The organism is Actinomycetospora cinnamomea, from assembly GCF_003096675.1.
Classification (GTDB): Bacteria; Actinomycetota; Actinomycetes; order Mycobacteriales; family Pseudonocardiaceae; genus Actinomycetospora; species Actinomycetospora cinnamomea.
In genome coordinates, this window is sequence record NZ_QEKW01000017.1 from 1 (window position 1) to 57141 (window position 57141).

Genomic DNA, 57141 nt, shown 5'->3' on the forward strand with positions numbered 1-57141 from the left:
CACAACCGCCACGCCACTCCGAAACGCCGCTTCGCCGCCAACTCCAAGATCCGCCGACCCGATTACCTACCCAACGTTGCCTGACGCGGCACTAGGGAGCCGAGGGGCACCGACCCATCCCCGAGCCCGGGGGTGGCTGGGTGGGTGGCGGTCCGACTCCGCCTCCCGTCGCCGTTCGGTGCGGCGATGCTCCGAACGGGTCACATCGGTCGGGGCATCGGCACGCGCGGTCGATACGGCTAACGGCGGTGGCGGTGCGGGCGATCTGTCCGGGTGATATCGGTTGATGGAGACGCCGCGGGGGGCGCACACATGGAGAACGAGCCGTTCGGCGAGTACGTCCTGCAGGAGCTGCTGGGCCGCGGGGGCATGGGCGAGGTGTTCCGCGCCTACGACACGAAGCGCAAGCGGACCGTCGCGCTCAAGCGTCTCCCCGCGGTGCTGGCCCGGGACGAGGCGTTCCGCAAGCGGTTCCGTACCGAGTCCGAGGTTGCGGCTCGTCTGACCGACCCGCACGTCCTCCCGATCCACAACTTCGGTGAGATCGACGGCCGCCTGTTCATCGACATGCGGCTGGTCAACGGCTCGGACCTGGCCGCGGTGCTGAGCCGTCGCGGAGCTCTCGAGCCGGCCGTGGCGGTCGACGTGCTCACCCAGGTCGCGGCCGCCCTCGACGCCGCGCACCGCGACGAGCTGGTCCACCGCGACGTGAAGCCGTCCAACGTGCTCCTCACCCTCGACGAGACCGAGGAGGAGATCGGCTTCGCGTACCTCACCGATTTCGGTGTGGCACAGGTGGGCGGGGCCGACACGTCGCTGAGCACCACCAACGCCGTGGCGGGCACGCTCGACTACATCGCTCCCGAGCGGTTCACCAGCCGCCGGGCGGGCCACCGCGCCGACGTCTACTCCCTGGGCTGCGTCCTCTACGAGATGCTCACCGGCGACCGGCCGTTCCCGGTACAGAGCCTGCCCGAGGCGATGCACGCGCACATCTACACCCCGCCGCCCAAGCCGTCGGAGGCCGTACCCACCGTCCCCGAGGGCCTGGACGCGGTCGTCGCCCGCGCTATGGCCAAGTCGCCCGACGACCGTTACCCGACGTGCGCCGAGATGGCCGCGGATGCCCGCGCCGCCCTTGCGGGACGGCAGATCGGGGACGGTGTCGGGCCGGCGGCGCTCCCGGAGGCCCTCGTGGAGACGGCGGACCCACCGGCGGTCGGCGCGCCGTCGACGCTGCCGCCCGCGGGCGAAGGGGGCGAGGACAGTCGGGCACCTGAGCAGGACGGCGCCCCGCGACCCGCGGCCGCCATCGAGTCCGTGCCCCCAGCGCAGCCGGAGCCATCGCCCGGCGTGCCGCCGGCCGAGCCGCCGACGCCGCCCGCACCACCGGTGGAGCCGGTCACGCCCGTGCCCTCCGGGCGTCCGCGGCGCCGGCCGCTCGCCACGGCGGCCGCGGCTCTCGGCGCGGCCGCGGCCATCACCGCCGCGGTGGTGGTCGTCGACTACGTGGCCTCCCCGGGGGAGAGTCGTGCCGACACGGTCGCGTCCGAGTCGGCGCCCACAGCGCCCACGGCGGCACCGGCCACCGCCCCGGCGGCGCCGGTCGCGGCACCGGTGGTGCCCGCCGTCGACGGGGTCTTCGCCGGCCGGTCCAGCGGCAACGAGATCACCGTCGCCGTCGCCACCCGCAACGGTCAGGTGGCCGCCTACATCTGCGACGGCGAGTCCGTCGAGGCGTGGTTGGACGGCGAGATCCAGAACCGGGAGGTCCGCCTGCGCAATGCCAAGGGCGCCACGCTGTCCGCAACGGTCACCGACTCCGCCGCCTTCGGGACCATGACGGTGCGCGGCCGCACGTTGCCCTTCTCCGCGCAGCTGGCGCCGGCGCCGGCCGGCCTCTACGAGGCGCGGTCGGGGGGCACCCGCACCGGCTGGATCGTGCTGGCCGACGGCTCGCAGGTCGGGTTGAGCCAGACCAACGGGGTTTCGACACCCGCGCCGGAGCTCGATCCCGCCACCGGGACGGCGCAGGGGCCGAACGGGCCGATCCGGGCGGTCGCGCTGACCGGTGCCGAGTGAAGCGGCCGCCCACGGCTGCTGAGCCCGCCGTGGGGGAGGCCCTGGCGCGCGTCGCCGGCGCCGACGGCAACAGCGCGGTGTTGACCGCGCGTCGTCACCTCACGGTCGGTCGCGACGCCACCTGCGACATCAGCTTCCCCGGGGAAGCACGGCTGTCCCGACGGGCCGTGCATCTCTCCTGGAACGGGTTCGGCGTCGTCATCGCCAACATCAGCCGCACCCACGGTCTGACGGTGACCGCCGCCGCCACGACGGCGCGCCTGCCGAGCCGGTCGGAAGCCGGACCCACCACCGGCTTCTTCCTCGCCAGCGGCACGGCGACCATCGCGGGTCCGTCGTGGCCCGGCTCGCCGTTCCTCGTGACCGTCGAGGTGGGGGCCGGTCAGCTCGCGCCCGGCAGCGCAGTGAACGTGGCCCTCTCCGCGACGCGCCAGCCGTTCCGGCTGCGGACCGACACCAAGGAGTTCCTCACCGCCCTGATGCTCTGCCGGCCCCGACTGGAGGATCCAGCCGGCAACGCGACACCGCCCGCTGCCCCGCAGCTCACGAGGCAGATTCTCGAGGTCACCAACAGCTGGCACCTGGTGCGCCAGTTCGACGTCGACGAGTCGGTGCGCAAGACGCTGACGGGGCGCGTCCACGAGCACCTCAAGGGGCTTCGCGCGAAGGTGCTGCGCCACGCGCTGGTCCCCGGCGGCACCCCTCTGCCGCCTCCCGCGCTCGTCGACGTCCTCATCGCGAGCGAGGCCGTCACGCCGCTCCATCTCGAACTACTCGAGGACGACGCGTGGCTGGAATGGCAGGAGTCCCAGTGGTGGGAGAGCTGAGAACGGCGGTGCTGCCACCCCCACGCTCGGGGATGGGGCACTGCTTCCGCCGTCCCTAGCGTCTCGCTCGGCCCGATCACACGGATCGGGAGATGCCGGGGAGGCAGTCATGTGGGGCATCAGCATCCCGATCAATCTCTTCACGGTCCTGGCCGTCCTGTTCGCTCCGCTCTTCTTCCTGCTGCTCGTCGCGAAGGCGCCGTGGGTGGGTCTGCTGTTCGTCGCGGTGGTCGTCGCCGTGATCGCCCGGCGGCGGGTGGTCCGTCGGCGACAGGCGGAGGCGGAGGAAGCGGCGCTCGACGCGGAGCGGCGGGCGTGGGCCAAGGCCCAGGCCGACGAGTTCGCGCGGCGGTGGGGCGAGCCCTGGCGCTGAGGTGGTCCCGTCCGCGAGGCGGGGGCCGGCGTCGTCACCGCCGACGACGTCGGCCATCCGCTCCGCGTGGTCCACGGTCACCGAGTGACCAACAGTCCTCCACGTGGGTGGACAGGCTGGTCTGGAGATCAGGGCCACGCTACGTTCCGTGTCGATCGCGACGGCTGGGGGAGAGGCGGTCCGATGGCGCCGGACGGGGACGCCGCCCGAGGTCCCGTGTACGACCTCGTGGCCGAGGTGCTGGTCGGGGTCGCGCCGGAGGAGGCCGCCGACCTTCCGCTCGTGTGGGAGGCGTGGCGGCGGAACCCCGTGCCGCCGTCCGCGCTCCACGACCGGGAGCGGCTCCTGGGCTCCGGGCTGGCCGGTGAACTCGTGACGTGGGCTCCGTTGGTCGTGTCGTTTCTCGGCACGCAGGTGGTCGGCGGCGCGATGGTCGACGCAGCGAAGGATGGCCTTCGCAGTCGGTCGCGGAACCGGATCCGGTCGTGGCGTGATCGGTGGCGGAGGCGTCGGGGCCGTGCGGAGGTCGAGGGCTCGGTTCCTCGGCTGACGCCGGCGGAGATCCGGGACCTGGCCGCGGAGGCCGAGCGCGCGGCCGTCGCCGTCGGCCGGACGCCGGAGGAGGCGCGGGTCCTCGGGGACCACCTCGCCGGGGTGCTCACGCGCCGAGCTGCGGCCTGAGCCATGGGCGCGGGTGAGCTGCCGACCTCGACCGCCCGGACGGCGCATGGCTCCGCCGCGAGGCCCTTCCTCCTCCCGCCGCCGTCGACCTCGCGCTTCACTCTCACCCAGTTGAGCCTCGCCGCGGCGGGCCTGTTCGCTGCCTCGTGGTTCCTGGTGCTGCGACCGGGCTCGACCCGCGTGACGACGTCGGGCGGTTCCTGTGCCGATGTCGGGTCTCCGGCTCCTACCGCATCGCCGATCGACGCGTTCCTCGCTTGCTCGTCGGACGCGCTCGCCGGAGAGGCCGCGCTCGTGCTCGTCGGTCCCGTCGCACTCGCGGTGCTGGCCTCGGTGGGCTGGTTCCTTGCCCCGCGTGTGCTCACCCGGTGGTGGCGCGATCTCGACCTCGAGCCCCCGGGGCCGCGACACGACGCTCTCGATCGCCTGGCCCGGGAGGAAGGGCTCGAGCACCTCCCGACGTGGTACCGGACGGTACGGACGGGAGCCTGGACCTACGGTCGGTGGCCGCGTCACCGCGTCGTGGTTGGCCTCGACGTCCTCACCGGGTTCCGCGGCGACAAGGACGAGCGGCGGTGGCGCGCGCTCATCTCGCACGAGGTCGCGCACCTGCGTAACCGCGACGTCGACCGTACCTACTGGACGTTGTGCGCCTTCTTCGCGTTCCTCCTGATCGTGGCCACGCCTCTTGTGGTGGACGCATTCGTCTCCAGCCGGGTGGGGCCCTCGCTGAGCTGGCGCGTCGTCGCGATCGTTCTCGTCGTGGTGCTGTCCGTCGCCGCTGTCCTCCGGACGCGCGAGCATGACGCCGATCTCCGGGCGGCGTCCTCGGACAGCGGCGGGATGCGGGAAGCCATCGCGTGGTCGCTGGCGAAGCGGGAGCCCTCGTCACGGCCGCGGTGGTTGCGGACCCATCCGCGGGACGCCGAGCGCCTGGCAGTCGTCGATGACCCGAGCCGCGCCCTGTGGATCTCTCCCGTGGAGTTCCTGGCGGCCGGGATCGCGGCCGGTGTGGTGCTCGTCGAACTGCCCGCGGTCCTGGAGGGTCTCCTCGAGGCCACCCCCGGAGGGGCGGTCACCGCCTACCTCGTAGCGGGCTGGCTGACGGGTCTGCCCCTCGTGGGCGTGGTCGGCCTGGCGAGCTGGCGCGCCGCCGTCGCCGCGGCCGACACGGGAACCCGAGCGCCGCGAGGGCTGGTGCCTGGCGTCGCGCTCGCCGCCGGTCTCCTGGCTGGGAGCCAGATCGCACCGCGGTCGTCCGCCGCCTGGGTGACCGTGTTCGCCACGTCCGGAGACCGGGCCTTCTCTCCCCGGCTGGGGAACGTGGCGGTGCCGACCGCACTGTGGCTGGTGGCGGTGCTGGTGCTCATCGGGCTCCTGTTCGTGACGTGGTCGGTCGCGATGGGGGAGGCGTTCACCACGTCCAGACGTCCGGTCGATGTGCGGGTGGCCAGGCATGTCTTGCTCGGCGCGACCGTGCTCTGCGTCCCGCTCGGTGGCTGGTTCCTCGCGCTGCGCCTGGCCGCGGCGGACGCCGTGGACCCCGCCACCCTGGCCGCGTCGTTCGTGGGGTATCACGCCCTCGAGGCTCTGCTGGTCGTGACCCTGGTGGCCGCGACCGCCCTGGCCTGGTGCACCTCCCGGTGGCTCGTGCTTCCCGGTGCCATCGTCGCCGGCGTGGCGCTCGCCGCCGTGGTCCTGCTGCCCGTTGCGGTACCGACTCGGGAGGACCCGAGAGCGGGCGGCGCGAACCTGGCGCTCCCGGCGTTCCCGCAGGCGGGCAATGCCTGCCTCTGGCTGATGCACGTGCGGCCCCTCGACGGCGACCCCGACTACCAGCGCCGGTTCGGTGCGGCCCTGAGCGCCACCGACGACGCCTTGATGCGCGAGATCGGGGCAGCGCTGGTTGCTTCCGCCGACGACCCCGACGGCGCGGCGGCGTTGTCCGCCCGTACCGCCCTCGTGCGCCGATGTGACGCGTTCAGCACCGGTCGGTGATCTCCCATGTCAGGAGCCGCGCGCATGACAACGACCGTCCGTCTCCTCTTGGGCCTCCTGTGCCTGTGCTGCGTCGGCACCGGATGCGCCGCCGCGGCCGACGTCACCCGGCAGCCAACGCTCGTCGGCGTGCTGCTCATCGCCAGCGACCTCCCGCCCGGGTTCGAGGAGGCCGATCCAGAGCCTCCTATGCCGCTGGAGTCCGATCGGCCCGAGTGCGCGAGCACGCTGGACCAGCTGGAGGTCGTCCCCGCCGACGAGCCCGGGGTCGCTGAGGAACGGATCCTGTTCCGCAACGTCACGAAGACAGTCGTCCAGCATGTCGTGCGGCAGTACCCGGACAGCGTCCGAGCTGCCGCGGAAGTCACGCGCGCCCGCACCGTGCTCGCCGATTGCGTCAGTTTCGAGGTGCACTTCCCAGGAGATGGGCTGAGCCTCACCGAGACCGTGCGCCCGATCTCCGCCCCAGCAACGGCCAACCCCGCGTGGGCCGCCGAGGTGACCGTCACCGGCCAGGGAGCGACGCTCACGAACACCCTCGTGCTGATCCAGCAGGGACCGCTCCTCTCGGTGGTGTCCGTCTTCACTCCGTTCGGGCCCGAGCCGGAACTCGTCGCTCGGGCCGTCAGCACCGTGGATCAGCGCATGGCCTCCTGACCGCTCGCTCGTGAGCACTGGTCATCCGCTCAGCCGGGCTCGCCGGCAGGACCGGCAAGGGTCGTCGGAGAGACCGCCGTATGTTCACTTCCTCGCGCGTCGTCGACGCCGACGCCGCGGCAATCGCTGACTGCGGCGCACCGACGCGACGACCAGGCTGGTCATCGCGACCAGTTCAGACGGCGCTCCGTGGAAACCATGACGCGACTACGCCGCGGTTCACCCGTGCGGACCATCACATTCCGGCGGCCGGCAACGACACTCTCACCGAGCGTGGCGAGTGGGCTCCGCGCGCTCCTCGAGGGAGAGCCCGGTGAGCCGGTGACCATGCCGGTCGACGGGGGGACGAGTGAACGGATACTTCCCGGGCGCGTGCGCGCGATGCGATGCGCCGCTCCCTCCGCACGCGGCTTTCTGCGGCCGGTGCGGTACCACGGTGGACGCGCCGACCGCCGGCATGTCGTCCACCAACGGCCATCACGCCGGTCCCTCTCCGGGACGAGTGCCTCCGCATCAGCGACCGCCGTCCTCCGGTCCGTTCGTCGCGCGGCCCAGCGGGGACGCGCCCGGTGGGACGACCCGCTTCATCGGGGCGGCGGTCCACCTGGACCACACACTGGCCGAGGGCCTCATCGAGGAGTTCCTCGTCGAGCCCTGTCGCTCGATCCCGAGGACGCCGGGTGTCGACGCCGCCTCGGTGCTGGGCGACGCCGCAGCGTCGCACCGCCGGCGTCAGGTCCGCGACGCGACACTGATGGTGCTGGCGGTCGTCGTCATGGTGGCGCTTCCCTGGATGGCCACGGCGTGGTTGGTGCTCGGCGTGCTCGGCGCCGTCATCGTGAGGGCACGCTCGGGGGAGCCGCTGAGCCGTGGCCGCGTTGTCGGTCTCACCGTGCTGCTCGTCGCTGCCGGGGGACTCGCGGTGCTGGTGCAGATCGCGCTGGCCACGGTGAACGCCATGGCCTCGTTGGGGTCGTCGGGCTCCTTCGGCTCCTCCGGCTACGCCTCCCCCGCGGTCAACGCCGAAGTATCACCGTGGGGCGTCGTCGGCGCGCTCGCTCTCCTCGCTATCCCGGTCATCATCGCAACGGACGAGGTCCTAGTTCTCTCCCTCATCCGGCGGCACTTCTCCCGGTCCCGCTTCACGCCGGAGCCGGATGAGGGCCCCGGTTTCGTCGCCTCCCTGCGTCGCATCGGACGCGCACGATTCCACCGCATGCTCGAGCGCACCCGCGACGCCGAGCGTATCGACGACATGAGCATGGCCGACGTCGTGGTGTTCCGTGGTGACGACCCATTCGTGGGCGCGGGAGTACGGTACAAGGTCAATTCCCACGTCATCCCCCTCGAGAAGAAGGACGACGAGCCCGGGCCGCCGCGAATCTCCCCTCGCGATCTCCACCTCGCTGTGACCGCCGCCGTCAACGACCTCCGACGCGTTTCGTCTCTCGGTCTGCACGGCCGGCTCAACACCATGCTCCACCGCGAGCAGTGTCTCGTCGCTGCCTATGAGCTCCTCACCCATCATCGAGAAGCGGAGGCGGGCGTCTACCTCCCGCACGGCCCCCACGGAGCACCGGCCGCGACACTGCCCCTCGCGGTGGCGCGCCGTGGGATCGACGATCCCCGCGAGTGGGCCCGCTACTACCAGTGCTATCGGGTGGAGGGCTGGGAGCGTGACCTCACGCTGTCGTGCTTCTTCACCCTGGGAACCGATGGGCGCCTTCTCTACCTCGAGTGGGTCACTTATGTGTTGGCACCACTGGATCGTAACTACCGGATCGTTGACGACCGCCGTGCGCTGCAGCAACGGGCCCTTCGCACCGCTCTCGTCGACATCATCACCTTCCCCGTCTCGATCCCGAGGCGCCTCCGGCGCGTCTTCCGGACGTTCGCGCCCGTCGCGGCGGCCGCCGACGCGCAGGCGCCGGAGGCACTGGGAGCTGCGATCAGCGTCCGAGAGATGGCGGCCGGGCCGCTCGAGGACTACTTCCGGTCGGCCGACGTCCTGCGTTATTCGAAACTGTTCGACCGCGCGATTCTCGAGGCCATCCGTCGCTACCTCGACGAGAACGGGCTGAAGATCGCCGACATCGATCAGATCGTTCAATCGATCACCATTGGCAACGTCAACAACTCTGTGCTCGCGGTCGGCGAGCACAACTCCGCCACGGGCCAGGCGCCCAATCCTGCGTCGGCGGCCGCACAGTCGAAGGGGACGTGATGGGCGACCGTTACGACATCGGGAACGTGGACAACAGCGTTGTCGCCGTAGGGCGCAACGCACGGGCCACCCACGTGGCCGCCACACCGGCCGAGCCGCACTGGGAGCAGCTGCGCCGCGAGGTCGGTCTACTCCTGAAGGGGCTCACCTCCACCGCCTCCGACGAGGGCGTGGACGCCGCTTCCCGCATCGAGTACGCGAGGGCGGCGGTACGCGCTGAAGATCTTCAAAGCGAGATCAAGTCGCCGGACCCGGACCGCCAGACGGTCAAGGCGACCTGGCAGAAGCTCTCGACCTCGCTCGTCGCGCTCGGCTTGACGGGAGCCGCGTTCGGGGCCGACGTCGCCCAGATCGCGTCATCACTCGGAGCCCTCCCATGAGGGAGCAATTCTGCACCGCTTGCGGGCAGACGCTGCAGGCCGAGGACCGTTTCTGCACACGGTGCGGTCGGGCCCGTGCGGACACCCCAGATCCGGACGCCACCCGAAGCCGGGGGCATCCGAGCGGACCGCACCGTTGGTTCGTGTCCGCGCTTGTCGCGACGGTCGCCCTGGTCGCTGCGGCGGTCATCGGCGCCTCGCTCGCGTCTGGAGGTTCCCCGGGGGCGCCGCTGACTCCGCCGACCTCCGGGGGACCACCGCCATCTCCAGTGGCAACGAGTAGCGCCGCGCCGGAGCCGACAGCGGGCTCATCGGTCGGAGAGACGCTCGACCAGATCGTCGCCCGCGACGCCGCCACCGTCTCGTCGCTGACCGGCTCATGGGTCCCGCAGGTGTCGTCCAAGCGGGTCGGGCTCGAGGCCGACGGGGTCGTCTACGACCAGGAGGCGATCCTTGTGGACCACCTGCAGCTCCGAAGCCGCTACCCGGACGCCGTGCTGCTGAGGTCCGACCGCTTCGCGACGTTCAGCTCCAGCGGATTCTTTGTCACCGTCGTGGCGGCGTCCTTCACCACACCGACCGCGGCGAACGCCTGGTGCGACCGTGCCGGACTACCCGCCGACGGGTGCTTCGCGAAACGTCTTGCCACCTCGACCGGGGGCGGACCGAGCACGGTCCCACGCTGAGTTCTACAAAGGAGCGCAACGGCCCAGAGGTCCTCGACGGTGCCGGGACCACCCACTCCAGCGCGGCTCCCAGCCGTACGCGTTGGAGGCCGGGCGCCCCCGCGGCCTGCGGCGGACAGCCCGCCGTCGTGAGCCCGAGCAGGTGGCCGGCCGGGGCGATCACAGGGGCGGTGCGACGTCGAGGATGTTCTCCACGGTGAACTCGCGCTCGTCGTCGCGCAGGTGGCACCAGGCCACGAGCCACCGGTGCATGACCTGTTCCGGGGTGACGACGCGGTGGGAGATCGTGCCGTTGCGGTCGGAGTAGGTGATGCGGACGTCGCGGCGGTGGTCCAGGGCGTCGGCGAGCAGGTCGAGCTCGTCGCGGTCGAGGCGGGGGTTGAGCGAGCCGAGCACGGCGGCGGTGGGGGAGGCGGGGAGCTGGTGCCCGACCCCGGCGGCGATCAGGCGGGTGGCGAGGGCCTCGGGGGTCACGACGTCGCGGGCGACGGGGCGGGGGTCGGGTTCGGCGAGGCGGGTCTCGCGGCGCTCGACGACGAGCGCGCCGGTGTCGTCCTCGCGGACCGGGAAGTAGCCGGCGGTGCGCAGGGCGCGCAGGACGGTGTCGGGGTCGGCGGGAGAGGTCAGCACGGTGGGGGCGAGCCGGGCCAGACCGAGCGGGCGCAGGGTGCGGGTGCGCAGGACCTCCTCGGACAGCGCCTCGTCGAGCACGAGGCAGGCCCCGGCAGGGCGGACGCGGACGTGGCCGTGGCGGCGGGCGACGTCGCCGACGAGGTACTCCAGCGGCTGGGGCAGGGGGCGCTCGGAGAGCCCGCGCAGGGCGGCGAGCAGCTCGTCGGCGGTCCACCCGGCGTCGAGGGCGGCGCGGATGCTGCCGGGGGAGAAGCGGTGCAACGACGCGGCGCCCCGGGACTCGGGCACCGCGGCGTCGGCGAGCAGGCCGCGCACCGCCGCCCTGGGGCGTCCGGAGACCAGCGCGGTCAGGTCGGACTGCAGGATGACCTCGCAGGGCGCGTCGAGCAGGTGCTCGCCCGCCGCGGCGGCGACGTCGCCCCCGGCGACCAGGGCGTGGCCCAGGGGGCTGAGCGCGTCGCCGACGACGATGCCGAGCAGCTCGGCCTCGCGGTGGGTGGCGGACACGGCGGCGGCGAGGCCGTCGTGGTCGGACCCGCTGTCGAACCCGTGCCACGGGCAGAACCACGCGATCTCGCCTCCGCCGCGCGCACCGAGCGGTCACCGGTCGCGGCCAGCAGGGCCCGGCGCACGTCGCCGGCCCCGCTGACCAGCGGGAGGGGTGGCGCGACCTCCTTGCCGTCGGCCTCGCGGGCGCCGGGCGCGTGGTCCAGCCACAGCCACGTCCGCGCGAGCCGTGACCAGCGGGGCGCCGCGTCGTCGTCGCGCCACGCGACGGACGCGGCGGTGGGCGCGTACCCGGCGTCGGTGAGGCCGAGGAGGCCGGCGTGGGCGGCGAGGTCGATCACCAGGCACGCGGTGTGGTCGTCGTCCAGGTCGAGGCGCTTGACCAGGCGGGCGCGCTCCCGCTTGCCGACACCACCGCTCTTCAACGCGGTGACCGGGGTGCCGGCGGCCTCGTCCAGCACCGTGGTGACGAGGTCGAGCAGGCTCCGGGCCGCCGCCCCGGCGCCATCGGCGGCACGGTCGGCGCCGTCGGTCGGGGGCGGCAGGTCGGGGACACCGCGCAGGGAAGCCTCCGTGGCCCACGACGCCAGCGCGATCTCCCGCGGGATCCGCGCCACGTGGCCCTCGAGCACGAGCATGCCCGCGTCGAGGAGACGCTGGTCGTCCGCGCTCGGGCGGCCGTCACCGATGTCGCGGCGGCAGATCTCGGAGAGGCGGCGGCGGGTGCGCGGCGGCAGTGCGGCGAGGCGGGCCCGCAGGAAGCCCGGCTCGCGCCACGCGTCGTGGAGCGCCTGGACCACCTCGGGCTTGCGGCTCGCCAGGGGGAGTCCGTGCGCGGCGGCGACCCGGCGCAGCTCGTCGGCGAGGACGTGGCGGGACATCCGGGCGATCGGCTCGTCGCCGCCGACCTCGGCGAGCCAGTGCTCGGCCAGCGGGTCGGGCAGGCGGAGCGTGTCGTCGTCCGGCCACGCGAGGCCCGCGTCGACCAGCAAGGCCACCGGGCGCCGGACGAGCTCGGGATCGGCGTCGAGCAGTGTGGCGACCGCGTCCGTCGTCGCCCGGTCGCCCAGCACGGCGACGGCCCGGCCGACCTCGTGGGTGTCCCGGTCGAGACGGCGCAGCGCCGCGGCGAGCGAGGCGCGCCCGCCGAGGCGGTCGGCGAGGCGGCCCAGGTCGCGCGGCGCCGGCTCGGCGCACGCGTCCGGGCGACGGCGCAGCAGGGCGGCCAGGGTCGACTCGTCGAGGGTCGCGAGGTGGTCGGCGAATCCGGTGCCCACGACTCGCCAGTGTGACCGTCACGGGATGGACGGCGACACGCGGTCCGGGCCGGGGGGCGTGAGCCCGTCGTCAAGCGGAGCTGACGGCAGATCGTCAGGCGCCGGTGGCCCCACGAGCGGCCCATCGCTGCCATGGTCGGAGGGGCGGCGCGACGGGGAAGAGGAGCCGTTCGGGAGCGGACGCTGGGGAGCGGTCCGCTCGGCCCTCCTCCCCGTCGGCGCCGCCACACAGCGAGCCGCCGCACCTCCCTCAGTCCGCGGCGGGAGGAATGCGGAAGGCGCACCGAGGACCCGACGCCCGAGCCAGGCGGTGGTCCAGGGTCGCCAACGGGACGGCGAGGCCCTCGGCCAGCGCGACGTCGGCGGCGTCGTACACGGTGACGGAACCGCGCAACGCCCACGTCCGTGCAGCGAGCGGTTCGTAGCCCACCAGCTCCACGTCCAGGTCGAGCAGGTCCGCGTGGGCGAGCCGCGCGATGTCGTCGCTGACCGCGCCACGCCGCGAGGCGCGCCGCAGGATGTTCCCGACCTCGAAGGGCATGAGGTGCGGCGCGGCCGGTGCCTGGCTGCTCAGGAGGCGCTCGGCCCACCGACCGGACGGGCCGTCATCGACCAGGGCGGCGACCACCACGGAGGCGTCGACGACGACGGTCACGGACGGTCGGCATCGCGATCGGCGAGGATGTCGTCCTCGCCGAGCCGGGAGCCCGTCGCCTCCTTCGAGCCCTGACCCGGGCCCACAACGCGTCCGGAGAGGGCCGGCGGGCCATCTCGATGAGCTCCCGGCGGAGGTGCTCCTGCAGGGAACGTCCCGTGCGAGCGGCGCGCGCAGCCAGCTCGTCACGGACCTCCTCCGGCACGTCCCGCACGGTGATCGAGGTACTCACGCATGCATCGTGCATGCACGGGCGGCGAACTGTCGCCGAAGGTGCGGCCACAAGGCTGTGGCCGTTACGCGACCGTCGCCGTGAAGTCCCTGTGAAGTCCGCCTGACGGCAATCGTCAGGCCGGGGCGGTGACGTCCGGCGGGGCTCGCCGCAATAGTCGGAGGGGGCCGCGCCTCGGCGCGGGGCCCGGCCCGAGGAGACGAGCGGCGACGCGGAGGGAGTCGGGTGGGATCGGTGTTCGACCCGGAGGCCGGACGCTTCGTGCGGGCGCCGGAACCGCCCGCCCGGCGGTCCAACCCCGCCATCCCGCAGCGACCGGACCGGGAGACCACGCGCCCCGTCGGGCCACCGGCGCCGTCGACGGCCGCACCGCCACCGACCGGGGAGCCGCCCGGACCGGAGCCGCCGGGCGTCCCTCCGCCGTCGGAGCCCGGGGACGAGCGTCGACACGAGCCCGACCACGAGCGTCGCCCCGGCGCCACCTCCCGGCCGCGGCGCTGGGCGATCGGCCTGCTGGTGGCGGGCGCCTTCGTCGGCGGCGTGGCCGTCGGTGTGCTGGGCGGCGCCGCGACCGTCGGTGGGCCGGCGCCCGACCCGGCGAGCGCGCCGCCGCTGCCCGTGTACCAGCCCGGCGTCCACGTCGTCGGGGACGAGCCGGACGAGATGTCCGCCGGTCGCTACGTCACCTCCGGCCCGCCCGGCGACGCCTCCTGCGCCACCGTGCGGATCTCCGGCTTCGACGGGCGGCCGCAGGACGTCATCGCCGAGCGGGAGGTCGACGGGCCCGCGACCCTGCGGGTCGTCCGCGCCGACGCCGGCGTCGTCCTCGAGGGCCCGTGCACCTGGACGATGGGTTAGCTCGGACCGCCTCACCCGCCGGCCATGGCACCGATGACGTGGAGCGGTTCGCGGCCGGTGGCCACCTCGGCGGGTAGGGGTTCGTCGGGGGCGAGGTGGGAGAGGTCCTCGCGGCGGGCGAAGAAGCGGACGAACGGGCGGCGGCGATGGGTGTCGTGATCGCGCACCGCGCCGCGCAGGACCGGGTGGCGGGCCTCGAGGGCGTCGAGGACGGTCGCGAGGGTGACCGGCTCGGCCGGGTCGAGGCGAACTTCGCCGTCGATGCGGGCCAGCCGGCGCAGGTGCTGGGGCAGGGTGACGCGGACGGTGCCGGTGGGCGGTGTCATCGAAGCGTCTGCACCTCCACCGACAGCACCGCCGGCAGATCGCGGACGATCGCGTCCCAGTGGTCCCCGCCGTCGGGGGAGACGTAGACCTGGCCGCCGGTGGTGCCGATGTAGACGCCGCAGTCGTCGAGGGTGTCGAGCGCCATCGCGTCGCGCAGCACGTTGACGTAGCAGTGCTGCTGGGGCAGGCCCTCGGTCAGCGGTTCCCACTCCTCGCCGCCGACGCGGCTGCGGTAGACGCGCAGCTTCCCGTCCGGGGGGAAGTGCTCGGAGTCGCTGGTGATCGGGACGACGTAGAGCGTCTCGGGCTCGTGGGCGTGCACGCCGATCGGGAAGCCGAAGTCGGTGGGCAGGTCGCCGGAGATCTCGCGCCAGGTGCCGCCGGCGTCGTCGGAGCGGCAGACGTCCCAGTGCTTCTGCATGAAGATCGTGTCGGGTCGCGAGGGGTGGCGGGCGAGGCGGTGCACGCAGTGGCCGACCTCGGCGGTGGCGTCGGGCAGCACGCCCCCGGAGTCGAGGCCGCGGTTGGCCGGTGCCCACGTGGCGCCCGCGTCGTCGGTGCGGAACACCCCGGCCGCCGACACCGCGACGTGGATGCGGTCGGGGTCGGTGGGGTGCAGCAGCACCGTGTGGAGGCACATTCCGCCGGCGCCGGGCTGCCAGTGCTTCCCGTCGCCCTGGGTGCGCAGCGCGGGCAGCTCGGTCCACGTCGCCCCGCCGTCGGTGGAGCGGAACAGCGCGGCGTCCTCGACACCGGCGTAGACGAGGTCGGGGTCGACCGGAGAGGGTTCGAGGTGCCAGACGCGGGCGAACTCCCACGGGTGCGGGGTGCCGTCGTACCACTGGTGGGTGCCGGGGTCGCCCGCATAGGCGAAGTGGTTGCCCACCGGGTCCCACGTCCGCCCGCCGTCGTCGGAGCGCTGGATCTGCTGGCCGAACCAGCCGCCGGACTGCGAGGCCCACAGCCGGTCCGGCTCGGCGGGCGACCCGGCCATGTGGAAGATCTCCCAGCCGCCGAAGAACGGCCCGTCGACCGTCCAGTCCCGCCGCGTCCCGTCGGCGGTCATGACGAACCCGCCCTTGCGTGTCCCCACCAGCACGCGCACGCCGCTCATCTGCGGACCTCCCCCGGGTCGGAGGCTGGAGAGCCTAGCGGTATCGAGGAGCAACCGGAAAGGTGCCTTGCAGGATGAGCAGGTGCCGACTCTGAACCGTGCTGGTGCCGTCACCGTCCGTCCTGCGCGTCAGCGCGGGGCGGTGTGGGGGCGGTCGGCGTCGCGAGGAGTCGCGTCAGGCCTGGTTACGGAGGGCGGCGAGGAAGGCGCGGAGGTCTTCCGGACCCGTGCGCGCGATGGCGTGGACACGTCGCAGGTCGAGGCGTCCGTCGCCGTGCACGAGGAGGTTGCGGAAGGCCGCGGCACGCGCCAGACGCGTCCCGAGGGCAGCGTCGATGACACCGGCGTTGGCGAGCAGACGGAACGCGTCGCCATAGGTGGGTGGACTCGCGAGGCCGAGCCGGACGCACGTCGCGGTCGCCAGGTCGATGACGACCTGGATGGCTTGCCAGACGTGCAGGACGACGGTGTCGGTGGGGAGGACATCGGGCGCAGCTCGTCAGGGTCGTCCGGGAGATGGGCCGCGACCCGGTCGAGGTGGGCGAGGACGGTGGCGGTGCGTTCGGCGAGGAGCTCGCCGTCGACGGCGCGGCTCACCCCAGGGACGCAAGGACGTCGGCCTGGGCGGCGCGGATCACCGGGCCGGCGTCGCACCAGTACCGCACCGCCTCGAGGCGGAAGTCGAGGAAGGCTCCGTCCCGCCTCTCGAGCAGTAGCAGACCGTCGCGGGCGGCGCGGAAGCGCAGCAGCGCACTGGCTGTCGCGAGGTCGACGAGGTCCACCGCGTCGGTGCCGAGCAGGCCGGTCACCACGGCGACGAGGGCGGCCGCGTCGGGTGGGGGAGCGTCGGGCTCGTCGTCGGCGAGGTAGGCGAGGTCCCAGTCCGAGTCGGGCCCGGCGTCGCCGCGGGCTCGAGAGCCGTGGAGGACCAGGACCCCGATCCCCGCCGTGGCCGGATGGCCGGCGAGGGCCGCGGCGAGCTCGGCGGGCTCCATGCTCGGCACCGTAGCGCGTCCGGATCGGTGTGGCCGTCGAGGCGTCGGAGGGCCCTCGCGCTTGGCGTATCTCGCATCTGGTTGACCTTGGATGGGCCGCGGGAGACGGTGGCGTGATCGCCCGTCGTGCTGGCGGGGCCGCGGATGCGACGCCCTGTGCGGGGGTCGCGGGGGATACGGACATGAGCGCACGCACCCTGGAACGACCGGACGCGACGCTGACCTACTGGGTCGAGGGGCCACAGCATGCACAGCACGCGCCGACGGTGCTCCTGCTGCACGGCGCGACCCTGGACCACCATGCGTGGCAGCCGCAGGTCCGTGACCTCCGAGAACGCTACCGGGTGGTCACCACGGACCTGCGCCACCACGGGGAGTCGACAGCGTCCGGCACGTTCCGATTCCACGACGCCGTCGACGATGTGCTGGCGCTGCTCGACGTGTTGCGACCCGGCTCGCTGGCCCTGGTCGGGCTGAGTCTGGGCGGCAACATCGCCCAGGAGGTCGTGCGCCGCGTACCGGACCGGGTCGACGCCCTCGTCGTCGCCGACGCGACCAGCAACAGTGCCGCACGCCTCCCGGCCCAGCGGATCGCGGCCCTCGCCGCGGTGCGTCCGTTGGCCTGGTACCCCCGCTGGCTGTTCCTGCGCGCCGCCGAGCGCGTCACCGCCAGGGAGCCCGAGGCCCGGCACTACGTCCGGGAGACCACCGCGGCGATGCCCCAGTCGACGGCGGTCGGAGTGCTGACGTCGCTGCTCTCGGACGCGCTGTCCGTCGAGCCGGAGTACCGGCTGCCGGTGCCGACCCTGATCGTCCACGGTGCCGACGACCGCGTCGGCGACATCGCCGTGGGCGCGCGGCGCTGGGTCCGGCGTGACCCGCGCACCGAGCTCGTGGTGATCCCCTCGGCGTCGCACCTGAGCAACCTGGACGCCCCGCAGGCCTTCACCGACGCGCTGCACGACTTCCTCGATCGCGTCCTTCCCCCCGAGGTCGACCGGATCGACGAGGCCGCCGGGCCGCTGCGGCGCCTCCACCGGTCCGCGCGAGCCTGGTGGGCGGCTCGCCGCCGCGCGCTCGCCGGCGTGGTGCGCCGGTGGCGGCGTTCGGCCCGCGCGGGCCGGGCGGGCAGGCACTCGTGATGCGCTAGCATCAGGTGCGTGCGCACCACCGTGAGTATCGACGACGACGTGCTCCTGGCCGTCAAGGAGCGGGCTGCGCGCGAGAAGCGCTCCGTCGGTGAAGTGCTCTCCGAGCTCGCGCGCGAGGCACTGACCGGGCGAGGGCGCGCCCGCGGGACGGGCGACCAGGAGCAGTACGGCTTCCGCCCGCTGCCCCACCGCGGTCCTGCGGTGTCGAACGCCTTCGTCGACCAACTCCGCGACGAGGAGTGGGAGTGAGGGCGCTCCTGGACGTCAATGTCCTGCTCGCCCTCTTCGACGCAGATCACACGGAGCACCGTCGTGCATGGGATTGGCTCGGCGCCGAGATCACATCCGGGTGGGCTTCGTGCGCGATCACGCAGAACGGCTTCGTCCGCGTGATCACTCAGCCCCGCTACCCGAGCCCCATCTCTCCGTCGGAGGCGGTGGCCCTCCTCGGTCGAGCCGCTGCGGAGCCCCACCACGTGTACTGGTCGTGTGAGGTCAGCCTCCTCGACCCGCAGTCCATCGACGCCAGACGGTTGCACGGGCCTCGGCAGGTGACCGACGCTTACTTGCTGGCGCTCGCCTCGGCGCACGACGGCCGGTTCGTCACGTTCGACCGCGCGCTGGTCCGCGAGGCGGTCCCGGGCGCCACCGAGGACAACCTCGTCGTTCTCTGACACACCCGCAGTGGTGCGTGAGCGTTCGACTCGTGATCGCCGGCCGTCGTCAGGTCCGAGCAGCACTCAGTTGCTGGTCGAGCCAGGCGAACATGCGTTCGTGGGTGAGTTGGCGGGCCAGGGGCTGGCAGTGCTCGTTGGCGCCCTCGGCGGCCAGGAACGTCACGCGGTGGGAGCCGGGGACGAGGTTCGCGAGCTTCTCGGACTGGCCGGGCCAGAACTGCTCGTCCTCCGGGTCGGTGATCATCAGGGGGGTGCGGATCGCCCCGGCGAGCTCGTCGGTGAGGCGGTAGCGGCGGGCTTCGGTGAAGGTGTCGAACCAGTCGCCCTGCTGGTAGGGGCGGGCGCGGAAGCGCAGGGTGCGGGCGACCGAGGGGATGAGCATCGGCAGGCGCATGTTGCGGTCGAACTTGTCGCGCTGTCCCTGCTCGAGCATCGTGACCATGTTCTTGGGCAGCTTCTCGGTCCACGCGGTGGACACGTCGACCACGCCGGGGTCGGCGACGGCGGCGACGAAGCGGTGCTCGAAGGCCAGGGCGCGGGGCAGCCAGTAGCCGGCCTGGCTGATGCCGTAGGCGGTCAGGCGGTCGGCGTCCACGTCGTCGCGGCCGACGAGGGCGTCGACCACCGGGGTGAGGACGGCCTCCCAGTCGTGGCGGAAGCCGACGCCGCGCTCGAAGAGCATCGACTGCTGGCCGGGCCCGTCGTAGACGAAGGCGTTCCATCCCCGCTCGAGGGCCGCGGCCGCCCCGCTGCCCCACAGCGAGGTGAGCGCGCCGTCGCTGCCGTTGGTCATCACCAGCGTCGGGCGTGGCGTCCCTGTGGCGTCGGGCCGTAACAGCCAGCCGGGCAGCGTGGTGTCCTCGTAGGGCACCGCCACCGGCTCGTGCCGCCCGCCCGAGCAGTCGACGAAGCGTTCCCAGCTCGCGCGGTGGGCGCGAAACGTGCTGGTGAGGCGCTCGGAGTCCTGCTCGCCGGTGAGGCCGTCGAGGGCCAGGGCCCAGTAGCTCGCCGCGCGCAGGAACGCCGCGGCGGCGCCGCGCTCGTCGCCCTGCTCGGCGCGGTGCTCGGCGGTGCCCTGGAGCTGGTCGGCGCGGGCGGACCACTCCGTGGTCCAGGTGTCGGCACCCTTGATCCGCGCGATCGTGGCGAGCACCTCGCCGGCGTCGGTGGCCCCCGAGGCGCACTGGCCCAGGGCGATGCGCACGGCGAAGTCCCACCCCTCGTCGGCGAAGAACCCTGCCGAGAACACCGTGTTCGACCGACCCCGGGTCACGGTCCACCTCCTCTGTTCGTGCCACATCCTGGCCGAGCAGCTGCCCTGCGAGCCAGGGCGGCCACGCCAGGTCAGCCGAGCCGGCCGCGCCGCCACGCGTACGCACCGGCGCCGGTCAGGCCGAGCGCAGCCATCCCGGCGAGCGCCGTGCCGATGTGCCCGCCCCCGCCCGAGCCGTCGCCGGCGTCGACGCCACCGACGGGGTAGGCGGACACCTCGGTGTCGTCGTCCGCGTCGACGGTGTCGTGCTCGACGACGGTCTCGTGCTCGACGACGGTGTCGTGCGGGATGACCGTGTCGTGCTCGACGACCTGGGTGTTCTGCTGCACGACCGCGACCTCGGTGACGGCGTTCGCCGTGCCGTGGTGGCCGTGGTGCTGGCCGTCGTGGTGCTGGCCGTCGTGGTGGCGGTCGTGCTCGTGGTCGCGGTCATGGCCGTGGTGGCGGTCGTGGTGGCCGCCGTTGTGGTGCACGGGCTGCGGGGCGGGGGGCGGCGCGGGCTGGGGGCGCTCGCAGGTGATCGCGTCGACCGCGGCGCGGGCGTCACGGACCTCGGCCTGCTCGGTGTCGAGCGCCGACCGGGCCTGGGCGAGCTCCGCCCGCGCGGTGGCGACCGCGTCCTCGGCGTCCTCGAGCGTCGCGATCGCCTGGTTGGCCCCCTGCACCGCCTGGTTGGCCTCCGACAGCGCCGCGCTCGCGGCCTTCTTCTCCGCCACCGCCTCCGCAGTGGCCTCACGGGCCGCCGCCAGGTCGGCCTGGGCCTCCTGGATCGCCGCCTGCCGCGCCGCGCGCTCCTCGGCCGTCCCCTTTGGCAGCTCGGTCGCCTCCCGCACCGCCTGCTGCGCCACCGACTGCGCGTCACGGGCCTCCTGCTCCTCGGCCTGCGCCGCCTCCAGGTCGGCCCGCGCCTGCGTCACCTCGGCCTCGAGTCCGGCCAGGGCGCGCCGCGCCTCGCGGGCCGGGCCCTGGGCCGCGTCCCGGGCGGCGATCGCCTCGGACAGCGTCGTCCGGGCGTCCGCCAGAGCGGCCTGGGCCGGGGCGAGGTCGGCGCGCTGCCCGTCGAGGGCCTCCACCGCCTGGGCGCGGCGCTGCTGGCACTCGGTGAAGGTCTCGGCCGACGCGGTGCCACCGAACAGGGGCAGCACGGCAGCGGCGAGGGTCATCCCGCCCAGCGCGGCGGCGGTGGGGCGACGGTGCTTGCTCATCTGAGGTGCTCCCCGACTCTGGATTGGTGATCGCGTGTTCTGCAACCACGCCATCGGGCCGGCACCACGGCTCGTTATCGGTGGATCACGCAGTGTCACTCGTTCGAGTGGCGGCACGCGTCCTGCGGTCGGTCGTCGCGCGTTGACATCCCGTCGGCGCGAGGGGTACGAGCAGCCTCGGCTCACGAGATCGCGAGGGGGAGGACGCATGTCACGAGCGGGTGCCGTCGCCGAGGGGATCGCCCGCTGGTTCCCGCTGATCGTGCTCGTCGCCGGCGCCGTGGCGCTGGCGGTTCCGGGCGCGTTCAGCGGCTGGACCGTGGCGGTGCCGTGGCTGCTGGCGCTGATCATGCTGGGGATGGGGATGACCCTGCGCCCGGTCGACTTCGCCTACGTCGCGACGCGGCCGGTGGCGTTCGTGATCGGCGTGGTGGCCCAGTTCGTGATCATGCCACTGCTCGGGTGGCTGATCACCATGGCGCTGCCGTTGAGTCCCGAGATCGCGGTGGGCGTGATCCTCGTGGCGTGCGCGCCCGGGGGCACCGCGTCCAACGTCATGGTCTACCTGGCGCGGGGGGACGTGGCGCTGTCGGTGGCGATGACCAGCGTGTCCACGCTCCTCGCTCCGCTGCTGACCCCGCTGCTCGTGCTCTGGCTGGCGGGCAGCTACCTGCCGGTGGCGCCGGGCGCGTTGTTCCTGTCGATCGTGCAGGTCGTGCTCGTTCCTGTGGTGCTCGGGTTCCTGCTGCGCCGGTTCGTGCCCCGCGCCGTCGAACGGGCGCTGCCGGTGCTGCCGTTGGTCTCGGTGCTCGGGATCACCGCGGTCGTGATGGCCGTCGTCGCGGGCAGTGCGGAGGAGCTGCTCACCGCCGGCCTGGTGATCGTGCTCGCGGTGATCGTCCACAACGTCTTCGGGCTGGTGCTGGGGTACGGCGCGGCCCGGCTGGTCGGCCTCGACGAGTCCGCGCGCCGGGCGATCTCGATCGAGGTCGGCATGCAGAACTCGGGACTGTCGGCCAGCCTCGCCACCACCCACTTCACCGCGGCGGCTGCCCTGCCGGCGGCGGTGTTCTCGGTGTGGCACAACATCTCCGGCTCCCTCGTCGCCGGTTTCTGGGCGCGCCGCCCCGTGGCCCGGACCGGTGACCGGGCCGCCCGGCGGTCGAGGGGTCCGGTGTCGTGAGGTTCAGCGCTCCGACGTCATGACCGGGGGAGGAGGCTCGCCAGGTCGGCCCATTCCTGCTCGGGCATCGCGGAGGCGTCCATGGGCAGGACCTGGAGACAGACGTGGTCCGCGCCCGCGTCGTGGTGCTCGCGGACGCGTTCGGCGACGCGGTCCACGCTCCCGGCCACGACCATCGCGTCCACTAGACGGTCGCTGCCGCCGCCGGCGACGTCGTCGTCGGTGAAGCCGAGCCGCTTCCAGTTGTTCACGTAGTTCGGCCAGCCGAGGTAAATCTCGAGGTGCTTGCGCCCGATGCGCCGCGCCTCCTCGACGTCGTCGGTGAGCGTGACCGCCTGCTCGACGCAGAGGGCGGGCGACGACCCGAGGCGGCTCCGCGCCGTGCGGGTGTGCTCGGGCGTGACCAGATAGGTCAGCGCGCCGGCCGCACGCTCGGCGGCCAGGTCGAGCATGCGGGGACCGAGCGCGGCGAGGACGCGGGGAGCCTCCGCGCCGGCGATCGCGCCCTGCACCGGGGCGGCGTCGATGCCGTCGAGGACCTCTCGCATCCTCGCCAGCGGCCGCCGGTACTCGTGGCCGCGCATGCCCACCAGGGGAGCGTGGCTCGCGCCCAGACCGAGCACGAAGCGTCCCGAGTGGGCCTCGGCCAGCGTGTTCCGGGCCGCGGCGAGCGCCATCGGGTCGCGCCCCCAGACGTTGGCGATCCCGGTCGCGACGATCATCCGCTCCGTGGCGTCGAGCAGCAGCGCCGCCTGGGTCAGCGCCTCCCGCCCGAGCGCCTCGATGAACCACAGCGCCGGCCAGCCCTGGCCTTCCAGGGCCGAGACCGCCGACCGGACCTGGGCGAACTGCTGCCCGTCGAACTGACCCGTCCACAACCCCAGCGGTCCGAGGGCCGCCGCGAGCTCCCTGCCGTCCTCGGCCATGGCCCCTCCTCCTCGAGGTCGCGTCACCTCGACGGCCACGCGGGGCCACCCACGATGAGCCCGGAGAGCGAGGCGTGTCCATCAACCGAACGTCGTCGGTGGTGGTCGTCAGAACGGAGGCGGGTCGTCGGGATCGGTGGAAGCGGCTGACGCGGCGGGCGCCGTCGGGCGGGGACGCTTCGCCGCGGCTCGGGCCGCGACCTTGGTGAGCCAGTCGGGGTCGATGGGTTCGTCGTCGGGCCAGCGGTCGTCGGGCAGGGGTCGGGGGCGGGGCGCGGGGCGTGGTGATGGGAGGGGTTCGGTGATGCGGCGGGGCTCGACGATGTGGGTGATGTCGGCGCGGGTGCGGATGAGGTCGATGCGGGAGGGCTTCCGTCGCGAGCGCGAACTGCGCGTGCCCGCCGAGGACACCGGCGAGCGGCGCTATCCCTGCGCGGCGGGGTCGGCGGACCGCACGCGGTGGACGCCGATGTCCGGGCCGGCGGTGACGAGGTCGTAGCGCACGGCCGCGACCGGGTCGTCGAGGTTGATCGGGCAGAGGGAGACGTCGAGGCGGTAGCGCTCGGCGTCGATGCGCTCGAGCGTCAGGCCGGCGAAGCCGTCGCGGTGGTCGGGGTGGCCGCGCAGGGCGATGGTCCGCTCCGCGGGCAGCCACGAGCCCGGTAACGGCCCGGCGGGCGGCGGCCCGGACTCGTTGCGGTACTTGATCCTCTCCCAGGTGTTGTACCCGTAGACCAGCGAGAACGGCGACGCGACGACCTGAACGAGGGCGTGCGAGGTCGAGTGCGCGACGTGGCTGCGGTGGATGTCCCCGCCGAGCAGGACCGTCGGCCGGCCCGCCCGGGCCTCGACGAGCCGGTTCCAGAACGCCGTGTACTGGGCGACGTAGTGGCGGATGCCGAAGTCGGAGAACCCGGGCAGGCTCGGCCGCCACCGCGCCGGGGCCTGCAGGGCGGGCTCGGGCATGGCCAGGACGAAGAGGTCGGCGCCGGCCGCCCGTTCGAGCAGGTGGTCCAGGCACTCGTCGTCGACGAACCGCGACCAGCGGGCATGCGACCGCGAGCGCGTGCGCCGCGTCCTGGTGTCCAGCAGGGACACGCACACCGGGCCCAGGTCGACGATCTGCAGCGGCGGGGTCAGCGGCTGGTGGACCACCCCGGGGGTGCCGTCGCGGGGTGGGCGCGTCGGGTCGCGGCGGGGGTCGTCGGAGAACTCGCCGCGGGTGATGGGGCCGCCCTCGCGCTCGCGGACGCTGCGGGTCTGGAAGGAACCGAAGAGGTCGAACGCGCCTCGGCTCCACCGGCCCCACTCGTCGGGGTGCACCGGGAGGTGGTTGCGCTCGTCGGCGCCGGCGGGGACGTCCCCCGGGTGTTCCGGCACCTCGACGGTCGGCTCGGCCACGAGCTCGCGGGCCGCGGCGAGGCCGCGGGCCAGGCCGCCGAAGAGGCCCCGCGCCTGGTTGAGGAACGAGTGCTTCGCGGTGACCGACGCGTGGGGCCAGTTGTTCCAGAATTCGTGGTCGTCGGGGAGGAAGAAGGTGGGGCCGTCCGTGAGGACCGGCCCGAGGCCCCGGCCCGGGCCGTCGGCGCGGTGCCGGGGCGTCTGCATGCCCCAGCTCGCCCAGTACTCGAGCAGCGTGGAGCTCCGGGGGACCGCCCGGGCCTGCAGCATGTAGCTCCACCACGGGGTGTCGGCGTAGACCTGGTCGCCGAGCAGGAGGGTCAGGTCGGGGCGCCCGCCGAGGCGCGCCGGCACGTGCGCCGCGTACGCCGCCGGCAACCGCGCGTGGTCGTCGGTGTAGGAGTCGTAGCAGGAGCCGACGACCACGCGCAGGCTCGCGCCCACCTCGAGCCGTCGCGGCGCGAGCCGGACCTGGCAACGCGCCTCGCCGACGTGCGGATTGTGCTCGCGGTCGACGACGTCGACCACCTCCGCGACCGCGGTGTGGTCCTCGCCGCGGCGCAGCGCGGTCGTCGGGATCGGCACGTGCCGGTGGAACAGGCGGCTGCCGGGCTCCCAGCGCGTCACGACCCGCTCGTCGTCGATCACGAACCAGGTCAGGTCGTGGTGCGCGGCGTGGACCGCGACGCCGTCGCCGTCGAGGAGCCGCACCCGCACCCGCAGCGTGTCGGTCTCCTGGCGGTGGAGGAACGCGGCGACCCACAGGTGCACGGCGCCGGCGCCCTCGTCCTTCTGGACGACCATCAGACCCGGCGCCATGTCGTACCCCGAGGGCCCGGCGTACCGGCTCCCCCGCCGCCCGAGGCGGAACAACCACCGGTAGGCGGGCCGCAGCGACGTCTCGACGGGCTCGAGGGCGCGCTCGGCGGCTCGCCCGACGGTCTCGCGTGCGGTCACCGGGCTCTCCTCCGCGAAGCAGTGGCCGCGTCCGCGCGGTGGGCCGGCTCGGGGGTCAGGTGACCATCCGCGGCGCCGATGGTCCACCGCACACGCCGCGGCTCAGCCCTTCGGCCCAGAGGTGATCGGGGCGCCGCTCGTCGTATCGGCGCCGCCGCGGAGGGCCGATTCCCCGGTCGACTGCCCGATGCGGAGCGTCGCGGCCGTCCCCGGCGAGTCCTGCTCCATTCGAGCAGTCCTCTACGCCATTCTCGTGACTCTCCGGGAGGTTGCCTCGGACTTGGTCACGATCTCCTGTCGCTTACCACTCGAAGGAGAAACGACTCGCGCTGAGTGGCAGCTCAGTGGTCGCAGAGAGTGGTACCCGCGGAGACTCCTGTGCTACCCCTGACGAACCGCAGCAGGGGCTCGTCGACCCAGCGGGGCCGCGATCGGGGGGAACGGTCGCGCCGGCCACCGCCGCTGGCTCGCGAGCCCTCGGTGAGGGGGCGGAGGATGGGCAGGACGGCGTCGGCGCGAGCGCTCGTGCCCGCGTCCCGGGCGACCGCAGCATGGCCGGTCGACGAGACGCGGGCACGGCGGCTGCTCGGACGCCTCTGCGCGTGGATGATCGTGCTCCCCGTCGACGCGGTGGCGATACTGACGCCCGCGCTGCTGGTCCCCGAGCAACTCCTGGGCCTGGAGGCGCTGGCGGTCGTCGGTCTCGCCCTGCTCACGGGAGGACGGCGCTACCGGGCGCGGCTGCACATCAGCGTCCTGGATGACCTGCCGACCCTCCTGGCCAACCTCCTCGCCGCCATCGGGCTGGTCGTCGGTGTGCTCCTGCTCCTCCGTGGAGACGTCACCACCTTCCTGCCGGCGGCCTTCCTCGGGGCCGGGCTCGTCGTCGTCGGGCGGACGATCACCACTCAAGCGATCCGTGTCGCCCGCACCCGCGGCCTGGTGGCCCGGCCCACGGTGTTCGTCGGCGGCGGCGGGCTGACCGGCCACCTGGCCGAGCTGCTGGTCGAGCAGCGCAAGTACGGGTTGCGGCCGATCGGCTTCGTCGACGACCGCGCCCGCCCCGAGGCGGAGCGCGTGATCCCGCGACTGGCCGACTTCGAGGACCTCGCCGAGGTCGTCGCGTCCTGCGGTGTCCAGGTCATCATCGTCTCCGAGACCGACATCGCCGAGCCGCGGCTCGTGGAGCTGGTGCGCCGCCCGCCCTGCCGCCCGTGCGACCTGCTCGTCGTGCCCCGGCTCCACAGCCTCTGCACCCAGGCCGTGCAGGGCGACCACATCGCGTGCATCCCGATCATGCGGATCCGCACCCCCTCACTGCGCGGACCGTCCGCGGTGCTCAAGCGGTCGTTCGACGTCGTGTTCGCCGCGGTGACCCTGGTGCTCCTGGCCCCCGTCCTCGGGGCCTGCACCCTCGCCGTGCGGATCGAGACCGGGGGGAGCCCGCTGTTCCGGCAGGAGCGCGTCGGGCGTGACGGCCGGGTCTTCACCTGCCTGAAGTTCCGCACCCTGGCGCCCCGGTCCGGGGAGGAGTCCGCGACGCTCTGGTCGGTCGCCACCGACCCGCGCGTGGGACCGGTCGGGCGGTTCCTGCGCCGCACGTCGCTCGACGAGCTCCCGCAGCTGTGGAACATCCTGCGCGGGGACATGACGACGGTCGGCCCCCGCCCCGAACGTCCCTACTTCGTCGAGAAGTTCGCCGCCGAGCTGCCCGGCTACGGCCTGCGCCACCGCGTCCCGTCGGGCCTGACGGGGCTGGCGCAGGTCAGCGGCCTGCGCGGCGACACGTCGGTCGCCGACCGGGCGCGCTTCGACAACTTCTACATCGAGAACTGGTCGCCGTGGCTCGACGTGAAGGTCCTGCTGCGCACCGTCATCGAGGTCGTGTTCGCCCGTGGCCGTTGACGCGGCGCCCGGCGCTCCCCCCACGGACCGGGCCGGGGCGGCGGACGAGCGGCGGGCACCCCGCCGCCGCACGTGGTCGGTGGTGCTGGTCCCGCTCGCCGGGCTGGTCGCCGCCCTGCACGTGGTGCTGCGTCGCCCGAGCCTGCTCGTGGTCGCCGTGCTCGCGGGGTCCGGGGTGCCGATCATCCCCGCGGACGACGACGCGGGCTCGATCACCGTCGGCGACGTCGCGTCCGTGCTGCTCTGCGCCGCGCTCGTCGGGGTGCTCCTCGGGAGGCGCCGGCCGGTCCTGCCGCGGCGCGCGGCGCTGCTGCTCGGGGCGGTCGCGCTCGCCGCCGTGGTGTCGACCGTGACCTCGGTCGACCCGGCGGGGAGCCTGCCCGGCCTGCTGCGGTGGCTCCAGCTCTTCGTGCTCGTGCCGCTCGGCGTGGTCCTGGTGATCCGCGACCGTGTCGACGAGGTCCTCGTCGGCGCGGGGGTCGTGGGCGCCGCCGTGGTCCAGGGCGTCGTCGGCGTGGTGCAGGCGGCCACCGGCACCGGGGCGTCCTACGGCGGCGAGCCGATCCGCGCCGTCGGCACCTACGGCGCCGACGACATCATGGGCATGGCCACCGTGGTCAGCTTCGGGCTGCTGGTGGCCCTGGCCGTCGCGCTCGGGCGCGGCCCCCGAGGGGTCCGGGTCGCTGCGGGGATCGTGGCCCTCGGCCTCGTCGTGCCGCTGCTCATGTCCTACAGCCGCGGCTCCTGGATCGGCGTGCTCGTGGGCGCCTTCGTCGTCGTGCTCGTCGCCCGCCGGCGCGCCCTCGCCGTCGGGGCGGTCGGCCTCGCCGCCGCCGGGGTGATCGTCGTGGGGCTGGGCTCGGGACCCACCGAGCTGGGCCGGCCGAACCTGGTGCAGGAGCGCGCGACCTCGATCGTCGCGTCCGTCTCCGGGCAGGCCGACCAGTCGGTCGGCGACCGCTACGGGCTCTGGCAGGCCGCGACGGGCATCTGGGCGGAGCACCCGGTCAGCGGCATCGGGCTGCGCGCGTTCCCGGAGGGCCGGGACGCCCACGCCCCGCTCGCCCTCTCCAGCGGCAGCGACGTCCAGCTCTCGGGCGAGCGGTTCCACCGCGAGCCCCTGCTCAGCCCGCACAGCCTGTACCTGCTCGTCCTGGCCGAACAGGGCGTCCTCGGCGCGATCGCGCTGGTGGCCCTGCTCGTGGTCGCCCTCGTCGCGGGGCTCCACCGGGCCGTGCGCAGCGTGCGCGGCGGGGGCGGCGCGAGCGGCGTCGCGGCGTGCGGGCTCCTGGTCTTCCTGCTCGTCACGTTCGTCTACGGCGACATCGGCGGCCCCTCGAGCACCGCCATCGCCGTCGGCCTGGGCCTGACGCTGTGGTGGTCGCTCGGGTCCCGCCACCCCGGCGAGCCGGTCCCCACCCCGGCGATCCGGCTCCGGCCCGAGCCGGGCGCGGCGACACCCACCCCGGCGAAGGTCACCGGCCCTCCGGACGGGGCGGGCACGTCCTCCCGGTCGGGCCGCTTCCTGGTGCGCGCATCGATCCTGTCGATCGCGCTCGTGACGTTCGGCTCGCTGCTCGGGCTCGTCCGCGACCTGCTCGTCGCCGGCCTCTTCGGCGCCACGGCGCAGACCGACGCGTTCCTGCTCGGCTGGATGGTCACCGAGACCGCGCAGCCGCTGCTCATCGAGGGCGCGATGGCGCTGGTGTTCGTGCCGGCCTTCGTCCGGGCCGCCGCCGCGGAGGACCCGAAACGGGCCCTGCGCGAGCTGGTGGAGCGCTCGCTGCCCGCGATCGCCCTGGTGCTCGTGGCCCTCTCGGTGCTCGTCGTGATCTTCGCCCCGTTCCTCGTCGGGGTCATCGCGCCCGGGCTCGCCGATCCGGCACTCGCGGCGACGAGCATGCGGGTCGCGGCGCTCGGCCTGGTGTTCATCGGGGTCGCCGGCTACCTCAGCGCGTTCCTGCGCGGGCACGACGTCTTCGGCCCCCCGGCGGCGGTGAGCACCGCGTGCAACGTCGGGCTCATCGTCACGCTGGTCGCCCTGCACCAGCGCATCGGCGTGCTCGCCGCGGTGATCGGCATCGTCGTGGGCACCGTCTGCATGGTCGCGGTGCTCCTCCCGAGCGCCTGGCGCCGCGTGCCGTGGCCTCGGCGGATCCGCCGCTTCGACGCCGTGGTCCTCGCGGCCCTCCTGCCCGTCGGCGCCTACATCCTGCTGCGCCAGGGCCAGATATACATCGAGCGCTTCCTCGGGTCGTGGCTGGAGCCGGGGTCGATCTCGCACCTCAACTACGCGCAGAAGGTCGGGCAGCTCCCCGCGACGCTCGCGCTGCTCATCGCGACCGTGACGTTCCCGGTGCTCGCGCGCAGCGCCGCCGCCGGGCGCACCGACCGGGTGCGCGCCCGCCTGGTGACCGACCTGCACGTCATCACCGCGATCGTCCTTCTCTCCACCGCCTTCCTCGTGCTCTTCGCCGGGCCCGTCGTCGACCTGCTCCTCGGCCGCGGCAACTTCACGCCCGAGGACGTCTCGGCCACCGCGGGCATCCTGCAGGTCTACGTCCTCGGGCTCGTCGGGCAGGGCGTCGTCGAGGTGCTGTGCCGGTCGTTCTTCAGTCGCGACCGTCCGTCCTGGTACCCCGCGGTGGTCATGGTCGGCGGGCTCGTGGTCACCGCCGTGGTCGGCGCGCTCCTGCTCGGCTCCCTCGGGGCGCCCGGCATCGCCCTGGCGAACGCGGCCGGCATCACCGCCGTCGCCCTCCTGCTCGTCCCCGGCTCCGGCCTCGACCTCGACCGCCGCGCGCTCCCGCGCCTGGCGCGGTCGGCGAGCCTGCTTCTCCTGCCGACCGCCGCCGCGGCCGCGGCGGGAGTGTTCCTCGCCGGGGTGCTCGACGGCGCCCCACCGCTCCGGGCCGTGCTCGTCGGCGGGACCGGCATGACGATCGCCTTCGGCCTCGTGCTGCTCGCCCACGAGCGCTGGATGCCGGGCCGCGCGCTGCTCGCCCGGGCGCGGACCTCGACCCCGGAGGAGGTCCGATGACGGCCCGCTGGCCCTGGATCCTCATGTACCACTCGGTGGGCCCCACCGACGACGACCCGTTCCACGTGACGGTCTCGCCCCGCCGCTTCCGCGCGCAGATGGACGCGCTGCGACGGGCCGGGCGACGCGGGGTCTCGATGCGGACCCTGCTGGCGACCCCGCCCGGGCCGCTGCGCGACCGGATGGTGGGCCTGACCTTCGACGACGGTTACGCCGACTTCGCCGACGTCGTCGTCGATGTCCTCGACGAGTACGGCTTCGACGCCACGGTCTACGTCGTCGCCGGACGGCTCGGGAGGACGAACGACTGGGAGTCCGCCGGCGCGGTCAAGCCGCTGATGACGCCGGCCCGTCTCCGCGAGGTCGCCGCCCTCGGCATGGAGGTCGCCGCGCACGGGGTGGCGCACCGGCCCCTCGCCGGGCTCGCGCCGGAGGACCTCGAGCGGGAGGTGGTGGAGAGCCGGCTGGTCCTCGAGGACGTCCTCGGCGCCCGGGTCACCGGCTTCGCCTACCCCTACGGGTCGGTCGACCTGCCGGCGCACGCCGCGGTCCGCGAGGCCGGCTACGAGCACGGGGTCGCGGTGCGCCGGGCGCCCCGCCGCGACGTCTGGACGATCCCCCGCACCTTCGTGGGCGAGGCCGACACCCCGGCCCGGCTCGTGGCCAAGTGCGTGCGGTCGCTGCGGGACCGGACGGGCCACCGGAGGGCCCCGGCATGAGGGTCCTCCACGTCATCACCGGCCTGGGCGCCGGCGGCGCCGAGCAGCAGGTCCGCCTGCTGTGCCGGTACTCGGCCGCCGACAGCGAGGTCGCCGTGCTGACCGGACGCGGCGTGGTGGCCGACGGCCTCGTCGACGACGGGGTGCCGGTCCACGCGATCGGCATGCGCGGCAACCGCGACCTCCGCGGCCTCGTGCGGCTCGTGCGCCTGATGCGCGGCGGGCGGTTCGACCTCGTGCACGTCCACCTCTTCCGCGCGCAGGTGCACGGCCGGCTCGCGGCGCGCCTCGCCGGCGTGCCGCACGTGATCGCCACCGAGCACAGCCTGGGTGACCGCCTCCTCGAGGGCCGACCGACCGGGCGACCCGGGCTGCGTGCCCTCTACCGCGCCGCCGAGCTGCTCGGCGACCACACGGTCGCGGTGTCCGCGACGACCGCCGAGCGGATGCGGCGGTGGGGCGTGCCGGCCGACCGGATCACGGTGGTCCCCAACGGCGTCGAGGCCGAGCGGCTGGCGTTCCGCCCCGACCTCCGCCGGAGCACGCGGGCGGAGCTCGGCATCCCCGCCGACGCCCGCGTCGTCGGGACCGTGGGACGGCTCGTGCCCACCAAGCGCGTCGACGCCGTCGTCGACGCCCTCGCGCTGCTGCCGGAGACGGTGGGCCTCGTCGTCGGGACCGGTCCGGCGGAGGACGAGCTGCGCGGGCAGGTCGCGCGCCTCGGGCTCGGTGGGCGCGTGGTCCTCGCCGGGGAGCGCACCGACGTGCCCGGGGTGCTCGCCGCCATGGACGTCTTCGTCTCGGCCTGCCCCGAGGAGACCTACGGCCTGGGGGTGGTCGAGGCGGTCGCCGCCGGGCTGCCCGTGGCGTACGCCGCCTGCCCGGCGCTCGAGGAACACCCGGCCGACCGGGCGCCCCGGACCCGCCGCGTCGCCGTCGACGCGGCCGCCATCGCCGCCGCGGTGACCGAGCTGGCCGCGGACCCCGCCGCGGCGGCGCGGGAGCCCGCCCCGGTGGTCGAGCACTACGACATCCGTCGCGTCGCGGCCCGGCTCGACGAGGAGTACGCGCGGCTGGGCCGCGCCGACCGGCCCGCCGTCCCGGCCGGAGAGGGAGGAACCCGATGAGGAGCACGCTCGTACGCAGCCTGGACCGGACGGTCCGTCGATGGTGGGTGGTCGTCGCGCTCGCGCTCATCGGGCTCGCGCTCGGGGGCATCTACGCGGCCGCGGTCCCGAAGACCTACAGCGCCACGAGCTACGTCACCGTCGCCGCCGTCGACCCGGCCAACAGCCAGGCCGCGCTCGGCTTCGCGCAGGCCTTCGGGCGCATCGCCACGGCCCCGCAGGTCCTCGTCGACGCCTCCGCCGTCGCCGCCATCCCGCTGCCGGAGCTCGCGTCCTCGGCGCGGACCTCGACCTCGCCCGACGCCCCTCTGATCGAGATCACGACGCGGTCGGTCGACGCGCAACGGGCGACGAACGGGGCCAACGCCATCGCCGGGGCGTTCACCACCTTCGGCAACGCCCGCACGCCCGACACCGGGATGCGGGTCGCGATCCTCAGCCCCGCCGCGGTGCCGGTCACGCCGTCGAGCCTCAGCGACGGCGCCATCCTCGCGATCGGCGCCGGCGCCGGGGTGCTGCTCGGCGCCCTCGCCGTCGCGTCGGGCATCGGCACCGTGCCCGAGCGCTGGGGCGCCGCGCCCGCGGCCCCGCGGCCGGCGTCCGGTGGGGAGGGCCCCCGGCCCTCGCCGCGCCCCAAGGAGCAGGCGGACGAGGCGGCGGCCCAGACAACGGGCGAGACAACGGACGAGACACTGGGCGGGACGAGGCCGGAGACGGGAGCCGAGACGGGCGCGCGGATCCCCGAGGCGCGCACCCCGGACCCGTCCGAGCCGGGCACGCGCCCGACGCCGCTGCGGCGCCGCGTCGACCTCGAACCGACCACCGAGCGGATGCCGGCCTCCGCACTCGCGGCGGCCGCCGCCGGGGCGGCGACGCGCGTCGCGCCGAGCAGCAACGGCGACGCCGCCCCGCGCGTCGAGGAGACGCCGGACCCGGACACCACCGACCCGGACACCACCGAGGTCGGGCGGGTCGACGCCGCGCGCACGGACCCGCCGTGGGAGGACGCGGAGGACGCGGAGGACGCGGCGGGCGATCCGGTCACCGAGCGGGACGACGCCGCGCCCGGCCCCGGCGAGGCGGGGGAGGACCGCGCCCGTGACGACGCGTGAGGACCGGGCCGCGGTCGCCGTGGCGGAGCGCGCGCCCGAGGTCGAGGCTCCTGCCTGGACCACCGCGGTGATCACCGACCTCGCGGGGCTGCGCGCGCTGCGCGCGGACCTCGACCGCCTCTACCGGGCCGACGACCGGGCCATGCCCTTCCTCTCACCCGGTTGGCTCGAGGCGTGGTGGGCGGTCTACGGCCGCCGCGGGCGGTTGCGCCTGGTCACCGTGCGGGAGGACGGCGTGCTGCGGGCCGCGGCGCCGTTCCACCTGGTCCGACGCCTGGGGGTGCGAGTCCTCGTCCCCCTCGGGGGAGCCCTCGCCGACCACACCGACGTCCTGCTCGACCGGCCGGACCGGGTGGCACCGGTCCTGGTGGAGGCGCTGCTCCCGCTCGCGGACGTGATCGACGCGCCGGAGGTCCCTCCCACCGCGAACCTGCGACGGCTGGTCGACCACTGGCCGCGGCCGGTGCTCGCGCGACCCTCGTCCACGGCGGCGGTGCTGCCCGCCCTGCCGATGGACCAGCTCCTCGCCGGCTACTCCTCCCGCACCCGCGGGCATCGCCGCCGCGAGGTGCGCTCCGTGACGGAGGCGGGCGTGCACCACCGGGAGCTGCCGGCCGACGAGGTGGGCGGCGGCATCGCCCGGCTCCTCACCCTGCACCGGGACGCGTGGCGCGACCGGTCGATCACGCCCGAGCACACCCGGCCGCGGTTCGCCGACTTCCTGACCCGCGCGACGCGCGCGATGGTCCGCTCCGGGGACGCCGCGCTGCTCGAGCACCGCATCGACGACGAGGTGGTCGCGGTGGAGCTCGTGCTGCTCGGGCGGGACACCGCGGGCGGCTACCTCTACGGTCACCGGCCCGAGCTGCGCTCCACGCTCAACGTCACGGCGATGCTGCTGGCCGCCTCCCTGTCGCTGGCGGCCCGGCGGGGTCTCGTGGAGTTCAGCATGTTGCGGGGCGGGGAGTCCCACAAGGACCGCTGGCACCCGCGCACCGTGCGCCACGACCGCCTCGTCCTCCCGCTGCGCGACTCCGTCCGCGCCCGCGCTTACGTGACCGGACGCCGCGCCCTCGCCGCGGCGCGCGGTCGGCTGCGCGAGGACGCCCGGGCCCGCGCGGTGGTGGAGCGGCTGCGGTCGGGCCGGCGTGTCCTCGGGGAGGTCGGCCGTGGACGCCGATGAGGTGCGGCTGCCGCGGGGCCCCACCGCGGGGCTCGAGGGACGCATCCCGACGCCGCGCCGGTCGCCGGACGCCGCACCCCACGTGCTCCACGTCGCCCAACCGCCCGACGGCGGCGTCCCCGAGTACGTCGCCGCCGTCGCCATCGACCAGGCCCGACGGGGCTGGCGGGTCTCGGTCGCCGCACCCCCGCAGGGCACCGTCCGGCGGCGCCTCGACGGGGACCGGGCGGAGGCGTCGCTGGTCCCGTGGTCGGCGGGTCGCGGCACGCGCAGCCTGCGTCGTGACGTGCGCTCCCTCGCAGAGCTGGTCCGGGTCGCGCAGCCCGACGTCGTCCACCTCCACTCCTCCACCGCGGGCCTGGCGGGCCGGCTCGTCGTGCGGGGGCGGATCCCGACGATCTTCCAGCCGCACGCCTGGTCGTGGCAGGCCGTCCCGCCCGTCGCGGCGCCGGTGCTGCGGGCCGGGGAGCGCCGGGCCCTGCGGTGGACGTCGGCGCTCGTGTGCGTGGGCCACGACGAGGCGGAGACCGGACGCCGGGCGGGGCTCGGGCACCGCCTCAGGGTCGTCCGCAGCGGGGTCGACCTGGAGCGCTATCGCCCGGTCGGCGCCGCGGAGCGGGCCGCGACGCGGGCGGAGCTCGGGCTGCCCGCGGCCGCCCCGGTGGTCGTCTGCGTGGGGCGGTGCACGCGCCAGAAGGGTCAGGACGTGCTCGTGGCGGCGTGGCCCGCGGTGCGCGCCGCCTGCCCCACCGCGATCCTCGTGCTGGTCGGCGACGTGCAGCGCGGCGGCGTCCGGATCCCCTCCGGCACGGCGGGCATCCGCCAGGTCGGGCCGGTCGACGACGTGCGCCCCTGGTATGCGGCCGCGGACGTGGTGGTGGTGCCGTCGCGATGGGAGGGACTCGCGCTCACCGTGCTCGAGGCGATGGCCTGCGGCCGCCCGGTGGTGGCCAGCGACGTCGACGGCATCCGGGAGGTCCTCGACGACGGCCTCGACGAGGACGCCGCGCCGCCGGAGGCCGGTGCCCTGGTCCCGCCGGCCGACCCCCCGGCGCTGGCCGACGCCGTCGTTGCCCGGCTGCGCGACGACGAGCGGCGCCGGCGGGAGGGGGAGGCCGCGCGCGGGCGCGCCGAGCGGTTCGACGTCGCGGTGACGCACGAGGAGCTCGCCGGGCTCACCGCCGAGGTCGCGGGGCTCCTCAGGACGGCGCGTAGTGCGAGCGGAACTCCTGCGCCGACGCGGGGTTCAGCTGGCACTCGTAGACACCGCTGGGGCAGTAGTCCGTGATCGTGTGGAAGACCGCGTCCTGGGACTCCATCCACGCGAGCATCTCCCGGACGTACTCGGGCCGGTCGCCGTAGCGCAGGAGCCCCCACTCGGGGAACGAGACGGGCTTGCCGTGCTGCTGGGCGAACTCGACCTGGGCGCCCAGGCCGTACGGCTGGCGGACGTAGTCCTCGAACGTCTGGCCCGGCGGCTGGTCGTAGGTGTCCATGCCCAGCATGTCGACCACGTCGTCGCCGGGGTAGCACTCGGTCCAGGGGATGGCGTCGGTGCCGCGGGTCGAGTTGAAGTTGAACTGGAACTGCTGGCCCGGGACGGACCGCATCACGCCGACGATGCGCCGGAAGTACTCCTTCCACGCCTCGGGGTCGGGCTCGCACCGGTGGGTGTAGCTGAGCCCGTTCATCTCCCAGCCGGGGATGAGGATCGCCCTCTCCGCGCCGAGGGCGACCAGGCGCTGGGCGAGCAGCTGGAAGTGGCTGTCGAAGCGTCCCGCGGCGCCCTGCTCGAGCAGGCCGCGCACCGAGTCGTCGGGCAGGGGCGGCTCGTTGGGGACCAGCATCGGGATGTTCACCACCAGGATGCGGCCGGGGACCTCGGCGACCCAGTTCGCCCACGGCCCGACGTACGGGTCCGGCACCTCGATGTCACGCCAGCCGTTGCCGGGCAGGTAGGTGTGCCCGACGGTCGGGGCCACCGCGTTCGGCCCCAGCCACTCGATGAACCCGGGGTACTTGGCGACCCCGCGCGCGTCGGAGCCCAGGAACGCGCCGAAGGGCACCCGGCCCTCGGCGTTGGCCCTTGTCATCGGCGCCTCCGACGTCCCGGGCGCGCTGCAGGCGGTGAGAAGCGCGACGCTCGCGAGCAGGAGCGCGAGACCGAGGCGTCGGGACCGTCGGGGTCTGGTCACGGGAGCGGTGCCTCCAGGGGGAGCCGTGCGATGCGGTGGTCGAACCCGGACGGGCTGTAGGTCGGGCTCGCGGTGCGGAGGTCGGGGAAGCGGCGCAGCAGTGCGCCGTAGAGGGCTGTCATCTCCTGACGGGCCAGGTGGGCCCCGAGGCAGTAGTGCGGCCCCCCGCCGCCGAAACCGACGTGGGGGTTGGGGCTCCGGCGTAGGTCGACGCGGCCGGGGTCGGTGAACACGTCCTCGTCGCGGTTGGCCGAGACGTAGTAGAGGACCACGCTGTCGCCTCGCGCCATCGCCCGCCCGCCCAGCTCGTGGTCGGCGGCCAGGGTGCGGCGGAACTGGATGATGGGCGTCGCGACGCGCACGATCTCGTCGACCGCCGTGGGCAGCACGGTGTCGAGGTCGTCGAGCAGCACGGCCCGCTGGTCGGGGTGCTCGCTGAGCAGCACGAGTCCGTGGCCGATCGCGTTGCGGGTGGTCTCGACCCCGGCGACGAGGAGCAGGGAGAAGAAGGCGCCGAGCTCGCGACGGGTCAGGCCGCGCCCGTCGATGTCGGCGGCCACCAGCGCCGACACGAGGTCGTCGCGGGGCTGCAGGCGGCGCTCCCGGGCCACGCGGGCCATCACGCGGTGCAGCCCGGCGAGGGCCATGAGGCTGCGTCCCGGGATCCGCATCCGCCGTCGGGAGCCCGTCCCCTCGGTGGTGCGGTCGACCTGGGCCACGATCCCGGCCCGCTCGGCGTCCGGGACGCCCATGAGGTCGCAGACGACCTCGACCGGCATCCGGGTCGCGACCGCGGGCATCAGGTCGTCGGCGCCGTCCCGGGCCAGGTCGTCCACGATGCGGGCGGCCACCCCGTGGATGGCCTCCTCCGTAGCGGCCAGCAGCCGCGGGCTGAAGGCGCGGGCGACGATGCGGCGCAGCCGGGCGTGGGCGGGGTCGTCCATGTTGACCATGGAGTCGCCGAACACGGCGCGTACCCAGCGCGCGGGCGGCGGCGTCGTCACCCCCGGCCCGCTGAGGAACATCGCGGGGTGGCGGCTGGCGGCGACGACGTCGGCGTGGCGGACGAGCGCCCAGTGGGCCGCCGCACCGGTGCCGACCCGCTGGGGGAGGCGGCTGCGGCGCAGGGCGGCGAACACGGCGTCGCGCTCGGCCGGAGGCCGGCCCCAGAACCCGGGTCGGGCAAGGGCCGCGGCGGGCAGCTCCTCGCTGGTCGTGTCCTCCGCCGTCGCCACGGCACCCCCAGGTCGTCGAGCCGGCGCCGCCGCGCCCTCCGGGGCGCCCCACCCCGCGGACGATCACGATAGTGGTACGGGTCTCAGTTTGTCGTGAGCCCCGCATGAATCGGCGGCCGGGTGATCGCCCGCCGTGTCCACATCGTGATGCGCAAGGTCCGGAGGAGTGATGACTGACCCCTAGCGTCAACCCCTGCATCTCACGGAAGGTGATGGGCGTCCTCGTGGACGGTGATCACGTGAGGGCTGGGGGGAGAGCCGGCACCGCTCGGCTCGGACGGGCGTGGGGGCGGCCGTGTCGGTACTGGGGTGGGTGCTCGTCGGGCTGGCGGCGTGGGTGGTCGTCGCGGTCGTGCTCGCCCTCGTCGTCGGCCACTTCGTGCGCCCGGACCGCATGACCACCCTCGATCTGCTGCGGGCCCAGGAGATGGGCGATGCCCCGCGCGAGCCGGCGGAGCCGCCCGGGTCGGCGAGGCCGGCGACCGACCTCCCCGTGCCGCGCGACGGGGGCCACGACGACGCCGCGGCGACGGCCCGCCGGCGTCGTCGGGCCCGCTGACGGGCTGCGACGGCCCGTGTGAAATCCGCGTGAGAAACGCCTGACGACGATCGTCAGGTGCGGGGTGGTGCGCGCGCGCCCGTGGCTCGCGATGGTCTCCATGGGTGATGGGTGATGGGTGATGGGTGATGGGTGAGGCGGAGCGAGGCGAGAGGAGCCGTGTGGAACCCGTGGCCGACCCGGGGCGGGGACGCCCGACCGGCGCGCGCCGGGCGCCGGCGCGACGCTCCGACCCCGCCATCCCTTCGCCGCCGGGGGAGGAGGAGACCAGGCCCCTGCCGATCGCGGGTTCGTCGGGGCTCGACGGGTCCCGGTCGCGGGTCGGCCGGGCTGCCGAGCGGAGGCGGCCCCGCCGGCCCGCACCTCCGCCGACGCGCTCGCCGGTGCGGCTGCCGATCGGGCTGCTGGCGGCGGTGCTCGTCCTGACCGCCCTCGCGCTCGACGCCCGCGGCCGTTCCGGTGAGGGCGACGCGCTCCCGGTGTTCGAGTCCGGCGTCCACGCGGTCGGGGACGGCACCGACCAGATCGCCGCCGGGCGCTACACGACCGCCGGTCCGGGCGCCGGTGCCGACCCGTGCGTCGTCGCCCGCCTCTCGGGTCTGGGCGGCCGGACGGACGACGTCATCACCGCGCACGCCGTCGACGGGCCGGCGACCCTGCGCGTGCGGGACGCCGACGCGGGCGTGGCGCTCCAGGGCCCGTGCCTGTGGACGCCGGCGCCGTGACGTCGGACCGGAGCGCGCGTCGCGTCCCCCGGGCTCCGGCGGCGCCCCCCTCGCCGCCGGAGCCGGGAACACGGAGCCGGTGCCACGGCGCCCCCACGCCGTCCCCCCACGTCGTCCCCCCACGACGGGTGCACCGCTCCGCGGCCTCGCGGACTCACCTCGCCACGTGCACCAGCACCAGCGGGACGTCGTCCGGATCGCGGAACACGAGGTAGGCGTAGCGATCGGGGACGCCGACGTCGACGACCCCGCCGTGCACCACGCCGAGCCCGTCGAGCCAGCTCGCCCAGGTGTCGAGCTGCTCCCGGCTCGCCACCGCGAAGGCCAGCTGGCCCTGCGGCGTGCCGTCGTCGGCGCCCTCGAGGCGGATGGCGATGTCCGACTCCGGGTCGGCCAGCAGCACCCCGCCGGTCCGCGCCGCGGGGCACGGCTGGTCGCTGCGGACCAGGCCGAGCACCCGCTCGTACCAGGCGGCGCTGCGGCGCAGGTCGGTGACGGCCGACGCGTAGTGGTGGAAGCCGATGAAGGCGGGCCGGTCGATCGTCGTCGCCGTCATCTCGCCTCCCGCTGCTCGGCACTCCCCGTGTTCGGCGTTCACTCTGTCGGGTGGTCTCCGGGGTCGGTACTAGGGAGATCCCTCGACGAGTTGCCGACGGCGCGTGAACTCCGCCGTCAGCTCGGTGCGGGAGCGGACGCCGAGCTTGCGGTACACGCGGGTGAGGTGGGCCTCCACGGTCTTGCGGGAGACGAACAGGGCGGAGGCCACCTCGACGTTGCTCAGGCCGTCGGCGACGCCCCGCGCGATCTGGAACTCCTGCGGGGTCAGGGCGTCGAGCGAGGCCGTCTCCGGGGCGGCCTCGCCGGCCGGTCGGTGCCCGGTGGCGGCGAGCTCGCGGCGGGCCCGCTCGGTCCAGGGGTGGGCGCCCAGCGCGGCGAACGTCGCCTCGGCGTCGAGCAGCAGCGGACGCGCCGCGCCCGGCCGTCGCCACCGGCGGCGCACCTCGGCGTGGGCGAGGACGGTGCGGGCACGTTCGTAGGGCGCGACGAGGCGCTCGTGGGTGCGGTGGGCCGCGGCGAACCACGCCTCGGCCTCGTCGTGGTCGTCGGCGAGGAGCCCGCGGCCCCGCGCCGCCATCGCCTCCGCGTACGCCGACCCCGTGCCCTTCGCGAGCGCGGCCACCCACGCCACCGCGTCCTCGGCGGCGGCCCGGTCGCCGGCGCGGACCGCCGCGTCGACGAGGTCGCCGGCGAAGGGCACCGCGGTGGCGCACACGACGCCCTGCTCGTCGTACGCGCGGCGGGCCCGGTGCAGGTGGGCGCTCGCGGTCTCGGGCTCGCCGGCCGCGAGCGCGCCCGCACCCAGGGCCGCGGCGACGTAGGGCCGGAGGCTGTCGACGCCCAGCGGCGCGGACGCCTGCAGCGCCGCCTCGGCGTGGGCCCGGCACGCCGCCGCGTCGCCGCGCACCCCCTCCACCCGGGCCAGGAAGGTGGTGCCGAAGGCCCTGGTCGGGGTCTGGCCCAGCTCGTCGGCCCACGCCACGGCCTCGCTGGCGTCGGCGTAGGCGGTGGTCCACCGCCCGCTCCACCAGTCGACCTCCGCCTGCACCCCGAGGGCGAAGGCCAGCAGGAGAGGCGCGCCGAGCTGCCGTGCCGTCGTGGGGACCGAGCCGAGCAGGCGCCGGGCGTCGTCGAGGCGCTCGAGGGAGCAGGCCGCCTGGGCGCCCATGACCAGCGGCTGGGCGTCCCACACCGGGTGGGCGTCGGCCGCGTGGGCGACGAGCGCGTCGAGCCGGGCGTGCGCCTCGGGCCAGCGGCCGACCAGGGCGTGGGCGTGCGCCGTGCCCGCGAGCCCGCCCAGCGTGGCGCCGTCGGCGGCGTGCGCCCGGTCGGCGACCGCCTCCACCTCGTGCAGCCGCCCGGTCATCGTCAGGGCGCCCATCGCCTCGACGTAGAGCCGCCCCGCGCGGGCCCCGTCGTGGGGGAGCACCGCCTCGGCCGCCCGCAGCGCCCCGTCGACGGCCCGCGCCGGGTCCAGCCAGGTCATCGACTGCGCGCGGACCACCGCGACGTCCGCGGTGAAGGCCGGGTCGTCGTGGACGGCCAGCGCCTGCTCGCACCAGGTGACGGCGAGCGCGGCGGCCCCCGACACCGCCGCGTCGGTGGCGGCGGCGAGGAGGCGCCCGCCGCGGGCGGCGGGGTCGGTCGTGAAGTCGGCCGCCCGGGCCCGGGCGCGCGCCGCGACGAGCAGCGCCGAGCGCCGCCGGGCCGTGTCGGCGGCCTCGACGAGCCGCTCGGCGACGTCGTCGTCCGGCGCGTCCGCCGACTCGGCGAGATACCACACCGCGAGGTCGGGCGGGGCGTGCCGCGCGAGGCCCCGCAGGACGCGCCGGGCCAGGTCGCGGGGCGTGCGGGCCACGAGGAGCGGGCGCAGGAGGTCGTGGCGCAGGCAGACCTCGTCGCCGTCGCGGCGCACGAGCCGGCGACGCTCGGCGGGGGTCAGGTCCTCGACGGTGAGGTCGAGCTCGGCGAGGACGGGCTCGAGCTCGTCCCGGCGCGTCGACCGGCTCAGCGCGAGCACGGTCAGGGCCGAGCGGGTGCCCGCCGGCAGCCCGTCGACGGCTGCCGACCAGGTCCGTTCCAGGGTGGACCCGGGCGGGAGCGCGGTGGCGGCGTCGAGGAGGTCCGGCCCCGCGGTGCGGGCGGTCTCCACGACGGCCAGCGGGTTGCCCCCGCACCGCTCGACGATGGTCTCGAGCACCGCCGGTGACGTCCGCACCGGCAGGGTGCGGACCAGCTCGCGGCTCTCCTCGCCGGAGAGCGGCCCGAGCGCGACGGTCGGCAGCCGCCAGATCGCGGGCGGCACCGGCACCTCGTCGCGCACGCCCAGCAGCAGCGCGATCCGCTCCGGCGCCAGGCGGCGCGCGAGGAACAGCACGACCTGCTGGGACGGCGCGTCGATCCACGGGAAGTCGTCGACGACGACGAGCAGGGACTCCTGGTCGGCGGCCGCGGCGAACGTGCCGAGGGCGGCGGCGCAGACGGCCAGCGGGCTCGCGACCGTGCCGGAGCGCAGGGAGAGGGCGATCTCGAGCGCCTCCCGCTGCGCGTCGGGCAGCTCGCGGGCGCACTCCATGATCGGCAGCAGCAGGTCCGCGGCCGCGGCGAACGGCAGCTCCGCCTCGCCCTCCAGGCCGGCGGTGCGCAGGACCCGCCGCGACGACTCCGCGGCGACCTCGTCGAGCAGCGTCGTCTTCCCGCTGCCCGGCTCCCCGGCGAGGACGGTGACGGTGCCGTCGCGCCGGTGTGGGTCGGCGCTCGCGGCGAGCTGCGCCCGCTCGCCCACGCGCCCGACGATGGACGGTCGACCCTGCGGGCGATCGAACACGTGGCCCCCTCTCCGGTGCACATTCTTCCGGGAGGGGTCCCGGCTCGGGCGACCGGACGGCCGAGCGCACGTGGCTTGCCACCGACGCCCGCGGTGACGTTAGAGGTTGAGCTCGGCGGAGTCCGTCGTCCGTGGCGCTCGGGCGGACGTCTTGAAGGTCCACCCGTACGCGATCAGCCAGCTCGGACGGCGTGTGGACGGACCGCGAGAAGGTCGTAGCGCACAGCCAGCGAGGTGGCCTCTAGACGAGAGTGCACCCCGAGCTTGTAGAGGATCGACTGGACATGACTCCGTACGGTCACCGTGCCGATGCCGAGGCGTGCGGAGATCTGCGCGGTGCTCACTCCGTCTAGGAGCAGTTCAAGGCACTGCCACTCCCGCGCGGTCAGCTCGTTGGCAAGGCGCTGAACCTCGGCGGCTTCTGATCTGCCGGCGGTCAGCGGCCGCGGGATGTTGATGACGACCTCGCCCGAACGCACCCGGCGCAGCGACTGGAGCAGCGTGTCGAGCGCGGAGCTCGTGTGGAGATAGGCGTTGGCACCGGCACCAAGAGCCACCTCGACAGAAGATCGCCGATGATCGGAGCTCACGAGGATGATCGCGGTTCCAGGGCCCGCCCGACGTAAGCGTCGGACGAGGGATCCGGGCTCCTGCTCCCGGTCGGAGAGGTGGTCGGCAAGGACCATGCGGGGCCGGTGCGAGCTCACCGCGTCCACGAGGAGATCGTGTCGTGCGGGCGCGCACACCACCCGGTAGCCGTGATCGGTCAGGACTGAGCCCAACAAGTCGGTGAAGAGCGCGCGCTCGCCGCTCATCACGATGTCGACCATCCCGTGCCCCCTGTTTGGCCGTCCCTGTACCACCCGGAGCGTCGCGCGCTCACCCGTACGAGTGATCCAGACTGGCGGCACTCGGTGGGACAGGGCAAGACAAAAAGTGATGATTTCAACGTGCCCGCGAGTCGCTCCGTCCCGGTTCCGAGGTCCAACATCTTGAGGAGGACTCACCGCCCTCGTTCTCCTAGCTTCCGCGAGCATGGCTTCGATCCGAGTCCTCCTCGTCGCGGACCGCCTTCTGTGTGACCTCCTCACCTCGCAACTAGGGCATCGTCGGGAGACCGCCGTCGTCGGTCAGTGTCGAGGGGACGAGCGGTGGGTGCTGGTGGCGACGAGCCGCGCTGTGGACGTGCTCGTGCTCGATCTCGGTTCAATCCCGTCCACGTGGCCGGGCCTGGTAACGGAGCTCCGGGACCTAAGCCCCGCCGTCCGTGTCGTCACGATCGGAGCCGAGCGTGACGACGCCTCGGCTGTCGCCGCGGCGCGGGCGGGTGCTCATGGATGGCTCCTGCCGGGCGGCGGGGTCACGGCACTGGTCGACGCCGTGGTGGCGGTCCACCGCGGTGCGGCGGTCTATCCGCCGGGCCAGCTCGCGGGGGTTCTCGAGGCCCTCCGCGCCGACGTGACCCGCGCCGAACAGCCTTCTGGGCGCTTCACCTCGCTCACAATCCGCGAGCTCGAGGTACTGCGAGGTCTCGTCGAGGGCTACCCGGCGCGCGAGCTGGCCGAGCAACTCGGACTCGCCGTGAACACCATCCGCACCCATACGAACAGGATCTTCCGAAAGCTCGGCGTACATGGACGGCTCGAGGCCGTGCGCCTCGCGCGCGCCGAGGGCCTGGCTCCGACGCGCGGGGAGGGGCGCCCCCCGCATCGTGGTCGCCTTCAGCCCTCGGTGATCGTCGGACCGCCGCCAACAGCGCCTCTGTCGCTCATTCGGCCCAGTGTTGACCCTGAATCCTGACTACTTGAGCTGCTGCGTCGTGACGTTCCGTCGTCGAGCAGCGAACTCCTAGCGTCGGAGCGGCCGAGACCCACGAGCCCGACGCGGGACCAGCGCCGACCGCCCGCTCCCGACCCGAGCCATGAGCGACCGCATCCGCTCGGTTGCTCATCCGCGTCAAGCACGTCACTCCGACGGAGGAATCGTGACCATCCATCACCCCGACGACGTGGTCGTCACGCCACCACGCCCGCCGGAGCGCGTCCCTGCGTCCGCCCCCGTTCCTCGGGACGTCGTGGCTGGCGAGCTCCACAAGTTCTCGGACGGAGGGCTGCCCGCCGGCCCGGTCTCCCTCATCGTCCCGACCAAGAACGAGGCGGCGAACATCGCGTTCGTCCTGGAGCAGGTCCCGCCCTGCGTCGACGAGATCGTGCTCGTCGACGGTCACTCCACCGACGCGACCATCGTCACCGCTCGCTCTGCGCGACCCGACATCCGTGTCGTGCACCAGGAGGGCACCGGGAAGGGCGACGCGCTCCGGGCAGGCTTCCTCGCCGCCAAGGGCGACATCGTCGTGATGATCGACGCCGACGGCAGCATGGCTCCGCAGGAGATCCCGCACTACCTGTACTTCCTCGGCAACGGCTATGACTTCGTCAAGGGGTCGCGATTCATGGGCGGTGGCGGGTCCCGCGACATCACCTGGCTCCGCCGTACGGGTAACCGAGCCCTCCTGGGCATGGTCAACCACCTCCACCACGTCCTGCTCACCGACCTCTGCTACGGCTACGTCGCCTTCCACCGCCGCTATCTCGACTACCTCGATCTGAGTCGTCCCGGCTTCGAGGTCGAGACTCAGCTGACGCTGTCCGCGCTCCGTGCAGGTCTCCGGATCGCCGAGGTGCCGAGCTGGGAGATGCCCCGCCGGCACGGCGTCTCCAACCTGAAGACGTTCCGGGACGGCTCCCGGGTTCTGCGAACGGTGCTCCGCGACGTCGACTCGGGAATGAGCGGCCGCGTGCTGCAGGGACTCCGTCGGCAGCTCCACGCCACCCGCTCTGACGAGCTCGCGCCGCAGGTCAGGTCCGAGGTGGCCACGTGACGCAGCGCTCTCGGGGTCGCGCCACGGCAAGGCCCCGCCGGACGGTCCTCAGCGTCACGAGTGCGCTGGTCGCGCTCGTACTCGGCGTGTCAGTGGGCGCAGGTCACGATGGCCATTCGCTCGCGGTGATCCTCGTCGTCCTCCTGGTGCCGGCCGCCGCGGTGTGGGTGCCGACCCGCCGGCTCGAACCACTGCCTCGTGCCGTACTGACGCTCGGTGCGGTCCTGGTCCTCAACACCCTCGTCGCCGAGCTGATGCTCGCTGTCGGTGCCTGGTCGATCACGGGCGGTGTTGTGGTCGTGACCGGCGTCAGCGTCATGGTCTGGATCGGGCTGGAGATCGGCTCTGGGAGCGGGGAGCCGATCCGCAGCGCTTCGCCGGACGCCCTGTGCCTTCCGCCCTCAACGAAGGAGATGTCGTGACGCCTTCTGTCTCGGTGGTCATCTGCGCCTACACCGAGCAGCGTTGGGATGACGTCCTGGCCGCGGTCGCATCGGTGCAGGCGCAGAGCCTCGATCCGCACGAGCTGATCGTCGTGATCGACCACAATGCCGATCTGCACGCCCGACTCGCGCGGGCTCTGCCGGACGCCATCGTGATCGAGAACCAGGAGGCTCGCGGCCTTTCCGGAGGGAAGAACACCGGGGTCGCGGCCGCGACGGGTGAAGTCGTCGCGTTCCTCGACGACGACGCCGTCGCCGGACCGGAATGGCTGCGGACCTTCGCCGAGGGCTACGCCGATCCTGAGGTCTTCGGGGTCGGGGGGCTGACTTTGCCGTGGTGGGCCACCGAGCGGCCGCGCTGGTTCCCGGAGGAGTTCGACTGGGTGGTCGGGTGCACCTTCACCGGTCGTGACCCGGGCCGGGTGCGCAACCTCCTCGGCGGCAACGCTTCGTTCCGGCGCGTCGCGTTCGCCCTCGCCGGCGGGTTCCCGACGCACATCGGTCGTACCTCGGCTCGCGAGCGACCGCTGGGGTGCGAGGAGACCGAGTTCTGCATCCGTCTCGCCACCCGCCGGCCGGGAGCACGATTCGTCTACGACCCTCGGGCGGTCATCTGGCACCGCGTACCGGTGGCGCGGCAGGAGTTCCGTTATTTCCGCTCCCGCTGCTACGCCGAGGGACTTTCCAAGGCACTGGTCACACGCAGCGTCGGAGTCGCGAACGGTCTCTCGGTCGAGCGGCGCTACGCGACCGCAATCCTGGGTAGAGGCGTCGCTCGAGGGATGCTCGCCGCCTGGCGAGGTGACCCTGCGGGGCTGCGTCGCTCGGGCGCCATCACGGCGGGCTTGTTGTCCACCACGACCGGCTACGCCGTGGGGACCTTCCGCGGGCTGACGGCGGGAACGTCGAGGTGATCGCGCTGGTTCGTCCGGTACCGGTCCTCATGTACCACTCGGTGGCCCGACGTCCCACGGCCGGGACGCGGGCGCTGTCGGTGGATCCCAGGCACTTCGCCGAGCAGCTCGACCATCTTGAGCGCGAGGGGTTCACCACCATGACCCTCGAGGAACTCCGGTCCGCACGTCGTGAGGCGACGGAGATACCGGAGCGCCCGGTAGTCCTGACCTTTGACGACGGCTATGCCGACTTCCACGAAGTGGTGCTGCCGTTGCTCGCCGACCACGCGGCGACCGCAACCCTCTTCGTGACGACCGGTTGGGTGGCCGACGCCGGTCGCCAGGCGGCCGGTACACCCCTGGATCGCACCGTGAGCTGGAGCCAGGTCGACGAGTGCGCTGCCGCCGGGATCGAGATCGGTGCGCACAGCCACAGTCACGCCCAGCTCGACCAACTGGGCCACAGCGCCCTGCGCGACGAGCTGCGTCGCAGCAAGACCCTCCTGGAGGACAGGCTCGGCCGGGAGGTCCCGCACCTGGCCTATCCCTACGGCTACTCCAGCGCCCGCGTCCGTAGGGCCGTGTACGACGCCGGCTACCGGCAGGCTGCTTCGGTCGCGAACACCGCTGCCCGCGCCACCGCGAACCCGCTCGCGGTCCCCCGCCTGACGATCAAGCGCACCACCGACATCGGGACCTTCGCGCGTGTGGTGCGCGGTCAGCACCTACCCCGGATCTTCTGGCGGGAGCGGACGTTGACCGCCGGCTACTCGCTGGTGCGGCGATCCCGGTACCTCGCGACAGCTGTGCGTACATCGTGACCGGTATCGCGACACCGACGCCGGCTACACCGGCCGAGGAAGGAAGGGCTCGGTCGGCGGTCTGGATGAGCCGCCTACGCGCCCACCTGGCCGACCCCTACTCGCGCAACTCCTACCCGCTCGTGGTCAACGCCGCGATGACCGGCGTCCTCGGGCTCGTGTTCTGGTTCCTCGCCGCCCGGTTCTACGCCCCGGCCGATCTCGGGAGGGGTTCGGCCCTGGTCTCGGCGATGACTCTGTTGTCGACGGTGATCGGCATCAACATCATCGGCACCCTCAGCCGATACCTACCGACGAGCGGCCGGGGCACCGCCCGACTTGTGCTGGTCAGCTACGGGCTCAGCTCGCTCGCGGTCGGCGTGCTCGCCATCGGCTTCGTCGTGACCGTCGGTTGGTGGGGGCCCTCGTTCGACCTCCTCCGGGATCCACTCGCCGCCGTGTTCTTCGTGGTTGTGGCAGTCGCGGCCAACATCTTCACCGTCCAGGACGGGATGCTCGTCGGGCTTCGTTCCGCCGGGTGGGTCGCCGTCGAGAACACCGTGTTCGGACTGGTCAAGGCCGTGCTGCTCGTCGTGTTCGCCGCGTCGCTCCCCGCCGCCGGGGTCTACCTGTCCTGGGTGATCCCGATGGTGCTGCTCTGCGTCCCGGTGAACGCGCTCCTGTTCGGGCGCTGCATCCCGCGTCACGCTCGGGAATCGCCCGGGGGGACGACGTTGCCGAGCGCGGTCGAGGTCCGCCGCTTCTTCGCCGGTGACTTCGTCGGCGCCCTGTTCGGGTTCGGGGCGATCTACCTCGTCCCGGTCGTGGTCGCGACAGCCTTGGAACCGGCGACCTTCGCGGTGTTCTACGTCGCCTGGATGATCGCCGTCGTCCTCAACCTGGTGTCGAACAACCTGGCTCAATCGCTGACGGTGGAGGGCGTCTTCGACCACCAGCGACTACGCGGCTATGCACGTGCGGCCCTGCTCCGCTCGACGGTGATCCTCGGATCCGCCGCGTTGGTGCTCCTGGTAGCGGCACCGATCGTGACCCGGGTGCTCGGAGAGGACTACGCCTCCGCGGGCCCGCTGCTGCAGATGCTCGCCCTCGCGGCGCTGGCCCGCGCTGTCGTCGAGGTCTGGCTCGGCGTCCTGCGGGCCCTTGGCCGTGCCCGGTCGATAGCCATGTGGCAGATCGTCTCGGGAAGCACCGTGGTGGGTGCCGTCGTGGTCGGACTGTGGGCCGGTGGCGGCACACTCGGCCTCGGACTCGACCCAGTCACGGGCGTTGGTGTCCTGGTGCTCGTCAGTCAGAGCGCTGTTGCGCTCGCGGTCCTGCCCCGCCTCCTGCGCTTCCTCGCCCACCCCTCGCGTTCTGAACGGCGTCGGGATCGGCCGGCCCTGGTCGGACTGCAGGTCCGGCAACACGCGACCCTCGTGGACCTGGAGGTCCGCGAGCGGCCGGTGACGTCGCCGCCTGCCGGGAGCCGTCGCGCAGCGAAGTCGTCCCACGAAGGTGGACCGTGGTGGCGGGAGCATCCCGTCGCGCTGGTGACCACGGCGAGCGTGCTCGCCTTCGCGGCCTTCGTCGTACCGTTGTTCCGCGTCGACCTCGACGCCATGAACGGTTACGGCCTGATCTCGGTGCTTCCGGTCGTCTCGTCGATCGGTCTCGGCGCGCTCGTACTCTCCTTCGTCGCCGGTCTTGCTCTGGCTCGCCCGCCGCGCCTGATGCTCGCGGCGCAGCTCGTCGCCGTGACGTGCTGCCTGCACGGGGTGACGGCTGTACTCGAGCCGGTGCCGAGGTTCCCGACGGCCTACGTGCACCTCGGGTTCGTGGACCACATCTCGGCATTCGGGCTCGCCGCCCCCGGCACCGACGCCCGATTCAGCTGGCCGGGCTTCTTCGGGCTCGTCTCCTTCGTCTCTGGCGGGAGCGGTTGGCAGGCCCTCCTGCCGTTCGTGAGCCTGACGCCGCTGGTGAGTAACCTCCTCTACCTGCTCGTGCTCGGGATGATCCTGCAGTCGTTGCGGGCGAGCTGGCGGGCTAAGTGGTTCGCGGCACTGCTGTTCAGCATCCTGCAGTGGGTGGGCCAGGACTACTTCTCCCCACAGGGCTACACCTACCTGCTCTACCTGATCTTCATCGCGGTGCTCCTGAGATGGTTCCGGTCCAGCGCCGGCGATAGGGCGCTCGCGTCCCCACTGCAGGGCCCCAGCCACCGGACGCTCCCGCTCCGGGCACGAGCGGCGGACTGGGTGCGTGACCTGATTGGCAGGCCGACGATTGCGGGAGAGCACGCCCGGCGGCCCGCATCGGTGGCGATGCGCATCACTCTGCTCGCCTTCCTCGTCGCGCTCTTCCTGGCCGCCACCGTGAGCCACCAGCTGACCCCGTTCGTCATGGTCTTCGCCGCTGCCGCCCTGGTCCTCGCTCGGCGCCTCACGGTGACCAGCCTTCCGGTCCTGCTCGGGGTGCTGCTCCTCGCATGGGTCAGCTACATGGCGGCTCCGTACTGGGTCGGTCACCTCCACCAGATCGCGGGGGGAGCGGGCGATCTGTCGGGCAACCTCACCTCGAGCGTCGCTGCACGCGTCGGGGGTGCGTTTGAGCACTCGGTGGTCGTCGCGACTCGCATCGCTCTGACGGCCATCGTTTTCGCTCTGGCCATCGTCGGGCTGTGGCGCCGCCGACGGCGTGGGGTCGACGACCGTGTGATGGCGTTGCTCCTCGGCGTGCCGTTCCTCACGGTGCTCGTCCAGAGCTACGGCGGGGAGATCGGATTGCGCGTCTACCTGTTCGCGCTGGCCCCCGCCTGCATCCTGACCGCTTTCGTGCTCTTCCCCGAGACCGGCGACGGCGCCCGTGTCGACGTCGGAGCGAAGCCCGCCGCCGGGGGGGTCGTGTCCGGGTACGTCCGGACGCCCGTAGTGCGTTACCTGGCCGCCGCGCTGGCCGTCCTCGTACTGGTTCCTGCGTTCCTCCTCGCGCGCTACGGCAACGAGGCTTTCGAGCGCATCCGTCCGGGCGAGATTGCCGCGGCGCAGTTTGTTTACGACCGCCCTGGAGACGCGCAGATCCTCTACGCGATCGACAGCCTGACCCATGCCACGCCGGTGATGCCCGTCGGCTACACCGAACCGGTCGGGGTGCAGTACGCGGCGTTGGTCGCATCCGAGGACCCTCGTGATGTCACCGCCGTCGTGGCCGGGCTGCGGGAGTACGGCCGCGGCACGTACTTCATGACGACCCGGGGCGAGGAGCAGTACCTCGAGATCAACGCCGGATTCACTCCGGGCTGGGGACAGCGATTCCGGGAGGCACTGGCGACGGACCCGAACCTGGTGAAGGTGGCTGACACCGGCGACGCGCAGGTCTATGTCCTGCGGTCGGCGGATGCTCTACAGCCGATGGAACGTGAGCCCGAGGTGCTGGGAACGAGGATCTTCGCGACGCCATGGACGCCGATCGGAGCCTTCTTCCTGGTCGTGCTCGTCGTGGTGCTGGGTGCTCGTGAGGTGTGGACGTTGCGGCGCCCGAGCCAGGCACACCTGCGGTGGCCGTTGGCGCTGCTATGGGTGCCGTTGTCGGTGGCGGTGGGCGTGGTGGCGATCGAGCGCGTGCTCGTTCTCGTCTGGAGCACGGGTTGAGAAGCAGGCTTGACTTCCTAGGGAGCGAGAAGCGATGACGATGTCCGCAGGTGCGCGCCGGAATGCGCAACGCCGCCGAGAGCACGCGGAGGCTGTCCCGGACCACGATCCGGACGCTGTCCATCGCTTCAGGAGCCCCGACCAACCTCAACCCGGCCTTGGGAGAGCTGTGCGCACCACTACCCTTCCCGGCACCGACGTGCCCACGAGCGCACTCGGGCTCGGTACGGCGGAGCTGTTCCGGATGCCGTCCGCCACCGATCGTCTCAGAATGCTTTTCGAGGCCCACAACGTCGGCGTCCGCCACTTCGACACGGCACCCATGTACGGGCTCGGGCTCGCCGAGAGCGAGCTCGGGCGCTTCGCTCGTGGGCGCCGTGACCAGCTCACCATCGCCACCAAGTTCGGTATCGCTCCGACCCGTACGGGCCGTGCGCTCGGCCGGGTCCAGGGTCCGATCCGCCGGCTCCTGGCCGCGGCCCCCGCCCTACGGGAGCGCGCGCGCAGCAGTGCCACCGGTCCGGGGGTCGGCCCGGCCGGCTCATTGCTCTACGAGCGCTCCGGCTACGACGCGGCCGCTGCCCGGCGCAGCCTGGAGGCGAGTCTCCGTGCTCTCGCGACCGACTGTGTCGACCTGTACTTGCTGCACGAGCCGAGCGGCGACGACATGCGGTCGGCCGACGTGCGAGCGTGGCTGGAACACGCCCGCGACGCCGGCATGATCCGGGCTTGGGGTGTCGCGGGCGAACCCGACCTGGTCGGGCACGTCGTCGACGTCCTCGGGCCCGGCACGGTACGTCAGGTCCGGGAAGACCCGTTCCTGCGAGCGGGTGCGGTGCTCGACCCCACTCCGCGGGTGACCTTCGGCGCCCTCAGCCGCGCCATGCCCCGGCTGGTGAGCCTTCTCGGCGGCGGCTTGTGGCCGGACCTCCGTTGGGCCGACCTCGACCTCGACCCCGGCGACCGCGCCGGACTCGCACGGCTCCTTCTGCGCGACGCCCTGCGCGGCAACCCGGACGGCGTGCTGCTGCTCGGAACCACCGACCCCGGCCACCTCCGGGTCGCCGCGGAGGTCGCATCCATGAACCCGCGCAACTCGGCGCCGGACCTCGATGTCCTGGCCACCGCCCTGCGCACCCCAGCCCGCCGGAGGACGTGACATGTTGCTCGATGTCCCCGCGCTGCCGCACGGCAGCACCCTGTCCGCAGACGTCGCCATCGTCGGCGCCGGACCGGCCGGCATCGTCACAGCGCTTGAGCTCGGCGCCGCTGGCGTGGACGTGCTCCTCGTGGAGAGCGGCGCCACCACCTTCGACGCCGCCGCGCAACGTCTCGGCGACGCGGCGACGTACGACCCGGAGCGGCATGCCCCGCTGGCGCTCGCCACCCGCCGGCAGGTCGGGGGGACGTCGACGATCTGGGGCGGGCGGTGCGTGCCCTACGACCCTGTGGACTTCGACGATCGCGCGGTCACCGGCCTGGACGCCGCCGCCGGCTGGCCCCTGGACCACTCCGACATCGAGCCCTACTACGGCCGGGCGTGCGCCTGGCTGCGCTGTGGCCGACCGGTGTTCGACGTCGGCGCGGTACCCGGCGCCCCTGCGCAGCTCGTGCCCGGCCTCGTCGACGGGGACATCTGCTCCACCACTCTCGAACGCTGGTCGCTGCCATTGGACCTGGGGCTCGCCTATCGCGATGAGCTGCGCCGCTCTCGGACCGTGCGGCTCGCGCCCGGCCTGACCTGCACCCGGATCGTCTGCTTCCCCGGCTCCGGGCGTGCCGACCACCTGGAGTGCGCCAACCCCGGCGGGCGCCGCATCACCGTGCGGGCACGGAGGTTCGTCGTCGCGGGTGGCGGCCTGGGCGGAACGCGATTGCTGATGGCCTCCGAATCGCCCTTCGGCGGGAGGCTCGGGGACCACTCGGGCCACCTCGGTCGCTGGTACATGGCCCACATCGAAGGCATCGTCGCCGAGGCAGTCTTCACCACCCCCGCGTCCGCGACCGTCCAGGGGTTCGAGACCGACGTGGACGGTTCGTTCGTCCGGCGCCGAATCTCGTTCACCCGGGAGTTCCAGCACGCCCAAGGGCTGCCCAACATCGTCGCGTGGCTGGCCAACCCCGAACTGCCCGATCCGAGCCACCGCAGCGGTCCGCTGTCCGCGGTGTACCTCGCGCTGCGCTCGCCTCTGGGCCGGCTGCTGGCTCCCGACGCTCAGCGGCTGTGCCTGACGGGTGTCGACCTGCCCGGCACGCCCTACCGCGGAGCCCCACCCGGCCCGATCGGTCGCCACCTCGCCAACATCGTCCGCGAGCCACGGGCCACGGCCGAGCTCGTCGGCGACCTCGGGGTGCGTCGACTGTTGCGGCGTCCGGGCGGACCCCCCGGATTTTTTCCGCGGCGTCCGGACAACCGTTACCCCCTCCAGTATCACGGCGAGCACCTACCGCAGCGCGAGAGCCTCGTCGACCTGTCTCGCGAGCGCGACCCGTTGGGAATGCCGCGGTTGGACATCGACGTCCGCTTCTCCGACGCCGACGTCGAGGGCGTCGTGCGCGCCCACCGCTTCTGGGACGACCACCTGCGTGGCGCCGGCGTCGGCTACCTGAACTACCTCGACGAAGACGTGGCCGCCGGTGTGCGCCGCCAGCTCGGTGCTGGATTCCACCAATGCGGTACGACGCGGATGTCGGCGCGTCCGGAGGACGGCGTGGTCGACGCCGACCTCGCCGTGCACGGCGTGCCCAACGTCTTCGTCGCCAGCAGCTCGGCGTTCCCCACGTCGAGTCAGGCCAACAGCACATTCCTGATCGTGGCGATGGCCGTGCGGCTCGCTGCCCACTTGCGTCGACTTGGTGAAGCCACCGGCGGGCTCGAGGTCGACGCGGGCGCTCCGTCCGGGCAGGGAGCGGAACGGAGGCCCTGCCCGCAAGCTGCCGTACCTCGCGGCAACCGATGACGTGGGCGCCCACCGCTACGCCCCACCGCCTGCCGATCGGCCTCCGCCACCATCCGAAGTCACGATGTGTCGCGCGCCACCCAGCGCACCTCGTCTGGAGCGAGCGTGACGGTAGTGCCATCCACCGTTGCGGTCGCGGACTGATCTCCGACGTTCACCAGCACCACCATCCGGGGTGACGCGAGTGTGAACAGCGGGGGCGCGGTACCGAGTTCCTGGAGCGGCGTACCGGGCGGGAACCACTCGTTGAAGCTCTGGAGGACCGCGAGGAACGGCAGCGGTTGTCCGTCTGCTGTCCAGAGATCGGTGGGAGACGAGGCAGACGGGGCGGAGTTCCAGAACAACGCGGTGGCGACGTCACTCCGGACGAACTGCACTAGCGCGGCGGTGTTCATCGCGGTGCGCGTCGCAGGGGACCAGCCCGCTCCTCGTGGCTCGACGTACCATTCGGCCCACCAGAGCGGGAGGTCGACCCGCTGCCGAACCCATTCGCTCACCGCGGAGAGCTTGGCCAGCGCGGTGACCCGGTCGGGCGCGCCCTCCTCCACGGTCGCGATCCCGTCCACGACGACGAAGTCTGCTCCTCGCTTCTCCCGCGCCCAGGTGTCGAAGGCGTTGAGCGTGCGGGGATCGACCTGGCCCCAGGATCCCGCCAGCGAGGAGGGGCTGAGTGAGAGCCCCGGCGGCGGAGCGGCCATATCGAGATACGGCCCACCGATCTGGTTTGCCGGGTTGACCTGCTTCACCGCGTCGTAAACCGCGTTGTAGAGTTCGGTGTACGCCTCGCCGTCCCAGGTGTTGGTGCTCTCGTTGAAGAATCCCTTGAACTCGTTCCACACCATAAAGTGGCGGACATCCGGATATCGGCGGGCCACCTCGGCCGCCAGGTCGGCGAAGTCCTGATAATGTTCAGGGCTGGGCGCGACCTCCAGTCGGCTCCAGTCGGTCTCGCCCTCCTCGCCACCCTTCATCCAGTCCGGCGCGCAACACAGCGTGATGACCGGAATGCCGCCGCTGCGGCGGATGAAGCTCATCCTCCCGTCGAGGCTGGCGAAGTCGAACTCGCCGGGGGCGGGCTCGGGATTCCCGACCCCCCATCCCATGATGCTCTGGGCCTGGACCATCGGCCGGGCGGTGAGTTGCGCCGTCATCGACGCGATCGCCTCGGGCGTGCGCTGGTCGATACCCCATTGGGTGTGCGTCATCCCCCAGCCGAGTTCGTTTTGCTCGTCAGATCCGGCCGCGCTGGCACAGCCGACGAGGACGAGGACGAGGACGAGGAGCAGGGGCGTCGTGCTGGACGTTTTCATAGCGACAACGCCTCGTTGACACCGCTTCTGCCAATAACCCCGCCGCGGGCGGCGCATCTCCATCCAGGCCACCCCCGCCCAGGTGCGGGGGCACCTCCCCCGTCGCTCTTGAGATCGTAGTGGGACCGCCGGGTGCTACCTAGGAGCCTCGTCCTGAGTGCTGGTCCGGGTCGGGGCCTGCCGCAGCAGGGCCACCGCCTCCAGCTGCGAGCCCACGTCAAGCTTGGCCAACAGGGACCGGATCTGGCTGCGGACCGTCGGCATGCTGACCACGAAGTGCTCGGCGATCGCCGCGGCCCGCATCCCACCAGCGAGCAGCTCAAGGACCTCCCGTTCTCGGTGGCTGAGGCGGGAAAGTCGGCGGGAGAGCTCGCGCTCCTGCGCCTGGTACTGGAAGTGCCGCTCCAGCCAGTCCTGGTGCTCGGCTTCCGACATCACCGGGAGCCCACCGGCTGCGATGAGCACGGTACTCAGGAGCACGTCGAACGAGCGGGACTTCGGTACCGTCCCGATTGCGCCGGCGGCGATGGCCGAGGCCGTCCCGCGCTGGTCCATGCCGCCGCTCACCACCAGGACCTTCCACCCCGCGGCCCTCAACCCCTTCACCAGGTCAGCGCCGTGCACGTAGTGCCCGTCGGCGTCCCGGTCGAGGTCGAGATCCAGCACGACGAGCCCGACTCGGTCAGTGAGGGGCTCACTCACGAAGTCGTACACGTCGGCGACCGGGAGCTGCCGCGCATCCAGACCCTCGTTGCGCAGCGCCATCGTGAGGGTGGCGCTGAACAGTTCGTGATCATCGATGACCCGGACGGGGTATGGCTGGGGTGGCGCGGGTTCTTCCTCGATGACTCGGTGCATCACGACGCATCTTGGAGACGGGGCTGATGGACGGCCGGCACTGTGCCCGGCGCTGCCGGCAGGTCCACGACGACGAGGCAACCGGTCTCCCCCGGCTCCGGGGTGCTCAGGGTGATGGTGCCGTTCTCGGCGGCCAGCAGCCGGCGACAGACGTGCAGGCCTAGACCGAGTCCTCCTCGGGTCTCGTCGTGCACATTGGGCTCGAGCACGGCTTCCTCGGTTCCCGGGCGGAGCCCCGGCCCCCAGTCGCGGACCTGGATGACGACCCGGTCCTCGCAGCGTTCCGCCGTGACCCGCACCGGGCTCCCCGGCGCGTGCCGTTCCGCGTTCGCGAAGAGGTTGGTGAGGACCTGCGCAAGCAGGCTGGACGAGCCGAGGGCCCGTAGCCCGAGCGGCAGCTCCTCGTCGACCGCCATCCCGGCCGAGCGTCGAAGCGTGATCAACCCGTGCAGGACCGGGGCCACGGCGTACGAGCTCGGCCGGGCCTCGCCCTCGCGGCCGGTCGGTGTCTGGAGCAACTCGTCGAGCCGATCGAGTTCCGAGGCCATGACAGTGCTCAGTCGACCGCGGTCCGGGCAGCCGTCGCCGAGCAAGGTCGTCGCCCCGGCCAGCCCGGCCAGGCCGTTGCGGAGCTCGTGATCGCGCTCGGCGGCCCGGGCGAGCCGGGTCTCGGCCAGGCGGAGCTCCTCCTCCAGCGAGTCGTGCTGGTCCTCCAGCGAGCCGAGCGCCTGCCGCGCCAGACGGAGGGCCCCGTACAGCACCAGTGCGATCGCCGCCAGGCGGAGACCGGTCGAGGCCGCGGCGACGTCGACCACCGGCCAGTCGGACGGGGCCGCGTTTCCGACGCGCGCGACGCCGAGCAGCGCCAGGCCCACACCG

The 57141-nt window shown here is 73.5% G+C and carries 50 protein-coding genes and 2 pseudogenes (1 of these 52 only partly in view); 32 read left to right on the forward strand and 20 right to left on the reverse strand.

Features of this window, described 5'->3' with window-relative positions; all coding sequences use genetic code 11:
* Positions 1 to 312 precede the first annotated feature (312 nt).
* The 10 genes and pseudogenes from C8D89_RS23365 to C8D89_RS23405 all read left to right on the forward strand — a co-directional run bounded on the left by C8D89_RS23365 (position 313) and on the right by C8D89_RS23405 (position 9908).
* Entirely contained in the window at positions 313 to 2082 is a 1770-nt protein-coding gene (locus C8D89_RS23365; RefSeq protein ID WP_116710545.1) for a serine/threonine-protein kinase, read from the forward strand.
* Positions 2083 to 2111: 29 nt separating this feature from the next.
* The gene (locus tag C8D89_RS23370) at positions 2112 to 2909 is read left to right on the forward strand and encodes an FHA domain-containing protein (RefSeq protein ID WP_116710546.1); all 798 of its coding nucleotides are present in this window, start codon (positions 2112 to 2114) and stop codon (positions 2907 to 2909) included.
* A 109-nt stretch (positions 2910 to 3018) separates the two neighbouring features.
* Entirely contained in the window at positions 3019 to 3282 is a 264-nt protein-coding gene (locus tag C8D89_RS23375) for a hypothetical protein (RefSeq protein WP_116710547.1), read from the forward strand.
* 183 nt (positions 3283 to 3465) lie between these two features.
* Positions 3466 to 3963 (forward strand): hypothetical protein, encoded by a 498-nt coding sequence (locus C8D89_RS23380; RefSeq protein WP_116710548.1) that lies wholly within the window; start codon positions 3466 to 3468, stop codon positions 3961 to 3963.
* A 111-nt stretch (positions 3964 to 4074) separates the two neighbouring features.
* Positions 4075 to 5961, forward strand: a complete 1887-nt coding sequence (locus C8D89_RS23385) for a M48 family metalloprotease (protein WP_165825898.1) — start codon at positions 4075 to 4077, stop codon at positions 5959 to 5961.
* Positions 5962 to 5985: 24 nt separating this feature from the next.
* Positions 5986 to 6618, forward strand: a complete 633-nt coding sequence (locus C8D89_RS23390) for a hypothetical protein (RefSeq protein WP_116710550.1) — start codon at positions 5986 to 5988, stop codon at positions 6616 to 6618.
* A gap of 436 nt (positions 6619 to 7054) precedes the next feature.
* Positions 7055 to 8842 carry a hypothetical protein gene (locus C8D89_RS23395; protein ID WP_133252032.1) on the forward strand — a complete coding sequence of 596 codons (1788 nt, stop codon included), beginning with the start codon at positions 7055 to 7057 and terminating at the stop codon, positions 8840 to 8842.
* A complete protein-coding gene (locus tag C8D89_RS23400; protein ID WP_133252033.1) occupies positions 8842 to 9222 on the forward strand; it encodes a hypothetical protein in 381 nt (126 codons plus the stop codon). The genes C8D89_RS23395 and C8D89_RS23400 overlap by 1 nt, the downstream gene beginning before the upstream one ends.
* Positions 9219 to 9290: pseudogene (locus tag C8D89_RS31310) on the forward strand (zinc-ribbon domain-containing protein); the annotation flags it as partial. The gene C8D89_RS23400 and the pseudogene C8D89_RS31310, both read left to right, overlap by 4 nt.
* 201 nt (positions 9291 to 9491) lie before the next feature.
* Positions 9492 to 9908: a hypothetical protein gene (locus tag C8D89_RS23405; protein WP_116710553.1), complete on the forward strand. Its 417-nt coding sequence runs from the start codon at positions 9492 to 9494 to the stop codon at positions 9906 to 9908.
* Positions 9909 to 10067: 159 nt separating this feature from the next.
* Here C8D89_RS23405 and C8D89_RS23410 read toward each other — a convergent pair whose 3' ends face one another.
* From C8D89_RS23410 to C8D89_RS31205, 4 genes are all read right to left on the reverse strand, one after another.
* Positions 10068 to 10856 (reverse strand): helicase-associated domain-containing protein, encoded by a 789-nt coding sequence (locus C8D89_RS23410; RefSeq protein WP_243418331.1) that lies wholly within the window; start codon positions 10854 to 10856, stop codon positions 10068 to 10070.
* Between the two features lie 32 nt (positions 10857 to 10888).
* Positions 10889 to 12325, reverse strand: a complete 1437-nt coding sequence (locus tag C8D89_RS30490) for a hypothetical protein (protein ID WP_243418328.1) — start codon at positions 12323 to 12325, stop codon at positions 10889 to 10891.
* A gap of 250 nt (positions 12326 to 12575) precedes the next feature.
* Complete coding sequence (locus C8D89_RS23415) at positions 12576 to 12980, reverse strand: type II toxin-antitoxin system VapC family toxin (protein WP_116710555.1); 405 nt, start codon at positions 12978 to 12980, stop codon at positions 12576 to 12578.
* Complete coding sequence (locus C8D89_RS31205; protein WP_423717252.1) at positions 12931 to 13227, reverse strand: FitA-like ribbon-helix-helix domain-containing protein; 297 nt, start codon at positions 13225 to 13227, stop codon at positions 12931 to 12933. The genes C8D89_RS23415 and C8D89_RS31205 overlap by 50 nt, the downstream gene beginning before the upstream one ends.
* A gap of 210 nt (positions 13228 to 13437) precedes the next feature.
* On the opposite strand from C8D89_RS31205, the gene C8D89_RS23425 reads away from it, so the two are divergent.
* Entirely contained in the window at positions 13438 to 14070 is a 633-nt protein-coding gene (locus C8D89_RS23425; protein ID WP_116710556.1) for an Rv1352/Rv1906c domain-containing protein, read from the forward strand.
* 11 nt (positions 14071 to 14081) lie between these two features.
* Here C8D89_RS23425 and C8D89_RS23430 read toward each other — a convergent pair whose 3' ends face one another.
* The 4 genes and pseudogenes from C8D89_RS23430 to mntA form a co-directional block, all read right to left on the reverse strand.
* Positions 14082 to 14396: a MoaD/ThiS family protein gene (locus tag C8D89_RS23430; RefSeq protein ID WP_116710557.1), complete on the reverse strand. Its 315-nt coding sequence runs from the start codon at positions 14394 to 14396 to the stop codon at positions 14082 to 14084.
* Positions 14393 to 15511 (reverse strand): WD40/YVTN/BNR-like repeat-containing protein, encoded by a 1119-nt coding sequence (locus tag C8D89_RS23435; RefSeq protein ID WP_116710558.1) that lies wholly within the window; start codon positions 15509 to 15511, stop codon positions 14393 to 14395. The genes C8D89_RS23430 and C8D89_RS23435 overlap by 4 nt, the downstream gene beginning before the upstream one ends.
* Before the next feature lie 175 nt (positions 15512 to 15686).
* A pseudogene (gene hepT, locus C8D89_RS31210) lies at positions 15687 to 15980 on the reverse strand (type VII toxin-antitoxin system HepT family RNase toxin); the annotation flags it as partial.
* A 124-nt stretch (positions 15981 to 16104) separates the two neighbouring features.
* A complete protein-coding gene (mntA, locus tag C8D89_RS23445) occupies positions 16105 to 16506 on the reverse strand; it encodes a type VII toxin-antitoxin system MntA family adenylyltransferase antitoxin (RefSeq protein WP_116710560.1) in 402 nt (133 codons plus the stop codon).
* A gap of 182 nt (positions 16507 to 16688) precedes the next feature.
* On the opposite strand from mntA, the gene C8D89_RS23450 reads away from it, so the two are divergent.
* From C8D89_RS23450 to C8D89_RS23460, 3 genes are read left to right on the forward strand one after another with little or no spacing between them, the layout of a single operon-like run.
* Positions 16689 to 17648: an alpha/beta fold hydrolase gene (locus tag C8D89_RS23450; protein WP_116710561.1), complete on the forward strand. Its 960-nt coding sequence runs from the start codon at positions 16689 to 16691 to the stop codon at positions 17646 to 17648.
* An 18-nt stretch (positions 17649 to 17666) separates the two neighbouring features.
* Positions 17667 to 17906: a ribbon-helix-helix domain-containing protein gene (locus tag C8D89_RS23455; protein WP_116710562.1), complete on the forward strand. Its 240-nt coding sequence runs from the start codon at positions 17667 to 17669 to the stop codon at positions 17904 to 17906.
* Positions 17903 to 18331, forward strand: coding sequence for a TA system VapC family ribonuclease toxin (locus tag C8D89_RS23460; protein WP_116710563.1), 429 nt, complete (start codon positions 17903 to 17905; stop codon positions 18329 to 18331). Before C8D89_RS23455 ends, C8D89_RS23460 begins: the two co-directional genes overlap by 4 nt.
* 49 nt (positions 18332 to 18380) lie before the next feature.
* On the opposite strand, the gene C8D89_RS23465 is transcribed toward C8D89_RS23460, so the two are convergent.
* Positions 18381 to 19607: an alpha/beta hydrolase family protein gene (locus tag C8D89_RS23465; protein ID WP_207787384.1), complete on the reverse strand. Its 1227-nt coding sequence runs from the start codon at positions 19605 to 19607 to the stop codon at positions 18381 to 18383.
* A 71-nt stretch (positions 19608 to 19678) separates the two neighbouring features.
* Entirely contained in the window at positions 19679 to 20812 is a 1134-nt protein-coding gene (locus C8D89_RS23470; RefSeq protein ID WP_133252034.1) for a hypothetical protein, read from the reverse strand.
* Between the two features lie 208 nt (positions 20813 to 21020).
* On the opposite strand from C8D89_RS23470, the gene C8D89_RS23480 reads away from it, so the two are divergent.
* Positions 21021 to 21995: a bile acid:sodium symporter family protein gene (locus C8D89_RS23480; RefSeq protein WP_116710567.1), complete on the forward strand. Its 975-nt coding sequence runs from the start codon at positions 21021 to 21023 to the stop codon at positions 21993 to 21995.
* A 17-nt stretch (positions 21996 to 22012) separates the two neighbouring features.
* Here the strand turns inward: C8D89_RS23480 and C8D89_RS23485 are convergent, their stop codons facing one another.
* Positions 22013 to 22921, reverse strand: a complete 909-nt coding sequence (locus C8D89_RS23485) for an LLM class F420-dependent oxidoreductase (RefSeq protein WP_116710568.1) — start codon at positions 22919 to 22921, stop codon at positions 22013 to 22015.
* A gap of 423 nt (positions 22922 to 23344) precedes the next feature.
* Positions 23345 to 25279, reverse strand: a complete 1935-nt coding sequence (locus tag C8D89_RS23495; protein WP_116710570.1) for a metallophosphoesterase family protein — start codon at positions 25277 to 25279, stop codon at positions 23345 to 23347.
* A gap of 495 nt (positions 25280 to 25774) precedes the next feature.
* Here C8D89_RS23495 and C8D89_RS23500 point away from each other — a divergent pair, with 495 nt between their 5' ends.
* Genes C8D89_RS23500 through C8D89_RS23530 form a run of 7 tightly spaced genes read left to right on the forward strand, consistent with a single transcriptional unit; the run spans position 25775 to position 35653 of the window.
* A complete protein-coding gene (locus tag C8D89_RS23500; RefSeq protein ID WP_207787385.1) occupies positions 25775 to 27184 on the forward strand; it encodes a sugar transferase in 1410 nt (469 codons plus the stop codon).
* Positions 27174 to 30224 carry a lipid II flippase MurJ gene (locus C8D89_RS29490; protein ID WP_165825899.1) on the forward strand — a complete coding sequence of 1017 codons (3051 nt, stop codon included), beginning with the start codon at positions 27174 to 27176 and terminating at the stop codon, positions 30222 to 30224. Before C8D89_RS23500 ends, C8D89_RS29490 begins: the two co-directional genes overlap by 11 nt.
* Entirely contained in the window at positions 30221 to 30943 is a 723-nt protein-coding gene (locus C8D89_RS23510) for a polysaccharide deacetylase family protein (protein WP_116710571.1), read from the forward strand. The genes C8D89_RS29490 and C8D89_RS23510 overlap by 4 nt, the downstream gene beginning before the upstream one ends.
* Positions 30940 to 32070, forward strand: coding sequence for a glycosyltransferase (locus C8D89_RS23515; RefSeq protein WP_116710625.1), 1131 nt, complete (start codon positions 30940 to 30942; stop codon positions 32068 to 32070). Before C8D89_RS23510 ends, C8D89_RS23515 begins: the two co-directional genes overlap by 4 nt.
* Complete coding sequence (locus tag C8D89_RS23520) at positions 32067 to 33182, forward strand: YveK family protein (RefSeq protein ID WP_116710572.1); 1116 nt, start codon at positions 32067 to 32069, stop codon at positions 33180 to 33182. The genes C8D89_RS23515 and C8D89_RS23520 overlap by 4 nt, the downstream gene beginning before the upstream one ends.
* On the forward strand, positions 33169 to 34365 hold the full coding sequence (locus C8D89_RS23525) for a GNAT family N-acetyltransferase (protein ID WP_116710573.1): 1197 nt from the start codon (positions 33169 to 33171) through the stop codon (positions 34363 to 34365). The genes C8D89_RS23520 and C8D89_RS23525 overlap by 14 nt, the downstream gene beginning before the upstream one ends.
* Positions 34352 to 35653, forward strand: a complete 1302-nt coding sequence (locus C8D89_RS23530) for a glycosyltransferase (RefSeq protein ID WP_207787386.1) — start codon at positions 34352 to 34354, stop codon at positions 35651 to 35653. Before C8D89_RS23525 ends, C8D89_RS23530 begins: the two co-directional genes overlap by 14 nt.
* On the opposite strand, the gene C8D89_RS23535 is transcribed toward C8D89_RS23530, so the two are convergent.
* Together C8D89_RS23535 and C8D89_RS23540 are read right to left on the reverse strand one after the other, a co-directional pair.
* On the reverse strand, positions 35565 to 36458 hold the full coding sequence (locus C8D89_RS23535) for a glycoside hydrolase family 26 protein (protein ID WP_116710627.1): 894 nt from the start codon (positions 36456 to 36458) through the stop codon (positions 35565 to 35567). The genes C8D89_RS23530 and C8D89_RS23535 overlap by 89 nt on opposite strands.
* 98 nt (positions 36459 to 36556) lie before the next feature.
* Entirely contained in the window at positions 36557 to 37795 is a 1239-nt protein-coding gene (locus C8D89_RS23540; protein WP_116710574.1) for a cytochrome P450, read from the reverse strand.
* Between the two features lie 295 nt (positions 37796 to 38090).
* Between C8D89_RS23540 and C8D89_RS23545 the strand changes: the two genes are divergently transcribed.
* Both C8D89_RS23545 and C8D89_RS28825 read left to right on the forward strand, forming a co-directional pair.
* The gene (locus tag C8D89_RS23545) at positions 38091 to 38354 is read left to right on the forward strand and encodes a hypothetical protein (protein WP_133252035.1); all 264 of its coding nucleotides are present in this window, start codon (positions 38091 to 38093) and stop codon (positions 38352 to 38354) included.
* Positions 38355 to 38737: 383 nt separating this feature from the next.
* Positions 38738 to 39079, forward strand: coding sequence for an Rv1352/Rv1906c domain-containing protein (locus C8D89_RS28825; RefSeq protein WP_133252036.1), 342 nt, complete (start codon positions 38738 to 38740; stop codon positions 39077 to 39079).
* Positions 39080 to 39233: 154 nt separating this feature from the next.
* Here the strand turns inward: C8D89_RS28825 and C8D89_RS23555 are convergent, their stop codons facing one another.
* The 3 genes from C8D89_RS23555 to C8D89_RS23565 all read right to left on the reverse strand — a co-directional run bounded on the left by C8D89_RS23555 (position 39234) and on the right by C8D89_RS23565 (position 43294).
* Positions 39234 to 39635 (reverse strand): VOC family protein, encoded by a 402-nt coding sequence (locus C8D89_RS23555; RefSeq protein ID WP_116710577.1) that lies wholly within the window; start codon positions 39633 to 39635, stop codon positions 39234 to 39236.
* Between the two features lie 69 nt (positions 39636 to 39704).
* Positions 39705 to 42422, reverse strand: a complete 2718-nt coding sequence (locus C8D89_RS23560) for a LuxR family transcriptional regulator (RefSeq protein ID WP_165825901.1) — start codon at positions 42420 to 42422, stop codon at positions 39705 to 39707.
* 215 nt (positions 42423 to 42637) lie between these two features.
* Complete coding sequence (locus tag C8D89_RS23565) at positions 42638 to 43294, reverse strand: LuxR C-terminal-related transcriptional regulator (protein WP_165825902.1); 657 nt, start codon at positions 43292 to 43294, stop codon at positions 42638 to 42640.
* A gap of 325 nt (positions 43295 to 43619) precedes the next feature.
* Between C8D89_RS23565 and C8D89_RS23570 the strand changes: the two genes are divergently transcribed.
* The 8 genes from C8D89_RS23570 (at position 43620) to C8D89_RS23605 (ending at position 54094) form a co-directional block, all read left to right on the forward strand.
* Positions 43620 to 44264, forward strand: a complete 645-nt coding sequence (locus tag C8D89_RS23570) for a helix-turn-helix transcriptional regulator (protein ID WP_133252037.1) — start codon at positions 43620 to 43622, stop codon at positions 44262 to 44264.
* A gap of 274 nt (positions 44265 to 44538) precedes the next feature.
* Positions 44539 to 45345, forward strand: a complete 807-nt coding sequence (locus tag C8D89_RS23575) for a glycosyltransferase family 2 protein (protein WP_243418329.1) — start codon at positions 44539 to 44541, stop codon at positions 45343 to 45345.
* Complete coding sequence (locus C8D89_RS23580) at positions 45342 to 45767, forward strand: hypothetical protein (RefSeq protein ID WP_116710582.1); 426 nt, start codon at positions 45342 to 45344, stop codon at positions 45765 to 45767. The genes C8D89_RS23575 and C8D89_RS23580 overlap by 4 nt, the downstream gene beginning before the upstream one ends.
* On the forward strand, positions 45734 to 46702 hold the full coding sequence (locus C8D89_RS23585) for a glycosyltransferase family 2 protein (RefSeq protein ID WP_116710583.1): 969 nt from the start codon (positions 45734 to 45736) through the stop codon (positions 46700 to 46702). The genes C8D89_RS23580 and C8D89_RS23585 overlap by 34 nt, the downstream gene beginning before the upstream one ends.
* Positions 46699 to 47505 (forward strand): polysaccharide deacetylase family protein, encoded by an 807-nt coding sequence (locus tag C8D89_RS23590; protein ID WP_207787387.1) that lies wholly within the window; start codon positions 46699 to 46701, stop codon positions 47503 to 47505. Before C8D89_RS23585 ends, C8D89_RS23590 begins: the two co-directional genes overlap by 4 nt.
* 137 nt (positions 47506 to 47642) lie before the next feature.
* Positions 47643 to 51134 (forward strand): lipopolysaccharide biosynthesis protein, encoded by a 3492-nt coding sequence (locus tag C8D89_RS23595; protein WP_207787388.1) that lies wholly within the window; start codon positions 47643 to 47645, stop codon positions 51132 to 51134.
* 34 nt (positions 51135 to 51168) lie between these two features.
* Positions 51169 to 52293, forward strand: a complete 1125-nt coding sequence (locus C8D89_RS23600; protein WP_116710585.1) for an aldo/keto reductase — start codon at positions 51169 to 51171, stop codon at positions 52291 to 52293.
* Between the two features lies 1 nt (position 52294).
* Positions 52295 to 54094, forward strand: coding sequence for a GMC oxidoreductase (locus C8D89_RS23605; protein ID WP_116710586.1), 1800 nt, complete (start codon positions 52295 to 52297; stop codon positions 54092 to 54094).
* Between the two features lie 59 nt (positions 54095 to 54153).
* Here C8D89_RS23605 and C8D89_RS23610 read toward each other — a convergent pair whose 3' ends face one another.
* From C8D89_RS23610 to C8D89_RS30860, 3 genes are all read right to left on the reverse strand, one after another.
* Positions 54154 to 55404 carry a GH39 family glycosyl hydrolase gene (locus C8D89_RS23610; RefSeq protein ID WP_116710587.1) on the reverse strand — a complete coding sequence of 417 codons (1251 nt, stop codon included), beginning with the start codon at positions 55402 to 55404 and terminating at the stop codon, positions 54154 to 54156.
* Positions 55405 to 55539: 135 nt separating this feature from the next.
* Positions 55540 to 56262, reverse strand: coding sequence for a LuxR C-terminal-related transcriptional regulator (locus C8D89_RS23615; RefSeq protein WP_133252039.1), 723 nt, complete (start codon positions 56260 to 56262; stop codon positions 55540 to 55542).
* A protein-coding gene (locus tag C8D89_RS30860) for a sensor histidine kinase (RefSeq protein WP_116710589.1) crosses the window boundary here: on the reverse strand, positions 56262 to 57141 show its 3' portion. It continues 644 nt past the right edge of the window; the window shows 880 of its 1524 coding nt (coding positions 645-1524); the start codon falls outside the window, past its right edge; the stop codon is at positions 56262 to 56264. Before C8D89_RS30860 ends, C8D89_RS23615 begins: the two co-directional genes overlap by 1 nt.

Coding starts and splice junctions, on each gene's coding strand:
- C8D89_RS23365 (WP_116710545.1), top strand. CDS start 313: ATGGAGAACGAGCCGTTCGGCGAGTACGTCCTGCAGGAGCTGCTGGGC.
- C8D89_RS23375 (WP_116710547.1), top strand. CDS start 3,019: ATGTGGGGCATCAGCATCCCGATCAATCTCTTCACGGTCCTGGCCGTC.
- C8D89_RS23380 (WP_116710548.1), top strand. CDS start 3,466: ATGGCGCCGGACGGGGACGCCGCCCGAGGTCCCGTGTACGACCTCGTG.
- C8D89_RS23390 (WP_116710550.1), top strand. CDS start 5,986: ATGACAACGACCGTCCGTCTCCTCTTGGGCCTCCTGTGCCTGTGCTGC.
- C8D89_RS23400 (WP_133252033.1), top strand. CDS start 8,842: ATGGGCGACCGTTACGACATCGGGAACGTGGACAACAGCGTTGTCGCC.
- C8D89_RS31205 (WP_423717252.1), bottom strand. CDS start 13,227: ATGCACGATGCATGCGTGAGTACCTCGATCACCGTGCGGGACGTGCCG.
- C8D89_RS23430 (WP_116710557.1), bottom strand. CDS start 14,396: ATGACACCGCCCACCGGCACCGTCCGCGTCACCCTGCCCCAGCACCTG.
- C8D89_RS23435 (WP_116710558.1), bottom strand. CDS start 15,511: ATGAGCGGCGTGCGCGTGCTGGTGGGGACACGCAAGGGCGGGTTCGTC.
- mntA (WP_116710560.1), bottom strand. CDS start 16,506: ATGGAGCCCGCCGAGCTCGCCGCGGCCCTCGCCGGCCATCCGGCCACG.
- C8D89_RS23450 (WP_116710561.1), top strand. CDS start 16,689: ATGAGCGCACGCACCCTGGAACGACCGGACGCGACGCTGACCTACTGG.
- C8D89_RS23470 (WP_133252034.1), bottom strand. CDS start 20,812: ATGAGCAAGCACCGTCGCCCCACCGCCGCCGCGCTGGGCGGGATGACC.
- C8D89_RS23480 (WP_116710567.1), top strand. CDS start 21,021: ATGTCACGAGCGGGTGCCGTCGCCGAGGGGATCGCCCGCTGGTTCCCG.
- C8D89_RS23485 (WP_116710568.1), bottom strand. CDS start 22,921: ATGGCCGAGGACGGCAGGGAGCTCGCGGCGGCCCTCGGACCGCTGGGG.
- C8D89_RS23500 (WP_207787385.1), top strand. CDS start 25,775: ATGGGCAGGACGGCGTCGGCGCGAGCGCTCGTGCCCGCGTCCCGGGCG.
- C8D89_RS23510 (WP_116710571.1), top strand. CDS start 30,221: ATGACGGCCCGCTGGCCCTGGATCCTCATGTACCACTCGGTGGGCCCC.
- C8D89_RS23515 (WP_116710625.1), top strand. CDS start 30,940: ATGAGGGTCCTCCACGTCATCACCGGCCTGGGCGCCGGCGGCGCCGAG.
- C8D89_RS23520 (WP_116710572.1), top strand. CDS start 32,067: ATGAGGAGCACGCTCGTACGCAGCCTGGACCGGACGGTCCGTCGATGG.
- C8D89_RS23535 (WP_116710627.1), bottom strand. CDS start 36,458: ATGACAAGGGCCAACGCCGAGGGCCGGGTGCCCTTCGGCGCGTTCCTG.
- C8D89_RS23555 (WP_116710577.1), bottom strand. CDS start 39,635: ATGACGGCGACGACGATCGACCGGCCCGCCTTCATCGGCTTCCACCAC.
- C8D89_RS23565 (WP_165825902.1), bottom strand. CDS start 43,294: ATGGTCGACATCGTGATGAGCGGCGAGCGCGCGCTCTTCACCGACTTG.
- C8D89_RS23595 (WP_207787388.1), top strand. CDS start 47,643: ATGACCGGCGTCCTCGGGCTCGTGTTCTGGTTCCTCGCCGCCCGGTTC.
- C8D89_RS23600 (WP_116710585.1), top strand. CDS start 51,169: ATGACGATGTCCGCAGGTGCGCGCCGGAATGCGCAACGCCGCCGAGAG.
- C8D89_RS23605 (WP_116710586.1), top strand. CDS start 52,295: ATGTTGCTCGATGTCCCCGCGCTGCCGCACGGCAGCACCCTGTCCGCA.
- C8D89_RS23610 (WP_116710587.1), bottom strand. CDS start 55,404: ATGAAAACGTCCAGCACGACGCCCCTGCTCCTCGTCCTCGTCCTCGTC.
- C8D89_RS23615 (WP_133252039.1), bottom strand. CDS start 56,262: ATGCACCGAGTCATCGAGGAAGAACCCGCGCCACCCCAGCCATACCCC.